This is a genomic window from Streptomyces sp. NPDC101181 (genome assembly GCF_044767975.1).
Classification (GTDB): Bacteria; Actinomycetota; Actinomycetes; order Streptomycetales; family Streptomycetaceae; genus Streptomyces.
In genome coordinates this window covers 55,956-112,433 of the sequence record NZ_JBIWOX010000015.1, presented here as the reverse complement: position 1 = coordinate 112,433, position 56,478 = coordinate 55,956, and the positions used below count along the sequence as shown (strand labels likewise).

Below are 56,478 nucleotides of genomic sequence, written 5' to 3'. Positions count from 1 at the left end.
GGGGCCTCGCGGAGTTTCGGGGTGGCGCTGAGCTCCGTCACCACTCCGGCGAAGGGCAGCCCCACCTTCGACCTGCCGTCCGGGGAGCTGGAGCTGGGCATCGGGATCCACGGGGAGCCGGGGCGTGAGCGGCGGCCGATGATGACGTCCGGGGAGATCGCGGACTACGCCGTCCACGCGGTGCTGGAGGACCTGCGCCCGGCCGGCCCCGTGCTGGTCCTGGTCAACGGTCTGGGCGCCACACCGCTGCTGGAGCTCTACGGGTTCAACGCCGAGGTCCAGCGGGTGCTGTCCGAGCGGGGCGTTCCGGTGGCTCGTACGCTCGTCGGGAACTATGTGACGTCCCTGGACATGGCAGGCTGCTCGGTGACGCTGTGCCAGGCGGACGAGGAGCTGCTGCGGCTGTGGGACGCGCCCGTGCGCACGGCCGCGCTCCGCTGGGGCTGCTGACCCGCACGCCAGGACCGGGCCGGACCGAGGAACAGGAGATCACGTGCTCGACGCCGACTTCTTCCGTCGCTGGATGGCCGCCGTCGCGGCCGTCGTGGAGCGGGAGGCGGACCGCCTCACCGAGCTGGACTCGGCGATCGGGGACGCCGACCACGGCAGCAACCTGCGGCGCGGCTTCGCGGCGGTGACCGCCGCGCTGGAGGCGGACTCCCCCGCCACCCCGGGCGCCGTGCTCTCGCTGGCCGGGCGGCAGCTCGTCTCGACGGTCGGCGGCGCTTCGGGCCCGCTGTACGGGACGCTGCTGCGCCGCACGGGCAAGGCCCTCGGGGAGGACGCCGAGGTGACGCCGGAGCGGTTCGCCCAGGCGTTCGCGGCCGGGGTCGCCGCGGTGGGGCAGCTGGGCGGGGCGCAGGCCGGGGACAAGACGATGCTCGACGCGCTGCTGCCCGCGGCCGAGGCGCTGGGCTCGTCGTTCGAGGGCGCCGCTGACGCGGCCCGCGCGGGCGCGGAGGCGACGGTTCCGTTGCGGGCGCGCAAGGGCCGGGCCAGCTATCTCGGTGAGCGCAGCATCGGCCATCAGGACCCGGGCGCGACGTCGGCGGCGCTGCTGGTCGAGGCCCTGGCGCGGACCGCGGCGGACGGGGGCGGCGCATGAGCGGCGGGCGGCAGGTGGGCATCGTCCTCGTCTCGCACAGCGGTCCGGTCGCGGAGTCGGTGGCGGAGCTGGCCCGGGGGCTCGCCGCGGGCGGGGTGACCGCGCCGGTCGCGGCGGCCGGCGGGCTCCCGAACGGCGGGCTCGGGACCAGCGCCGAGCTGATCGGGCGCGCGGCCGCCGGGGTGGACCGGGGCGCGGGCGTCGCGGTCCTCGTCGATCTGGGCAGCGCGGTCCTCACCGTGAAGGCGATGCTGGCCGAGGGCGACGAACTGCCTCCGGACTCCCGGCTGGTCGACGCGCCGTTCGTGGAGGGCGCGGTGGCGGCCGTGGTCACGGCGTCGGCGGGCGGCGACCTGGCGGCGGTGGAGGCGGCGGCCACGGAGGCGTACGGCTACCGCAAGACGTAGGTTTGGCGCTATGTCGACTCCCAGACGCTCCCGGCGCAGTGCGGGACTTCTGCTCTTCCGTGCGGCGGGCACCGGGCCCGGCGGCGCTCGGCCCGGCGCGGAGGACGTGGAGGTGCTGATCGGGCACATGGGCGGACCCCTGTGGGCGCGGCGGGAGGCGGCCGCCTGGTCGGTGCCCAAGGGCGAGTACGGCACCGAGGAGGAGCCGGAGGCCGCCGCCCGGCGCGAGTTCACGGAGGAGCTGGGGGTCCCGGTGCCGCCCGGCGACTGGACCGCCCTGGGCGAGGTCCGTCAGCGCGGCGGCAAGACGGTCACGGTGTGGGCGGTCCGGGCGGAGCTGGATGTGGCGTCGATCGTCCCGGGGACCTTCACGATGGAGTGGCCACGCGGCTCCGGCGTACAGCGCGAGTTCCCGGAGATGGACCGGTTCGCCTGGTGTACGCCGGAGCAGGCCGCCGAGCGGCTGATCACGGCCCAGCGGGTCTTCGTCGAGCGGTTGCTCGCGGCGGTGCGCGGGGCGGACGGGACCCCCGGGCGTCCCCCCTCCGGCACCTGAGGTACCGCAGGGGACGCCCCGAGGACAACGGGCCGCCGATCTACACCGCGAGCGCCCCCACGGGGCGGCCGTGCCGCAGCTCCAGCACGTCCCCGGCGAAGCGGGCCCGGAAGCCGCGGTCGTGCGAGACCACCACGACCGCCCCCGGGTACAGCTCCAGGGCCTGTTCCAGCTCCTCGACCAGGCTCAGCGCGATGTGGTTCGTCGGCTCGTCCAGCACCAGCAGGTCGGCCGGCCGGGTCACGAGGCGGGCCAGGGCCAGCCTGCGCTGCTGACCGATGGAGAGGGCGGCCACCGGCACGGCCAGGTCCTCCTCGCGGAACAGCCCGAGGGCCAGCAGTTCGTCGGCGTACTCGTCGGGGAGGCCGGGGCGGCCCGCCGCGTAGGCCGCGAGCAGGGTGCGCCGGGTCGGCCGCGCGGGCAGCTCCTGCGGGAGGTAGCCGACCCGGGCGTGGCGGTGGACCGTGCCCGCGTCGGGGACGAGGTCCCCGGCGAGGACACGCAGCAGCGTCGTCTTTCCCGCCCCGTTCTCCCCGGTGACCAGGAGACGCGCTCCGGGCCCGACCCGCAGGGACGGCAGGTGGAGGCGGTCGCCCACGGAGACGGCGTCCGCTTCGAGAAGCACCCGGGGCGCCGTGTCCCGGCCCCCGGCCGCCGCCGTTGTTCCGGTCACCACCGGGCGGCCGGTGAAGGCGAGGGGACGGGGCGGAGCCGGTACGGGGGTCCGGCGCAGGATCTCCAGCCGGGTCCGGGCGGCCCGGACCCGGCCGGACAGTTTCGCCTCGTGCGACCGGCGGTGCTTGCCGAAGCCCTGCCCCGGGTCCTTCCCGGTGGACGCGAGCCGTTGCCCGGCGGATTCGGCCAGCGCTTCGGCGTGGGCCAGGTCGTCCAGGTACTCCTGGTGTTCCTGGGCCCAGCGGCGGCGGGCGGCGGCCTTCGCGGCGCGGTAGCCCTCCCAGCCGTCGCCGTACCGCAGGACCGTGCGCAGATCGCGGTCGACCTCCAGGATCACCGAGGTGACCCGTTCCAGGAACGCCCGGTCGTGGGTGATCGTGACGACGGTGCCCCGGTGGGCCCGCAGATGGTCCTCCAGCCAGCCGACGGCCGGTGCGTCCAGGTGGTTGGTCGGCTCGTCGAGCAGCAGCAGTTCGGGGGCGGCGGCCAGGACGCAGGCCAGGGCCAGCCGGGACTGCTCGCCGCCGGACAGGGTGTCGAGGACCCGGTCGCGGGTGAGGTGGGCGAGGCCGAGACCGTGCAGGGCCGCTTCGGTACGGGCGTCCGCCCGGTAGCCGTCGCGGTCCTCGTAGGCGGTGAGGAGGTCTCCGTAGGCCGTGAGTTCCGCGTCGGTGGGCCCGGGGTCGCCGGGTGCGCGTTCGGAGAGGGCCTTCTCCGCCCGGCGGATGCGGTGTTCGAGGTCGCGGAGTCCGGCGAGGGCGGCGTCGACGGCGTCCTGCACGGTCCCGGCCGGGTCGAGGCCGAGAGTCTGGGCGAGGTGGCCGGTGCCGCCGGGGAAGCGGACGGTGAGTTCTCCGCTGTCCGGTTCCTCGGCCCCGGCCAGCAGCCTGAGCAGCGTCGATTTCCCGGAGCCGTTCTCGCCGATGACGGCGGCCTTCTCACCCGGCCGTACGGTGAGGGTCACCTGGTCGAGTACGGAGCGGTCCCCGTACGCCTTGGAGACGTCCTTGAGGGTCAGTTGGGCGCGGTCGCGCCGCTGGGGGTGCATGGGTGCCTTTTCCCTGAGTGACGGCCCGCGTCGGCGCGCACCGGGGCGCGGCGGGAGCGGGGCGTGGATGCCGGACGGCGGAGGGGACGGCGGGGCGCACGCGGCCCGTGTCACCCGTCTCGGGGCGTCGGTGAGGACGCGCGGAGGGGCGTGGAGCGCGGCGGCCGTCCGGGCCGGGAATTAGCGGAAGTAGTAGTACGAACCCATGAGGCCGAGTGTAACGGCGGCCCCCGCCTCGCACCGGGAATTCTCCGGCCGGTGCGAAGGGGCGACCGCGTGGGGCAGCCCGGGGGGGCGTCGGGGTCAGCCGCCCGGAAGGATGACGGCGCGGCCGTTGACCCGGCCCGCGTGGAGGCGTTCGTAGGCGGCCGGGGCCTCGTCGATGCCGTACGTCTCGACGTGGACGTCCACCGCTCCGGCGCGGGCCAGGTCGAGGACCTCGGCCAGTTCCTTGCGCGAACCCCAGTAGGGGGCGCTGACGTTGGTCCCGTACGGAAGGGCGCCGAAGCCGACCGGGAGCGCCCCGCCGCCGATGCCGACGATCGTGACGTCACCGTCCACACGTGCCACGGCTCCCGCGGTCCGTACCGTGGGCGGTGCTCCGACGAAGTCGAGGACGACGTGCGCGCCGCGTCCGGCGGTCAGCTCCCGCACCCGGGCGGCGGCGTTCTCGTCGGAGAGGACCGTCTCGTGGGCGCCGACCGTCCGGGCCAGGGCGAGCTTGTCCTCGGTGACGTCGAGGGCGATCACCCGGGCCGCGGTCATGGCCCGCAGGAGCTGGATGGCGACATGGCCGAGGCCGCCGGTGCCGATGACGACGGCGGTGGAGCCGGGCACCAGCTTCGACCGGGAGCGCGCGATGGCGTGGTACGGGGTGAGCCCGGCGTCGGTGAGCGGCACCGTCGTCACCGGGTCGAGGCCGTCGATCGGCACGAGGTGGCGGGGGTCGTCGACGACCATGTACTCGGCCATCGCGCCGGGCGCGCCGAGACCGGGCGGCAGGATGCCCAGCTCCCCGGCGCGCAGGCAGTAGTTCTCCCTGCCCTCCGCGCAGTTGACGCAGGTGCCGCAGCCCCAGGGACCGTAGACCGCGACGGGGTCCCCGGTCGAGAAGCCGTCGACGCCGTCGCCGAGGGCGGCGACCGTGCCGACGCCCTCGTGTCCCAGGGTGAGGGGCAGCGGGAAGCGGATCTGCTCGGCGGGCATGCTCATCACGGCGATGTCCGAATGGCAGACGCCGGCGGCGGTGACCTTCAGCAGGACCTGGCCGGGGCCCGGCTCGGGGTCGGGGACGGTGACCACCTCGGGGGCGGCGCCGACGGCACGGTACTGAACGGCTTTCATAACTCTTCCTTACTTCTTCCTCGTTCGCTTCGCCCCCTTGGGGTGTGTGGTCAGGGGGCGGAGTAGCCGCCGTCGACCAGGTGGTAGCTGCCGTGGATGAAGGAGGCCTTGTCGGAGAGCAGGAACGCGGTGAGCTCCGCCACCTCCTCGGCGGTGCCGAGGCGTCCGGCCGGGTGCAGGGAGATCAGGTGCGCGCGGGCCTGGGGGTCGGCGTTCTTCAGCAGCGGGGTGTCGATGAAGCCGGGGCCGACCGCGTTGATCCGGACGTTCTGCGCGGCGTATTCGAGGGCGGCGGTCTTGGTGAGACCGACGACGCCGTGCTTTGCCGCGACGTAGGCGGGCGAGCCCGCGAAGCCGTTGGTGCCGAGGATGGAGGACATGTTGACGATCGCGCCGCCGCCCGCGGCGACGATGGCGGGGATCTCGCACCGCATCGAGTAGAAGACGCCGCTGAGGTTGGTGGCGAGGACCCGGTCCCAGTCCTCGATCCCGTACGCCTCGGTGGGGTTGCCGGGCCCGGCGATACCGGCGTTGTTCACGGCCAGGTGCAGGGCGCCGAAGGTGTCGACGGCGAACCGCACGCCCGCCTCGACGGAGACCGGGTCGGTCACGTCCATCGCGACGGCGACGGCGCGGGCTCCGGCGCTCTCCAGCTCGGCGGCGGCCTCGCGCGCCTTGCCCTCGGCGTGGTCGGCGACGACGACCGTGGCGCCGCCGGCGGCGAGCCGACGTGAGAGGGCGAGGCCGATGCCCGAGGCGCCGCCCGTGACGAGGGCGGTACGGCCCGCGAACTCGGGAGCGGCGGACGTGGGGGCGGTGGACGTGGGGGCGGTGGACGTGGGGGCGGTGGTGCTCATGAAGCTGCCTCTTGTTCTGTCTGTTCTTCTCGTTCTGTGGTGCCCGGTGCGCCGACGCCTCGGCGGGCGCCGGGGGCCGGAAGGGGGGTACGGGCTCCGAGCAGATCGCCCGTCAGGGCGTCGAACGCCTCGGCGACCAGCTCGGGCAGGGCCTCGGGCCGCCCTCCGCGCACCCATGCGGCCTGTGCGGCGAGCAGGGCGCCCGCCCCGGCGGCGACGGTCACGGCCGGCCGGATGTCCTTTCGGGGATCGACCCCGAGCCGGGCCGCCACGATGGCGACGGAGTCCTCCTGGGCGTCCACCCGGATGTGGTGGAACGCGGCGTAGAGGGCCGGTTCCTCCTCGGCGACGACCAGCAGGTCGAAGATCCGGGGGCGGCGGTGCCAGGGCTCGGCGTCCGGGTCGGCGAGCCAGGCGAGCACGGCCCGCCGGTAGGCGAGGAGCGGGGGTTCGGAGGCGGGGCGGGCCCGCAGGGCCTCGTTGATCCGGTCGCCGTCGCCCCGCAGGGAGTCGAGGACGGCGGCCTCCTTGCTCGGGAAGTACCGGCTGAAGGTCCGGCGGTCGACGTCCGCGGCCTCCGCGATCTCCTCGACCGTGACCTTCCGCAGGCCCCGTGCGAGTACCAGCTCGAACGCGGCCTTCGCCAGGGTGTCGCGGGTGCGCCGGGCCTTGCGGGTGCGCCGCTCCGGTTGACCGCGTTCCGGGTCTTTCCGTTCCATGGCCATACATGCACCGTACACCTGAAAATGTCCCCGCGCGACATCAGTCCCGTGGGGACATGAGAGACGCATCCCCGAGGGCGGTCGCTCAGACAGCGGCGGGCCGGCGGGGCAGCCGGTCGTCGGCCGGGGCGCTCCGCAGGGCCAGCGCGGCGATGTCGTCGCGCCGGACGCCGTCGGAGAAGTCGCCGAGGTCGGCCTGGAGGGCGTCGAGCAGTTCCTGCGGTCCGTGTCCGGCCCAGCGCCCGACCCGTTCGTCCAGGGGGTAGAACGCCCCGGTGACGTCACGCGCCTCGGTCACGCCGTCGGTGACGACGAGGAGCGTCGCGTCCGGCGGGAGGCCGAACGACTCCGCGGCGCGGGTCTCCCGGCTGAGTCCGGCGAGGCCGAGCGGTACGGAGGTCCGCCGGAGCGTGACGGCCGCGGCGCGGCCGTCGTGCAGCAGCCGCGGCGGCAGGTGGCCGCAGTTCACGGCCTCCACCCGGCCGCTGCCGTCGAAGCCGAGCACCAGCGCGGTGACGAAGCGCTCGGCCTCGCCGGTCTGGGCGGAGAAGGCGTTGTGCCGGACGACGGCGGCCTCCAGGGCCTCCACCACTCCGGTCAGCGTGGGCTCGCGGATCGCCGCCTCGCGGAACGCGGCGATGGCGGCGAATCCGGCGCCGATGGCCGCGATCCCCTTGCCCTGCACGTCGCCGATGATCACCCGGGTCCCGTGGGGCGATTCGACGACCTCGTAGATGTCGCCGCCGACGAAGCGGTCCTCCTCGATGGGCTCGTAGAGCCCGTGCGCGAGGACGTGGCCGGTGACGACGGGCAGGGGCCGCAGGATCTGGCGTTGCAGGGCGACGGCGGCCGAGCGCAGCCGCGCCATCTCGGTGGCGTGCCGGATACGGGCCGCGCAGGCGGCGACCCCGAGGGCGCAGGCGAGCACGGCGAAGCCGATGCCGAAGACGAAGTCCCAGAACGTGCCGTCCGCGCCCGCCCGGAAACCGACGACGACGATGGTGATCCACACCGCCACCCAGATCGTCTGGCGGAGGGTGCAGTAGACGGAGGCCAGGGCCGGGACGACGACGAGCAGCGGCACGACGCGCAGGTCGTTGCCCGTCGTGGCGTCGAGGAACACCACCAGCGCGGTCAGCAGCGCCAGCCCGGCGAGCAGCGGCCCGTTCCCGATCCGGCCCGCGGACGCCGCGACGACGCCGGGATCGGAGTCGGCGGCGAGGCCGGAGCCGTCGGGGACCCGTTCCGCTCCCCTGCCGGGCGCGGTCGCGTCCGGGTTCCGTGCCATGCGCGGCTTCCTCATGGCCACGGCCTGTCCTCCCGCTGGTCTCGGCGCCGCCCGCGGTTCCGGCCGGTCCCTACCAGTTGACCGGGACCGGGACCTCGGCGCAGGAGGGCATAGGGCCCTCAGCGGGTGCCGAAAGTCCTGGACGGGGGTTTCCGGCCCGGCGCTTTCGGTCCGGGGCCTTCGGTGCGGTGCTTTCGCCACCCGCCGGGTCGGTACGGCGGCGGGCGGGCGGTGCCGGGTCAGGGGAGCGAGGGCCCGCGGGAGGTGTCCGCCGGTGCGGGCCTCGCCGGAGGGAGCGCGGAGAGGAACTGCGTACGGCGGCGGAGCCGGAAGCCGAGCGATTCATAGAGCCTGATCGCTCCGGTGTTGGACCCGGCCGCGTGCAGGAACGGGGTCTCGCCGCGCTCCCGGATTCCGTGCGCGACCGCCAGGACCAGACGGCTCGCCAGCCCCTGCCCCCGTACGGACTCGTCCGTGCAGACCCCGCTGATCTCGGTCCAGCCGGGCGGGTGCAGCCGCTCCCCCGCCATGGCCACCAGCGCCCCGTTCCGCCGGATGCCCAGGTAGGCGCCCATCTCGATGGTGCGCGGCAGGAACGGGCCGGGGCGGGTGCGGGCGACCAGGTCCAGCATCTCCGGCACGTCGGCCGGGCCCAGCCGGACCGCCTCCGGATCCGGTTCCGCGGCCACCGACGCGTCGACGAGCTGGACGCCCTCGGCGTGGAAGACGATCTCCCAGTCGGGCGGCGGCGGCTCCCGGAACGCGGTCAGGGTCACCGGGACGCCCGGCCCGGCGAGCGACGCGACGTCGTCCCAGTCCTGGGCGTCCGGAGCGTCGGGCAGCGCCAGCCACGGGCTGACGTCGACGGGATAGCGCAGGATCCGCCCGCGACGTTCGGCGAAGTGGGCGTGCGGCCCGGTGAGGGAGGAACGGGCCGGGTTGTCCAACGGGTGGGGGCGGGACGGGGCGGCCGGGTCCGCCGTCTCGGGGCGGGCCTGCTGGGGTGCCGTGGGGCTGCCGGGGTGCTGCACGGGGCCTGGTGCCTTTCCGGGTCGTCGGCGAGGGGCGAGGGCGGGGGCCGGTGCCGGTCCTCCGCCTCTGGGGAAAGCCCACGCCGACGTGGCCGTATTCCTCCCCCGCCGTCTGTTCACGAGGCCGCAATCAACACCGCCGCGGGAGGCCGCCACCCGCCGAGGACCCCCGGATCACGGTCAGGGTCCGTGCTCGACTCCGCGTCCGGAGCGGGGCCCCGGTCCACGTCCGGGCCGGGTATCGGCGCGAGCCGGGGTGCGGGCGCACGCCCGCGCCCGCGAGCGGCGAATTCGACTCATCCGTGGGCCAATACGCGCCGGTCCGGTCCCAACGCCCGCTCGCCTGTGGCACTCTTGTGGCGACCGCCCCACCGGGCTCCCCCGTACCGGTGGGGCGGTTCTGTGGGTCCGCAGGCCGGCCGGCCTGCGGAGGTGACGGCGCTTCAGCGCCGAATAACAGCTAGTTCTGGCCAACTCGCGCCAAGTGGCCAGATCAACTCGCTTCCGCACGTATGAGAGCCCTACCTCGGGGAAGGCGAGTAAATCTCATGGCCTACCAGCTGGGGAGCGTGACGGGATGACGGAGCACAGGGCGCAGATCGCCGGTGCGGAGCGGGCGGGCGCCACGGAGGAACTGCCGTGGATCGAGGACGCCGGGAAGGTCGCCCCGCTGGACGCGCGCCGTCTCTCGCGTCTCTTCTTCGACCGTCTCCAGGTGCTGGAGGAGGGAACGCACGAGTACCAGTACGCGCGCAACACCCTCATCGAGATGAACCTGTCGCTCGTCCGCTTCGCCGCCAACCGCTTCCGCAACCGGGGCAGCGGCGACATGGAGGACATCATCCAGGTCGGCACGATCGGGCTGATCAAGGCGATCGACCGGTTCGACCTCTCCCGCGAGGTTGAGTTCACCTCGTTCGCCGTGCCGTACATCGTCGGCGAGATCAAGCGGTTCTTCCGCGACACCAGCTGGTCCGTGCACGTGCCGCGGCGGCTCCAGGAGCTGCGGGTGGACCTGGCCAAGGCCAAGGAGTCCCTGGCCGCCGATCTCGACCGGGACCCCTCCGTGCCGGAGCTGGCACGGCATCTGGGTATCGAGGAGTCCGAGGTCACCGAGGGCATCGTCGCGTCCAACGGCTATACGGCGGGCTCCCTGGACATGCCGACCGACTCCACCGAGGGCGGGCCCCACCAGACGGCGGCGCGGACCTTCGCCGACATCCTCGGCGAGCCGGACCCCGCGATGGAGACCGTCGAGAACCTCCACGCGCTCGCGCCGCTCCTCCATGAACTCGACGAACGGGAACGCCGGATCATCGACATGCGCTTCGGCCAGGAGATGACCCAGGCGCAGATCGGTGTGGAGCTGGGCATATCGCAGATGCACGTCTCCCGGCTGCTGAGCCGGATGCTGGGCAAGCTGCGGAGCGGGATGCTCACCCAGGAGTAGGACGACGGGTCACGCGAAGGCGCTGGGGTCCGACCGGTACATCACCGGTCGGACCCCAGCGCCTTCGCCGTGTCCGCCACGACCCGCTCCGGGGCGCGGCACCACCCCGCTCACTCGTTCGGCCTAACTCCGTTCGCCGCCGCTCGGACCCGCCGGACCGGGCCCGGGGCCGCTCACCGGGCCTCCGGCGGGCCGTCCCGGGCATGCACCCGCCGCGACCGGGCGCGCGCGGGCGGTTGCAGCGTGAAGGGGGGTGGGGCCCGATGGAAGCCGGACGCGCCACCTCTGGTGGAGCCACCCACAGGGCGTGCCCGGGAGGAGGCATCGGTTATGGCAGCCGCTGACGGTTTCACGGATTCCGGCGAGCTCGACGGTCTGACCGTGTACGACAACGATGGCGAGAAGGTCGGCAGCGTGGGCCGGGTCTACGTCGACGACGAGACCGGCAAGCCCGACTGGGTCACGGTCAAGACCGGCCTGTTCGGCATGAAGGAGAGCTTCGTCCCGCTCGCCGGGGCCCGTCGCGTGGGCTCCGACCTGCACGTCGCCCATCCCAAGGAGAGCGTCAAGGACGCGCCCCGGGTGGACGCGGACGCCCACCTCTCCGTCGCCGAGGAGGAGGAGCTGTACCGGCACTACGGTCTGTCCCGCAAGTCCGGCAACCTCGGTGAGAACCGGCGGACCGGCACGGACACGCCGACCGCCGCCGGGACCGGGACGATGGGCGCGGCGGGTGCCGCGGGCATGACCGGCAGGACCGGGACGGCCCCCGGCGCGAAGGCGACCGGGAAGGGCACGACGGGAGCGGGCATGGCGGGAGCGGGCAGCGGTACCGGCAGGCACCGCGACGCGGACACCTCCGCCGGGGCACGCCCGCTGGCGGGCGCCGGCGCGGGCACGCACCGGGCAGCCGACATGGGCGGCAAGGACGTCAGCGGCACCGACGAGCTGATCCGCTCGGAGGAGGAGCTGCACGTCGGCACGGAGGAGTACGAGAGCGGCAGGGCGCGGCTGCACAAGTACGTGGTGACCGAGGAGGTCACCCGGACCGTGCCGGTGTCCCACGAAGAGGTGCGCGTGGTCCGGGAGCCGATGCAGCCCGGCGAGAAAACCACGGGCACCACGGACATCGGCGAGCAGGACGTCGAGGTCACCCTGCACGCGGAGCGCGCCACCGTGCGCAAGGAGGCCGTGCCGGTGGAGCGGGTCCGGCTGGAGACCAACCGGGTCACCGAGCAGAAGGAGGTCTCCGCCGAGGTCCGCAAGGAGAAGATCGACTACGCGGACGGCAAGGACATGGGCACCGGGAAGGACGCCGGCGGCGAGTTCGGCCAGGGCCGTCGCCGCTGACCCTCTCGCACCGGTAAGCGGCCTCCGGGCCGCTCCGATGTCCTCGGCCGCCGGGCGGGCTCGTACTTCCGAGCCCGCCCGGCGGGCTGTCCGGGGACGCTCCCGCCGCCGGTCAGCGGCGCGGCAGGAACCGTACCGAGGGGCGCCCGTCCGGTCCGTCCGGGGTGACGACGGCACGCACCCGGTAGACCTGCTCGATGAGTTCGGCGGTGAGCACGTCGTGCGGAGTGCCGCAGGCGACGACCCGGCCCGCCGTCATCACGGTGAGCCGGTCGCAGAACATCGCGGCGAGGTTGAGGTCGTGCAGGGCGATCACGCTGGTGACGGGGAGCGCCGCGACCAGGGCGAGCAGATCCAGCTGGTGCTGGATGTCGAGGTGGTTGGTCGGTTCGTCCAGGAGGAGTTCGCGGGGCTGCTGGGCCAGGGCGCGGGCGATCTGGACGCGCTGGCGTTCGCCGCCGGACAGGGTGTGCCAGGACTGTCCGGCCCGTTCGGCGAGGCCGGTGCGCCGCAGGGCGTCGGCGACGGCCTCCTCGTCGGTGCGGTCGGGGGCCGACCAGGCGCGCCGGTGCGGGATGCGGCCGAGGCGTACGACGTCCAGGACGCTGAGGTCGACCTGGGTGACGGCGTGCTGGTCGACGACGGCGATCCGGCGGGCGACGGTACGGCGGCCGAGGGCGGGCAGCGGGTCGCCGTCCAGGGTGACGACGCCGGTGGCCGGTGCGAGGAGGCCCGCGAGGATACGCAGCAGGGTGGACTTGCCGGAGCCGTTGGGGCCGAGGAGCCCGACGGTGGCCCCGGGCGGCGGGGCGATGTCCACCCCATCGAGGATGAGCCGCCCGCCCGCCTCCCGGCCGATCCGCTCGGCACGCAGTCCGGCGGAGGTCGCGGCGGGCGCGGCGGAGTGTGCCGGGGAGGTCTCCGGGTGCGTCATGTCGTTCTCCGGGTGCGGTGGAGGACGAGGACGAAGGCGGGCACCCCGATCAGGGCGGTGACCACGCCGACCGGCACTTCCTGCGGGTCCAGCACGGTCCGGGCGAGGGTGTCGACCCACACCAGGAACACGGCCCCGGCGAGCGCGGTGACCGGCAGGAGCCGCCGGTGGCCCGAGCCGCAGAGGGCGCGGGCGGCGTGCGGCAGGACCAGGCCGACGAAGCCGATGGCCCCGGCCGCGCTCACCAGGGCCGCGGTCAGCAGGGCGGTGACGCACAGCAGCACGATCCGGGTGCGCGCCACGTCGACGCCGAGCGCGGCGGCCGCGTCCTGGCCGAAGGCGAACGCGTCGAGCGTACGGGCGTGGGCCAGGCAGACCACCAGGCAGACGGCGAGGACGGCGGAGCAGAACGCGACCTCGCTCCAGCCGACCCCGCTGAGCGAGCCGAGCAGCCAGAACAGCACCCCGCGGGTCTGCTCGGCGTCGGCCGACGTCATCACCACGAACGAGGTGAGCGCGGAGAACAGCTGCATCGCGGCCACCCCGGAGAGGACGACCCGGTCGGTGGTGCCGCCCAGGGTGTGGCTGAGCAGCAGCACCAGGGCGAACGAGCAGACGGCCCCGGCGAACGCCCCGGCGGAGAGGGACACCGCTCCCCCGCCGACGCCCAGGACGACCACCAGGACCGCCCCGGTGGAGGCGCCGGAGGAGACGCCGAGGACGAAGGGGTCGGCCAGCGGGTTGCGCAGCAGGGACTGCATCACCGTGCCGCACACCGCGAGCCCCGCCCCGCACACGGCGGCGAGCAGGGTGCGGGGCATCCGCAGGTTCCAGATGATGCCGTCCCGGATCGGGCTCAGCTCCGAGGCGCCGAACCCGAGGTGCGCGGCGACGGCCGACCAGACGTCGGGCACGGAGATCCGGGCGGGCCCGATGGTCACGGCGAGGGCGACGGAGGCCGCCAGGACCGCCAGTCCGCCGCCCCACAGGAGTACGGCGAGCGCCCTGGCGCTGTGGGCGCGGCCGCCGCCCGGAGCGGCGAGGGGCGGTGCACCGGACCGCTCCCTGGCCGCGGGGGTGTCCGTGCTCACCCCGTGAGGCCGAAGTCGCGCAGGGCGGCGGCGACGCGTTCCAGGCCCTCGACCGTGCGGATGGAGGGGTTCATCGCCTGGCCGCTCAGCAGAACGTACCGGCGGTTCTTCACGGCGTCCATGGTCCTGGTGACGGGGTTGGACTCCAGGAACTCGATCTTCTTCTCGGCGCTCTCGGCGGTCTGTGCGGTGCGGGTCAGATCGCCGATGACCAGGACGTCGGGGTTGCGGTCGGCGATGGTCTCCCAGCTGATCTGGGGCCATTCGTCGTAGGTGTCGTCGAAGACGTTCTTCGCACCGAGTTCTTTGGTGATGACGCCGGGCGCACCACAACAACCCGCGATGTAGGGGGCCTTGGAGTCGGAGAACCAGTACAGGAGCGACGCGCCGGAGGCGTCGACGCCCTCGGCGGCCTTCGTGACGCGGGCCCGGAGCTTCTCCACCAGGGCGTCCCCGCGCGCGGGGACGCCGAACACCCGGGCCAGTTCGCGGACTTCGGTGTAGACGCTGTCCATGGTCAGCGGTGTGGTGCGGGTTCCGTCGCCGCTGCCGCCGTTGTCCTTGCCGACGCAGTCGGCGGGTGAGACGTAGGTGGGGACGCCGAGTTTCTCGAACTGCTCGCGGGGGGCGACGCCACCCTTGGCGAGGGTGGAGGTGAGGGAGGCGCTGAGGAAGTCGGGTTCCTTGTCGAGGACCTTCTCGGACGAGGGGCGGTTCTCGGAGATCCGCTCGACGCCCGCGTTGGCCTTCTCCAGGCCCTTCATCACGGGGTCGGTCCAGGTGGCGGAGCCCGCGAGCCGGTCGGCGAGGCCGAGGGAGAGCAGGATCTCGGTCGAGCCCTGGTCGACGGAGACGGCCCGGCGCGGCGGGGCCTTCACCGTGACGGTGTGGCCGCAGTTCTCCAGGGTGACCGGGTAGCCGTCGGCCGCGCCGCCCCCGGCCGCCGTGGAACCGCCGCCGCCGCAGGCCGTCAGCAGGAGGAGTCCCGCCGTGAGCAGGGCGGCGGTGCGTATCGGTACGGGGATGGCCGTGGACGTGGGCAGCACAGAAGGACCTCGTGTCTCTGGGCCCAGCCGCGGAGCCCGTCGTACGGTTCCCGTGCCCCGGCGCGGGTACGGGCGCCAGCAGGTCTTCGGACTCGGGTTCGTCCGGGCGGGACGCCTTCCCGGAGCAGATCACCGCTCCAGTGGCCGTGGCCCCGCCCGTCCCCCTCACCGCTGCGCGTCAGTTCCGGATTCGCACCGGATTCCCTGACCCCGTCGCCGGGGTTCGACTGGCCCCGGCAAGCTATCACGCGTCTTCACGCAGATCAGCGGCGGTTCGCCGGACCCGTGACCACGCCCCCGGGGGCCGGTGCGGCGCGGGATCGTCCCGCCGCACCGGCCCGCCGGCTTCCGTTCGCCGCCTCGGTGTTACGGAGCGGCTTCCAGCGCGATCACCGCGTTCTGGCCACCGAAGCCGAAGGAGTGGCTGACGGCGCGCCGCACGGGCGCCTCACGCGGCGTCTTGGTGACGCAGTCGATGTCGAAGCCGGGGGCCGGGGTGTCCAGGTTCGCGACCGGCGGGATCAGCCCGTGCTGGAGGGTGAGGATGGTCAGGCCGGTCTCGATGGCTCCGGCCGCCCCCATGCAGTGGCCCAGCACCCCCTTGGCGGCGGTGACCGGCGGGCGGTGCGGGTAGGCCCGCCCGATCAGGGCGGCTTCGGTGGCGTCGCCCTGGGGGGTCGATGTCCCGTGCGCGTTGACGTGGTCGACGTCCTCGGCGCGCCAGTCCGCGTCACGCAGCGCGGCGTCGACGGCCGCCCGTGCGACGTCCCCGGAGGGGTGCGGGCTGGTGGGGTGATGGGCGTCGGTGGTCTCTCCGACGCCCGTGATCAGCGCCCGGGGTACCGCGCCCCGGGCGCGCGCCTCCTGGGCCCGTTCCAGGACCATGACGGCGGCGCCCTCCCCCATGACGAGCCCGGCCCGGTCGGCGGCGAAGGGGCGGCACAGGCGGGCGGGGTCGCCGTCCCGCGCGGCCGCGGCGCCGGAGCGGGCGAGGCCCGTCATGGCGACCGGGAACACGATCGACTCGGTGGCCCCGGCGATCGCGATGTCGCACCGGCCGAGGGTCAGCAGGTCCCGGGCGACCGACAGCGCGGTCACCCCGGACGAACAGGCCGTGCACGGCGCCAGGCTGGGCCCGGTGGCCTTCATCCGGATGGCGATCTCGGCCGCGGGCATGTTGGGGATGGTCAGCAGGATGCCCGAGGGGGAGGTGGCCTCGGGTCCGCGCCGCTCCAGGGCGACGGCCTGTTCGGTGAGTCCGGCGGAGCCGCCGCTGCTGGTGCCGACGACCACGGCGACCCGGGCGCCGTCCCACTGCGCCGGGTCGAGTCCGGCGTCCGCGACCGCCTCCCGGGCGGCGAGGACGGCGAACTTGACGTACCGGCCCATCCGGAACGCCGTACGGCCGCCGACCGCGCCGTCCAGGTCGATGCCGGAGACCGTGCAGGCGAAGTCGACCGCGCAGCCGTCGAGTTCGGGCACGGTGCGGGCGGGCGAGCGTCCGGCCAGGACACCGTCCCAGGTGGTGGCGGTGGTGGTGCCGACCGGGGTGATCATGCCCAGGCCGGTCACGGCGATGGCGGGTCGCTTCATCGGGTGGTGCTCACCGGCACCGCGCCCTCGGCCGCCGCGCCGCCCGCGGCCGCGTCGAGGAACGCGGAGATGTCGGCCAGCGTGGCGTCCTTGTACAGCTTCTCGGAGTCCGCGTCGACTCCCAGGGTCTCCTTGATGATGACCGCGAACTCGGCGACCGCCAGGGAGTCCATCTCCAGGCTGTCCATGGTGGATTCGGGCAGGATCTCGGCCGCGGGCACCTTGAAGGTCTCGGTCAGCACCTCGGCGATCTTCGGGTGGATGGTCTGCACGGTGGTTCCTCTTCCTCTGGCTGTCATCGGCGTCTTGGGGACGGCGGGCCGACGTCACGGACCCACCGCCGATTTAACTGGAGGATGGGATTCCGGTTACGTCTTCGGGCGAACCGATTCGTCTGCGCTCACCTGCGGCTTCTCGAACCACCGGGAGAGCACGGAGGCCGTTCCCCAGTACGCGAACAGGACTCCGCGAGCGCCGAGCGCCGCCACCTTCCGGCGCAGCGGCCGCCTCCGGCTGCCGCAGACGGGCCGCCGGAACTCCCCGGCGCGCCCGGTGAGCCCGCTCCTGCGGCCCCGGTGCCAGCCGCCCCCGGGGTCGTCGTAGGCGGCCGCGTAACCGGGTCCGGCGATCGGCCAGTCCGACATCAGCCGCTCCGGCAGCGCGAAGGACTCCACCAGGGCGGGAGTGTGCCGGGCCACCGCCGCCACCGCGTCCTCCACCGCGTCGGGCAGGAAGGTGACCTGATCGGCGGTCAGCCGTCCGGTGGCGAGCAGGTCGCCGCTGTTGCGCTCGATCCACCGCAGCGCGAACAGCCGCCGGAGTTCGGCGAGTCGCTCGCGCGCGGGGCCCTGCGGCAGGGACGCCACGGCCTGGGCGAACGCCACGCCCGCCTGTCGGCAGCCGTATGCCTCGACCCCGCGCAGGGCGGCCGGGGAGGCGGCGTTCCAGCGGCCGAGCGGGTCACCGGGCGGGGCATCGCCCATCCGCTTCCGGGCGCGGGCGAACCAGCGGTCCTCGACGGCCGCGAGCAGCCGGTCCAGGAAGGCGGGGTCGTCGAGGTCGCCGGGCTCCTCGTCGGGCGTCGCTTCCCGGGCGGTGGCGCTGAAGAGCATCTCGGCGGCGGCCTTGGCGTGTACGGCGAGGTTGTCGCCCTCGGCGGTGATGGCTCCCTCGATGCCGGTGAACAACTCGGTCATCCCGTTGTTCTCCAGCAGCCCCTGCGCCCCGCACCGCTCCCGGCACTCGACGATGACCTCACGCGCCCGCCAGGTGATCCACCCCTTGGCGACGGCCACCAGCCGCTCCGCCTCGTCCCGGTCGGCCTCCGGGGCCGACTCCCAGCGCTCCAGCGCCCGGCGGTGCAGCAGGCTCATCGCGAAGACGGTCGCCATCGCGTCGGCGAGCGGCCCGTGGTGGGTGCGGTGGGCGTAGACGGGGACGCGCTGGGAGGCACGCGGTCCGGAGATCGTGCGGTGGCCGGCGTAGCGGACGGCGATGGCCAGGGTGACCCGGGCGGAGCCGACCGCGCAGGCGCTCATGGAGAGCTTGCCGGGGGTGACCCGGCCGATGGAGGCGAGGAACCGCCTTCTGCGGTTGGCCTGTTCGCTGGTGAAGCGGCCGTCCTCGCCGATCCTCCCCTGTGCTCCGGCGAGCAGCGCCTCGCGCGGGAGGACGTACCGGTCGAAGGAGGTCAGACAGTGGTCCACCGGCGAGCCCATCCGGGCGGGCAGCCGCCGCACCCGTACGCCGGGCAGCGGGCGGACCTCGTCGGTGAGGGGGGTGAGGAAGAGGAAGACTCCGTGGTCGGCGCCGTCGACGAGCAGCCGGGCGGCCACCACACCGGACTTGGGGCCGCCCGCGGGGCTGGTGTTGGGCATGAATTTCTGCGCCCCGGCGTGCGGGGTGTCCAGGACGAAGCAGTCCCGCTCCCGGTCCCAGGTCGCGGTCGTCTCGACGGCCGCCGCGTCGTTGCCGTGCGCCACCTCCGTACAGAGGAAGGTCCCCACGCGGCGCAGCGTGAGGAAGTCCGACAGGTCGCGCAGGGTGGCGGTGTCGTGGTCGAGGAGGCTGCCGAGGAAGAGGTTGTAGTGGATGCCGGCGACGGTGGTCAGCGCCGGGTCGACCGGGCCGAGCCATTCGTGCAGGGCGGCCAGCGCCCGGGGGTCCGCCGCCAGCCTCGCGCCGTTGTCCAGCGCGTTGTTGAGGATGCGCAGGCGGTGGTAGGCGAGCGCGAGGCGTTCGTCGGGGGTGCCGCCGCCGGGGCGGCGAAACGGTTCTGTTGTGAGCAGTCGTCGCCAGAACCCGTGTTCCTGGCGGAAGTTCGGGCCGAAGAGCACACCGGTGAGCTGGTCGTTCATGGACGGCGGGGCCGCGTCGTTCGTGGTTACGGTCACGATATGAGAACGATCAAGGAACGGCGAGGACACCCCTCGCCGTCCCAAACAGCCATACGGATCAAGCGCGTTGGAAGGCCAGCGCGACGTTGTGGCCGCCGAAGCCGAAGGAGTGGCTCACCGCCCTGCGGACGGGGTGGGGGCGGGCCTCCTTCCGTACGCAGTCGAGCGGGAACGCTTCGGGGAGCGCGTCCAGGTTGGCGATGGGCGGGATGACGGAACGTTCCAGCGTGAGGACCGTCGCCACCGCCTCGATGGCGCCCGCCGCCGCCAGGGTGTGCCCGACGACGCCCTTGGGCGCGGTCACCGGCGGGCGGTGCGGGAAGAGCCGGGAGATGAGGGTGGTCTCCATGGCGTCGTTGAGCGGGGTGGAGGTCCCGTGGGCGTTGACGTGGTCGACCTCCTCGGGTGCCCAGCCCGCCTGGTCCAGAGCGGCCTCGACGGCCCGCTGGGCTCCCTGCCCGTCGGGGGCCGGGGCGGTGGGGTGGTGGGCGTCCGTGCTGGATCCGGCCCCGGTGAGCAGGGCGCGCGGGCGGCCGCCGCGGGCGCGGGCCGTCTCCGCCCGTTCCAGGACGAGCATGGCCGCGCCCTCTCCGATGACGAAGCCGTCCCGGTCGGCGGCGAACGGCCGGGAGGCGGCGGCCGGGTCTCCGGCGCGGGTGGACAGCGCGCCCATCCGGGCGAAGGCGGTGACCACCAGCGGGGTCAGCACCGATTCGGCGCCGCCCGCCACCACCACGTCGCAGCTGCCGCCGAGCAGCAGGTCACGGGCGACCGCGACAGCCGTGGCCCCGGAGGCGCAGGCGGTGGCGGGGGCGAGACTGGGGCCGCCCGCCTTGAGCGCGATGGCGACCTCGCCCGCCGCCGCGTTGGGGATCATCATCGGCACGAGCAGCGGGGAGACCGCGTCGGGGCCCGAGGCGGTCAGCTTCGCGGCGTTGTCCACCAGCACCGAGACTCCGCCGACGCCGACGCCGAGGACCACCCCGACCCGGGTGCCGTCCCACACCGCGGGGTCGAGTCCGGCGTCGGCGACGGCCTGCCGGGCGGCCACCAGCGCCAGCTTCACGAACCGGGCCATCCGCCACACGGACCGGCCGCCCACCGCCGCGTCCAGGTCGACGCCGTCGACCGGACAGGCGAAGTCGACCGGCAGCCCGGCCAGTTCCTCGCACCGCCGGGCGGCGGACCGCCCGGCGCACAGCCCCTGCCAGAAGCTGTGCTCGTCCGCCCCCGCGGGTGTCACCAGACCGACCCCCGTCACCGCGATCGCGGTGCCGGCTCCGGCCCTGGTGCCCTGATCAGCGGGCTGAGACATGCTGTGTTCCTTCCGTCGTGTCCGTGGAGTTCGTGTCTGTGCGGTTCATGTCCGTGGAGTTCGTGGCCGTGGAGTTCGTGGCCGTGCGGTTCGTGTTCGGGGTCCCCGGCCACCGCAGGGCCGCCGACCCCCAGGTCAGTCCGCCCCCGAACGCGGTGAGCAGCACCCGGTCGCCGCCCCGGAGCACCCCCCGGCCCGCCGCGTCCGCCAGGGCGAGGGGGATGGAGGCGGCGCCGGTGTTGCCGACCCGCTCCACCTGGGTGACACAGCGCTGTGGCGCGATGCCGACCCGGTCCGCGACCGCGCTCAGGATGCGGGCGTTGGCCTGGTGGGGCACGAAGCGGTCGACGTCGCCCGGGTCCCACCCGATCCGGTCCAGCAGAGCCCGGCAGGAGCCGGTCATCCGCTCCACCGCGTGCTGGTAGACGGTGCTGCCCCGCATCCGGAAGTACGCGTCGCGCGGTTCCGGCGGTCTACCCCCGGCCCGCGCGCGGGACCCGCCGCCGGGGACGGTGATCAGGTCGTAGCCGGTGCCGTCGCTGCCCAGGTCGAAGGCGAGCAGTTCGCCCGGGTCGCCGACCCGTCCGGCGGCCACCAGCGCCGCGCCCGCCCCGTCGCCGAAGACGACTCCCGCCGAGCGGTCGTCCGGGTCGAGCCAGGTCGAGTAGACGTCGGCGCCGACCAGCAGGACCCGCTCGAAGAGGCCGGAGGCGACGAGCCCGTGGCTGACGGCCAGTCCGTAGACGAAGCCGCTGCACACGGCGGCGATGTCCAGGGCGGGCAGGGTCCCGAGCCCGAGCCGGGCGGCGAGGGCGGGGGCGGTGCCGGGGCAGGGGTGGTCGGGGGTGGCGGTGGCGAGGAGCACCGCGTCGACCGCACCGGTTGCCGGGGCGTCGGCCAGCAGCCGGGAGGCGGCCTCGTAGGCGAGGTCGCCGGTGGCGACGTCGGGTCCGGCGCGGTGTCTGCTGCCGATGCCGGTGCGGCGGCGGACCCAGGCGTCGTCCACACCCCAGTCGGCCGGGAGCCGGTCGTTGCCCACCGGCTCCCCCGGCACCCAGCCCGCCACGCTCTCCAGGACCGCCGTGCGCGCCCCGGCCGCCGGGACGGCGCACCGCTCCCCCGGCCGCGCACCGCCGTCGGCCGTCCGTCCTCCCGCCGCCCGCTGCCCCGTGTCCACCCGCTGCCCCGCTCCCGTTGTCGTACCGCATCCGGTTGACGAACGGTGGAACGTCTCACGAGGGTGCGTTCGACTGAGCCGAACGGGTGCTGATGCAGGGTCAGTTACGGCCGAGCGCCGCCCGGAGCCCGGCGGCGTCGGGCGGCTTCGCCCCGCTCGGGACACGGCCCGGTGGCCGGGGACCGGTGCGGCGATGGGCCGGGAAGAGGCGGCTCAGGACCCCTCTCCCGCCTCCTGCCGGGCCCGGAGCACCGCCGCCACCTCACGGCACCAGTCGCGGTTGGCCCGTTCGAAGTCCAGGCCCCGGCGGCAGGTGAGGTAGGGACCCACGCGCGCGCCGCGCAGCAGGAACTCCGCCTCGTCCAGGTCGCCCCGCATGACGCGCAGCAGCTCCTCGAACGAGGCGGCCTTCTCGTCGGCGAAGGCGGCCCGCTCCAGGAGCCGCCGGATCAGGACCCCGGGGTCGAGGTGGTCGGCCGCCTGCACCTTGACCAGCAGGTCGTCCCGGAGGAAGGAGGGCTTGGCGGCGTCGGCCGCGAACCGCTCCAGCTCGGCCAGCCCCTGGTCGGTCACCCGGAACAGGCGCTTGTTGGGCCGCGCCTCCTGGACGACCTCGCGCCCGGCCACCAGGCTCTCCTTCTCCAGCTTGGCCAGCTCCGCGTAGACCTGCTGCGGCCGTGCGTGCCAGAAGTTCGCGACGCCCACGGCGAAGGCCTTGGTCACCTGATAGCCGCTCAGTTCCTCGTCGAGCAGCGCCGCCAGCACCGCGTGGCGCAACGCCATCGAGCCGTCCCCCTCCCGCGTCCCCGAACCCTCGTCCGGACACCCCTGTCCAGAACACCGGCCTCATGATAGTCATGAAACTGACTAGTCACTTATCTGACGGTGCGGCGCGCCTCGGCACGGCGGCGCGCCCCACGAGGACGCACCTCACCCAGGGAGGGCACATGACCACCGCGGACCGCTTCCGAGCCGCCGTCGAGAACAACGACCTCGGCGCGCTGGACGACCTGTTCACCGAGGACGTCCGGTTCTACAGCCCGGTGAAGTTCACGCCGTTCGAGGGCAGGCCGATGGTGCTGGGCCTCTTCGGCGTCCTGCTGCGCACCTTCGAGGACTTCCGCTACATCGGTGACTTCACCGGCTCCTCGCAGACCAGCGCCGACGGGGCCGAGGCCCCGTCGGCGGTGCTGCTCTTCCGGGCGACCGTGGACGGCCGGGAGATCCACGGCATCGACCTGCTGCACCTGGACGAGGACGGGCGGATCAAAGAGTTCACCGTGATGGTGCGACCGCTGTCCGCCGTCCGGACGCTGAGCGAGGCCGTGCTCGCCGGTCTGGTCGCCGACGGACTCGTCCCCGCCCCGTAGGCACCCGCCGCCGGAGAGGCACCCGCCGCGCGCGGTCGCGGTGGGTCACCGTCCCCGAGCCGCCTCCAGGGCGTCCGCGACCAGGCCCAGGAAGCGGGCGTGGTCGCGGGGGCCGTAGAGCGGCTCCGGGTTCCAGGGGACGACGGGGGCGGAGGCGGCGTCGCCGCCCCGCAGTTCGTCGAGCGATCCGGCGTGGGCCCGGATGTCGGTCAGGACCACCTCGGGGCGCAGCGCGAAGGTGTCCGACCGGTCGAGGGTGGACCAGTTCGCTCCGGGGCCTTCGGCCGGTTCGACGAGCCGGACGCCCAGCTCGGTCAGGACCCGCAGCTCCGGCCACATCCGGGGGCGGGCGACGTGCGCCTGGTCGGGCCCGGCCGGGGACAGGGCGAGCACCCGGGGCGCGTCCCCGGAGGTGGCGGCGACGACCGCGCGCAGCCGCTCCCGGGCGGCGTCCAGGTCGCGGTCGGCGTCCGCGCGGCCCGGCGCGCCGAGCGAGCGCGCCAGTTCGGCGAACCGGTCGCCGATCTCGGCGAACGTACGGGCCTGGCTGACGTCGATGACGACGACCGGGACCCGCTCCTCCAGCGGCTTGGCGGTCTCCGGGGCGAGCCCGTAGACGTGGCCGCCGCCGTAGCTGACGGCCACCACGAGGTCCGGCCGAAGGGCCAGCAGTTCCTCCACCCCGAGGCCGCTGCCCGCTCCGGCGTACGCGACCGCGTCGAGCGGGAGCGTCCCGGTCTTGGCCCGGTCGGGCTCCGGTCCGTCGTGGTCGGAGCCGAAGATTCCGGCGGGCCGGACGCCAAGGTCCCACAGGGTGGCCCCGGCCTGGACATAGGCGAGCACCCGCCGCGGCGGCCGGGGTGCCGCCGACTGCTGACCCCGGTCGTCGGAGAACCGCCATTCGCTCTGTTCCGTCACGTCACACACGCCCCTCTGCCGGCCGACTGCCGTCCTGCTCGTCCGAGTTCGTACACGTGTACCTGCCCATCTCGTCACCGCCACACCCCTCTGGCCAGGGAACGGGCGGCGGCCGCCCGGCATCGGGCACGACGGGCGCCCGCGGTCACACAGTGTTAGAAAGAGGACACCTTCGGTCAGTCGGGCGGTGCCCCGGTCCGACCCCTCGCGGACGGAGTCGACTCTTCCCATGCGCCCGATCCTCCTCAAGGCGGCCCTGACCGCCGTCATCGGCACGGCGCTCTGCGCGGCCGCCGCGTGCGCCCCCGCCCCGGCGCCGCCCCGCCCGGCGGCGGGAGCGGCCGGGGCGGCCGCGTCGGCGCGCTGTCCCGTGGTCGACGTGCTGGCGGTCTACACCCCCGAGGCGGCGCGGCGGGTCGGTGGCGCGCACCGGGTGCCCGCCTCCGCCCAGCGGATCGCGACGCGGATGAACCGCTCCCTGGCGGCGGGCGGGCTCTGCGGCGTCATCCGGATCGTCCACCCCTACACGGCCTCCGACTACCGGGGTTCGCAGGAGTTCCGGGCCGCGTACGCGGTCCTCAAGGACCATGGGACGGCGGGGCTCGGGCGGGACGTGCACGAGCGGCGGGCACGGTACGGCGCGGACCTGGTCACGCTCGTCGTGGACCGGCCGGAGCGGGGCGGCGGGACGGCGGACTACGCGCCCGCGCTCGACTCCACCACGGACGAGTACGCCTACGCGGTCGTCGACGTCGACGGCATCGAGCTGGACTCGGCCAGCCACGAGATCGGCCACAACCTGGGCCTCGCCCACGACCGTACGACGCTGGCGGGCGACGCGGGCGGATCGATGGACGTGAGCCGGACCCGTCCGTACAACACCGGCTGGATCACCGCGGACGGGAACCACTACACGATCATGGCCTACCGGGCGGCGTGCGGTGACCACTGCCGGCGGATCAGCCGGTTCTCCAGCGCGACGGGCACCTGGAACGGGCACCGGCTGGGGGACGCGTCGAACGACGGCGTCCGGGTGCTGGGCGAGACCATGCCGATCGTCGCCGGATACCGCGACCGGCCCTGACGGGCCGCCCCGCACCTCGGCGGACGCCCGTCGGAGCCGGGGGTTCTCACTCGTCGGCGGTGACCCGCTCCGGCGCCGTCCGCCCCTCACCCGGGCTCCCGGCCCCGGCTGCACCTTCGTCCCGCTCCTCGTCCGTGCCCCGGCCTTCGTCGGCCGCGCCTCGGACCGTGTCCGGCTGCCTGCCCCGGGCCCGGTCCAGTTCGACGTTGAACTGGGCGCCGGACAGCAAGGCGAGGTTGGCGAACCAGACCCAGATCAGGAAGACGACGAGCCCGGCGAGCGAGCCGTAGAGCCTGCTGTAGCTGCCGATCTGGGTCGCGTAGAGCGCGAAACCGCCTGAGGCGACGAGCCACAGGAAGGCGGCCAGCACCCCACCGGGCAGGCCGCGGCGGAATCCGCGGGCCGGGCGCGGTCCGGTACGGAAGAGGACCATGATCAGGCAGGCCACGAGGCAAAGCAGGAGCGGCCATTTGAGAGCCGCCCAGAGCGTCGCCCCCTCGTGCGGCAGCCCGACCCGGCGGCCGAGCCAGCGGGCCAGCGGCCCGGTCATGACCAGGGCGAACGCGCTGGTCATCAGAAGTACGAGCAGCCCGATCGCGGAGGCGACGATGATGTGCGCCTTGCGGAGCGCCGGGCGGGTGTCCTGTACGCCGTGCATGGCGTGCATCGCCCGCCGGAACACCGCGAGATAGCTGCACGCCGACCAGACGGCGCTGACGCTGCCGGTCGCGACGAGCAGCCAGACGGCGGCGCGCTCCTGGGTGGCCGCCTCCAGGGGGCGGCGCAGCGCCTCGCCGGACTCGGCGGGGGCGAAGGCCGTGATGTCGGTGATCAGGGCCTGGGTGGCGTCGGGGTTGGCCAGTCCGATCACCGAGACAGTGACCAGGAGCGCGGGGAGCAGCGCGAGGATGGCGTAGTACGTCAGGGCGGCGGCCCAGTCGGAGACGTCGTCGTTCCACAGCGAGACCGGAGTGCGGCGCAAGGCTGTGAGCCAGCGGCGCGGTCGGGCGGTGCGACCGGCGGCGGGGGTGATGCTGTCCGCGGCTGCGGCGGTCTGGGTGGTCACGCTGGTTACTCCGGGGACGGGGACGGAAGCGGGGGGTGCGGCGGGTCCCTTCCCTGTCCTGGACGCGCCGAACACTCTCGATCCTCTCCTGCCACGCCCACGCCGGAGGCACACCCCCCGGATCACGGCGGGCGGCTCAGCGAGGCGCCTTCGCGGTGGACCCCCGCACCACCAGCTCCGGCTCGAACAGCAGCTCGTCCGGGGCGACCGATCCCCCCTGGATGCCCGCGCAGAGCAGTTCGACGGCGGCCCGGCCCATCGCCTCGATGGGCTGGCGGATGGTGGTGAGCGGGGGTTCGGTGCAGTTCATGAACGCCGAGTCGTCGTAGCCGACGACGGAGATGTCCGACGGCACCCCCAGTCCACGTCTGCGGGCGGCCCGGACCGCGCCGAGCGCCAGGGGGTCGCTGGCGCAGATGACGCCGGTGACTCCCCGTTCCAGCAGCCGGGCGGCGGCCGCCTGGCCGCCCTCCAGCGAGAACATCGCCCGTTCGATGTGCGCGTCGGGCAGCGTGGTGCCGGTGGTGGCGGCGACGGAGCGGGCCGCGGCGAGCTTGCGGCGGGAGGGCACGTGGTCGGCGGGGCCCATCACCAGGCCGATGCGCTCGTGTCCGAGGGAGGCCAGGTGGCGCCAGGCGCGCTCGATGGCGACGGCGTCGTCGCAGGAGACGCAGGGGAAGTCCAGGCCTTCGATGGGGGCGTTGACCAGCACGACCGGGATGCGGCGTTCGGCGAGCCGGTGGTAGTGCTCGTGGGCCTCGTCGGCCTGGGCGAACAGGCCGCCCGCGAAGACCACTCCGGAGACCTGCTGCTGGAGCAGGAGGTCCACGTAGTCCGCCTCGGAGACACCGCCCTTGGTCTGGGTGCACAGGACCGGGGTGAGGCCCTGCTGGGCGAGGGCTCCGCCGATGACCTCGGCGAAGGCGGGGAAGATCGGGTTCTGCAACTCGGGCAGGACGAGGCCGACGAGCCGGGCACGCTCGCCGCGCAGCTGGGTGGGCCGCTCGTAGCCGAGCACGTCCAGGGCCGTCAGCACGGACTGCCGGGTGGTGCGGGACACCCCTGGTTTGCCGTTGAGCACCCGGCTCACCGTGGCCTCGCTGACCCCGACCTTCTTGGCAACCTGGGCGAGTCGTCGCGTCATGCCGCAAGGCTAACGCAAAGACCGCAAGCAATTGACGCAGGGATGCAAGGAGTTCACACAGTGGGGGCACTTCCCGGACTTCGGGAAGTGCCCCCACGCGTCTTTCCGTCGGCCCGCTCCCTACGGGTTGACGTTGATCTTGAAGGTGGAGGTGGTGTTCCGGATGTCCACGGCGTTGCCGCTGAGCCTCAGACCGTTGAAGGTGACCTCACCGACCGGGGGCCCCTGGCCCGCCTCCGGCATCTCGTTGGCCCAGAGGCCGAAGCCGGACTTGGCGTCGAAGGCGTCGCCGCTCTTGCGCGCACCCGAGACGGAGATGTCGGTGAGCACGGTGTCCTTGATCGGGAACTGGGGCTGTCCGCCGACGTAGTTGGTCTGGAACATGATGCCGCTGTACGTCGGATCGACGATGTCCACATCGGAGATCCGGATGCCCTGGAACACCTTGGACGCCGAGAACAGCCAGATCCCGGGGAAGGTCTGCGCTCCCCAGAAGTGACCGCCCGCGCGCACGATCGAGACGTTCTCGATCCTCGTCGGCGCGGTCCCGAAGCCGTTCATCGGGTAGCCGAAGTCCAGGGAACTGACCGTGATCCCGGAGTAGACCAGGGTGTCGGCGATGTGGATGTTGCGGAAGGTGTTGTCGTACCCGCCGTAGACGGCGACGCCCGCCGCGCGCCAGGTGAGGATCGAGGTCAGGTTCTCGTAGACGTTGTTCTTCATGTCCGCTCCCCCGGCGTCGATCGCCGAGAAGAGCGCGAAGCTGTCGTCCCCGGTGGCCCGCGCCTCGACGTTGGTGACGAGGTTGTCGGTGGAGCCGTTGGTCATGTTGACGCCGTCGGCGAACATGTTGCGGATACGGGAGTTCTTGATGGTGACGCGGTCGGTGTTGGCGCCCCAGTAGAGGCACACCATGTGCTCGTTCCAGATGTTGTCGATGACGATGTCCGACACGTTGGAGAAGTCGAAGACCTTGCCGGGCCCGTCGATCCGGGACGTGTAGTTGCCGAAGTAGGCGAAGTTCGCGAACGAGGACCCCTTGGCACTGGCGTCGGCCCGGAAGCCGACGTCGGTGTTGTCCTGCGTGGACGGGGCGTTGAACCGGGTGTACCAGGGCCCCGCGCCCGCTACCTTGACGGCCTTGCCGTAGACCTGGAACTTGCTCGCCGTGCTGTACTCCCCCGCCGGCAGGTAGACGCCCACCAGCGCGCCGGTGGTGTCCATGCGCACCTTGTCCAGGGCGTTCTGGACGTCCTGGTGGGTGAATCCGGCCGGGACCGCGTAGCGGGCGGGGTCCGGGTTGGCGAGCGGCGCGACCTGCTCCAGGCTGATGAAGTCGATCGCGTACGTGGTGGTGTTGGCCGCGTCCTTCTGGAGCCGGATCTTCGACCCCGCCGGGACGGTCTTCCCCAGCATGACGTTCGCCTCGTCGTAGATGTGCCGGGGCGCTCCGGAGCCCGGGGAGTTGCCGGGCGCGGCCTCGTTCCCGTACAGCCAGGCGTACCGGGAGGTGAGGTCGACCGCCTTGAGGAAGGCGCCGTCCACATAGACGTTCAGCGTGGAGTCGATGCCTCCGCCGCCCGGGGCGTCGGGGATGGAGAAGCGGGTCACCAGGGTGTTGGTGGCGGCCCGGGTGGTGAACTCCACCGAGTCGCCCGTGTTGTCGAGGGTCACGGCCCTGCGCCCGGATGCCTCACCCGCGATGTCCCCGACGGTGCGGTTGGGGCCCACCGTCCGGGCGCCGCCGCCGGTGGTGCCGTCCTCCGCCTCGTACATGTCGTACGGCATGTTGGCGCCGCGGCCGACGAAGAGCGCCTGCGTGGAGGTGTTGTTCTCCCGCTTGACCGGGAGTTCGTTGGCGTCGGCCGCGATCACGGTCCGCAGGGTGTAGGAGCCGTTGGCCGCGGTCCAGTTGCCCAGGGAGACGGGTGCGGTGGTGGCGCCCGCGGCGATGACCCCGTTGTGGGCGCCGGTGAGGGTCTTCACCGTGGCGCCCTTGCTGTCGACGAGCGCCAGCGTGATGCCGTGGGCGCCGCCGGCCGACGCCGCCGTGCCCTGGTTCCTGAGGGCCACCCGGAAGGTGACGGTGTCGCCCGCGGCCGGGGCGGAGGGCGAGGTGGTGACCGCGGCGGCCACCAGGTCGGAGCTGGAGACCGGCTTGACGACGAGCGGGGAGGGGCTGGTGTAGGTGTTGTTGGTCTCGTTCTGCTCGATGATCTCGTTCGCCGGGTCGATGACCGCGCTCAGCTCGTAACTGCCCGCTTCGCGGGTGCCGATGGACGCGCTGACCTGGGTGGAGGCGCCCGACGCGAGAGCGCCGACCGCGACGGTGGCGACCTTGGTGGACCCCAGCCGCAGTTCGGCCCTGCCTGCGGGTGCGGCCAGCGCCCCGGTGTTGCGGACGGTCGCGGTCAGGGTCACCGCGTCCGTCTCGACCGGGGCGGCGGGCGCGGCGGTGAGGGCGGTGACCTGGAGGTCGGGGTTGGCCGCCGGTGCGCCGAGTACCTGGAACTCCGCGACCTGACCGGCCCCGGAGCCGCTGTTGGCGGTGAACTTCAGCTGGACGTCGGCGACGCGCGCGGTGACCGGGATGGTGACCGTGTTGCCGGTCGCGGGGCTGAACGCGTAATCCTTCGGGGCGGCCAGGGAGGTGAAGGAGGACGCGCTCTGCTCGCGGCCGAGGACCTCGATCCGCTGGGTGCGCGGCCCCCAGGCCGGGTCGGGGCTGAGCTTGAGGACGACGCTCGTGGTGTCGGCGTTGGAGCCCAGCTTCACGGTGAGCGTGTTCGGATAACTGCCTCCCGCCCCTTCCCAGTAGGTGGCGGTGCTGTTGTCGTTGGCGTTCTCCGCGGCGTAGGTGTGGACGACGGAGGAGGCGGTGATCGGCTTGTCCACGGCGAGGTTGGACGCGGAGCCGCTCTGTCCGTTGCGGGTGACGGTGTTGCTGTCGCCGGAGACGTTGCCCGCCGCGTCCTTGGCCCGTACGACGTAGCTGACGGTCGTGGCGGCGGGCTGGGTGTCGGTGTACGTCAGGACGTCGCCCGCGACGCTGCCGCGCAGCACGTTGTTGGCGTAGATGTCGTAGCCGGTGACGCCCTTGTCGTCGGCCGAGGCCCGCCAGGTGAGCTTCACCGAGCCGCCGGAGGGCTCGGTGTACGCCAGCGCGGAGGGGGCTGTGGGGGCCTGGGTGTCGCCGGTGGAACCGGAGCGGGTGACGGTGTCGCTGTCGGGCGAGACGTTGCCCGCGGCGTCCTTGGCCCGCACGAAGTAGCTGACGCGCTGCCCGGCCGGGCGGGTGTCGGTGTACGTGGTGACATCACCCGCGACGCTGGTCAGCAGCGAGTTGTTCGCGTAGATGTCGTACCCGGTGACGCCCTTGTCGTCGGTGGACGCCTTCCAGGTCAGCCGGATCTGGCCGGTGGCGGGCTCGGTGAACGCCAGTGCGGTCGGCGCGGTGGGGGCCCGGGTGTCGCCGGCGGTGGGTCCGTAGACCTCCAGTTCGGCCAGCTGGGCCGCCGGGGCCGCGGTGTTGGCGGTGAACAGGACGCGGACGTGGCGCACGGTCGTGGCGTCGAAGGTGATCGTCGCGGACTGTCCGCCCGCCGCGTCGAAGCGGTGGGCCCTGGCGGCGGTGAGGTCGGTGAAGTCGCTTCCGTTGACGCTGCCCTGGAGCTTCAGCGTCTGGCTGCGCGCGGCCCAGCCGTCGGGGAGCCGCAGCACCACCCGGTCCACGCCGAGCGAGGCGCCGAGGTCGGCCTGGATCCACTGCGGGAACTGGTCCTCCCGGCTCGCCCAGTAGCTGTCCCGGTTTCCGTCGTTGGCCTGGGCCGGGGTCCGGGCGGCGCCGCTGCTGCTCGCGGTGAGGGTCTTGCCCGCCGCGAGGTCGGTGGAGGACTGCCCGGCCGAGCGGACCTCCAGTTCGGAGAGCTGGGCGGCGGACCATCCGCTGTTGGCGGTGATGTGGACGCGGACGAAGCGGGTCAGAGTGGCCGGGAAGGCGAGAGTGACCTCGTTCGCCGCCCCCGGGGCGAAGGTGTAGGTGGCGGAGTTCTTCAGGGTCGCGAAGCTGGTGCCGTCGGCGCTGCCCTGGAGGGACAGGGTCTGGGTGCGGGTCTCCCAGCCCGCCGGGAGCGTCAGCTTCACCTCGTCGACGCGGGCTCCGGTGCCCAGATCCGCCTGGACCCACTGGGGCAGCCCGCCGGGCGCGCTCTCCCAGTAGGTCGAGCGGTTGCCGTCGGTGATGTTGGCGGCGGGGTACTCGGCGTGGGCGCTGCTCGCGGCCGCGGCCCGGCCCGCGGCGAGGTTGGGGCCGTCGGCCGCCGCGGCGGTGAGCGACGGCCATCCGATCAGCAGAAGACTGGTTGCGACGAGGGCGGATATCGCCTGCCGTCGCCAACGTAGGGCTCTCATTGGTTCCCCGATCTTCGGCCTCGGCGCGGGACGCACCGAGGGCGCGGCTCAGTCACCGCAGCCAGGGAACATGCATTTGTGCACTCACTGCGGCGTGTTTTGCGTTGTGCCGTCAGAGAGTTGCAGAGAAATGAGAGACCGTCCACAGTTCCGGCAACGTCGCCGGGCCGTGCGGCAGCCCGCGGGGCCGGGGAGCGAGGGAGTGCCAGGCGGTCCGCCGCTCACCGGCCCCGGCGGCGCGCGGTCAGAGACCGCCGGTGTACAGCAGCCGGTCCGGCGAGCCCTGGCCGAGTCCGGAGAGCACGTCCGGGGTGGCCGTGCCGGTCAGCCAGCGCGCCACGGCGGCGGGCGAGGCGGACGGGTTCTCCTGCTTGTAGAGGGCGGCGACCCCGGCGATGTGCGGGCTGGCCATGGAGGTGCCGTTCAGCGACTCGGTGCCGCCGCCGAGACGGGCGGAGACGATGTCGGCGCCGGGGGCGTACAGCGCGAGGCAGGAGCCCCAGTTGCTGAACGCGGTCTCCCGGTCCTGCCGGTCGCTCGCCCCCACCGTGACCACGCCGTCGGCGGCGGCCGGGGAGACGTCGCAGGCGTCGCGGTCGTCGTTGCCCGCGGCCACGACGGGCAGAACGCCCGCGTCGGCGACCGCCTCGACGGCCGCGTCGACCGCTCGGGAACGGGCCCCGCCGAGCGAGGCGTTGAGCACGGCGGGGGTGTCGCCGCTCGCGGCGTCCTCGGCGGCCCAGTCGAACCCGGCGAGGATGCCCGCCCAGGTGCCCCGGCCCCGGCAGTCCAGGACCCGGACGTTGACCAGCGAGGCGTCCTCGGCCACCCCGGAGACGGCGCCGCCCGCGGTGCCCGCGACATGGGTGCCGTGCCCGTTGCAGTCCATGCCGTCGCGGCCGTCCCCCACGGAGTCGTAGCCGTTCACCACCCGGCCGCCGAACTCGCTGTGCGCGGCGTCGATCCCGGTGTCGACGACGTACACCTTGACGCCCCGGCCGGTGGCCGTCGTGGTGAAGGTGTCGTCCAGCGGCAGGGTGCGCTGGTCGATGCGGTCGGTGCCCCAGCCGGCCGCGGGCGCCCTCAGGAGGCTTCCCGCCCGGGGCGCCTCCACGGCCACTTCGGCGTTCTCCTCGACGGCGAGCACGCCGGGGACGGTGCGCACCGCTTCGAGTTCGGTGGCGGTGAGTGTGGCGGCGAAGCCGTGCAGGGCGTTCCCGTACGTGAACATCGGGCTGAGCCCGAACTCCTTGAGGACGGTGTCCGGCGAGAGTTCGGGCTTCAGGGTGACGATGTACTGCCCGGGCACGGCCCGGGTTGACTTCTCCACCGGGACCCCTCGCGGCCCGGTGTCGGCGCTGGCCGACGCGGGGGCGGCCAGCAGCGGGGCGATCAGGAGCAGGGTGGCCGTGGCCCATCGGACGGGCAGGCGCATACGTTCTCCTCGGGTAGCGTGATCCGCTCATGGATCGGGTGCGTTCGCGAAGTGCGAACACCCGTTCCTTCGTCCCCGTGCGCCGCGCGCCTTAGCGGTTTCAGCCGGACAGCGCAACGCCCGGCGTCAGCTCCAGCCGCTCCAGATCGCGCTCCACGTCCGCCCGGGGGTCGTTCAGCGCCCAGCTGCCGACGGCCACCTCGGCGGTGATGCCGGGCCCGAATCCGGCGATCATGCCCTGCGCCGACTCGGCCGCCCCGCCGTCGTCGAAGAGCCGGGCGAGTGCGTCGAAGACGACGGAGCTGGCGATGTTGCCGCGTTCGGTGAGGGTGGCCCGGCTGTAGCGGAACATCTCCATCGGCAGGTCGAGGTAGCGGCAGAGGTCGTCCAGGATGCGCGGACCGCCCGCGTGGATGATGAAGAAGTCCATGGCCGGGACGGTCCAGCCGTGCAGGTCGACCAGGTTCTGGAGCACCGGGGCCAGCATCTCCATGGTGCCGGGGACCCGCTTGTCGAGCAGGAAGTGGAACCCGGTGTCACGGACCGCGTAGGAGATCCAGTCCTCGGTGCCGGGCACCAGGTGCGAGCCGTTGCGCTCCAGGCGCATACCGGTGCCGCCCTCGCCCCGGACGACGGCGGCCGAGATGGCGTCCCCGAACAGCCCGTTGGAGAGGAGGGAACCGACGCCGATGTCGGTCGGCTGGTAGCAGAGCGAGCAGAACTCGCAGGAGACGATGAGGACGTTGGACCCGGGGTAGGCACGGCAGAAGTCGTGGGCCCGGTTGATCGCCGCACCGCCCGCCGCGCAGCCGAGCTGCGCGATGGGCAGCTGTCTGGTCTCGGGGCGGAAGCCCATGGTGTTGATGAGCCAGGCGGTCAGCGAGGGCATCATGAAGCCCGTGCAGGAGACGTAGACGATCAGGTCGATGTCGGACGCCTCGGTCGCGGCGTTGGCCAGCGCCCGCCGGACGACGTCGGGGACCCGGCGCTTGGCCTCGGTCTCGTACACCTGGTTGCGGGCCTCGAAGCCGGGGTGCTTCAGGGTCTCCTCGATGGGCCGTACCAGGTGCCGGGTCTGGACCCCGGTGTTCTGGATGAGCCGCAGCACGAGGTCGCGCTGAGGGTGCCCGTGGTGGGTCTCCCGCGCCAGCTCCAGGGTCTGCTGCATCGTGATGACGTTCTCGGGCACAGCGATGGCCGGTCGGCACAGGGTCGCCATGGGTTCTCCTCGTCTCGGGAAGCGGGGGCTCTGGTCGCCGGAGGCCCCGGTCACCAGGCGACGGGCAGGGCGAGCGGGTAGCGCCAGATGGACGTCGTGTTCCACTCGACGTCCTCGGGCGGCGCGTCCAGCCGCAGGCCGGGGAAGCGGGTCAGCAAGGTGGCGAAGGCCACCTCCAGCTCCATGACGGCGAGCGGCGCGCCCAGGCAGTGGTGGGCTCCCCAGCCGAACGTCATGTGCGGGATGGAGGGCCGGCCGGGGTCCAGCTCGTCGGGGCGGTCGAACTTGGCGGCGTCCCGGTTGGCCGTCAGGTAGGACACGTGCACCACGTCCCCGGCGCGGATCAGGACCCCGCCGAGCTCGACGTCCTCGGTGGCGACGCGCGGGATGCCGACGCCCTTGCGGAAGGGGATGTACCGCAGCAGCTCGTCCAGGGTGCGGGGCAGCCGCTCGGGGTGCGACCGCAGGCCATCCAGCAGGGCGGGTCGGGTCAGCAGGGTGTAGGCGATGTTGCCGAGCTGGTAGGTGGTGGTGTCCTGACCGGTGATGAGCAGGACCATGGCCATGACGGTCAGCTCGTCGTCGTCGAGGAGTTCGGCGCCGTCCCGGGCGGTGGCCAGGGTGCTGATGAGGTCCTCGCCCGGCGAGCGGCGCCGGTCGGCGGTCAGTTCCTTGAAGTAGCCGCGCAGTTCGCCCTTGGCGCGGACCGCGTCCTCCTTGCCCGCGGCCCCCACGGTCATCATCGTCATGGCGTGGGCGCGGAGCCAGGGCCGGTCGGCCTCGGGGATGCCGAGCGCCTCGCAGATGGTGATCAGCGGCAGCGGCGCGGCGACGCGGGCCACGAAGTCGGCCGGGGACCCGGCGTCCGCCATCTCGTCGAGCAGGCGGTCCACGACCCGCTGGGTGCCGGGAAGCATCTGCTCGACGCGGCGCGGGGTGAAGCTCTTGGCGACCAGGCTGCGCAGGCGGCTGCTGGCGGGCGGGTCCATCAGGTTGATGGACTCGGCCTGGACGATCGGCTCGGGGGTCATCCGGGGGAAGTCCCGTCCGAGGACGGCGCTGCGGCTGAAGCGCCGGTCCGTGGTGACCGTGCGGACGTCCTCGTACCGGGTGACCAGCCAGGCCTCGCCCTCGCCGTACGCCATCCGGATACGGGAGACCGGCTCCTCGGTGAGCAGCTGCCTGAGCTGGGGGTCGAACTCCAGTTGCCGGGCGTAGTCGAACGGGCAGGTCCGTACGGACTCGTCGTCCGGGGCCGGGGTGTCCTTGAGCGAGGTGTTCTCCATCGGAGTTCTCCCAACGACCGCTTCGAGAAGGAGGGGTGCCGGTCCGGGACCGGGGCCGGACCCTGCCTGTGTCCCCCCTCGGCTCACGAAACATGTCAGTCACCCTCCGCAGTCAACCCGATCAGCGGGGGCGCACGATCCGGCGCTCGTACGCGGAGCAGGGCCGCTCGGCCCAAGAAGGCGGCCCCGCAAGGAGGAAGCCGTACTGAGGGACGGGCGCGCACGGTAGGGGTGAGGTGACGGAGCAGAGCGCACCCGATCCCCGGAAAGAGACGATGATGACGCAACGTGACACACACCGGGACGCGGGTCCCGGCCGACGCGCCTTCGTCCGCGGGGCGGCGGGTGTGGTGGGGGCCGCGGGTCTCGTCGGCGCCGGGCCCGCGGCCGCGGCGCCCCGGACCGCGCCGCGTGAGGAGGGGGTGCCGTTCCACGGCGCCCACCAGGCGGGCATCCTCACCCGGCAGCAGCCGTTCGGCGGCTTCGTCGCCTTCGACGTGCTCGCACGCGACCGGGCCGAGCTGGTGGCGCTCCTGCGGACCCTGACCGCGCGGTCCCGCACCCTGACCGCGGGGGTCGTCCCCAAGGACCCGGACGTGGCGGCGGTGCGGGGCCCGCAGGACCGGCTGACGATCACCGTCGGGGTGGGCGCGTCCCTGTTCGACGGGCGGTTCGGGCTGGCGGCCGCGCGCCCCTCCGGGCTGACCCGGATGCCGGAGTTCCCCGGGGACCGGCTCGAAGCGGACAGCTGCCACGGCGACCTGTCGGTGCAGGTCTGCGCGGAGCACCCGGACGCCGTCCTGCACGTCGTACGGGATCTGGCCCGGGAGACCTCGGGGCTGCTGCGGGCGCGGTGGCGGGCGGACGGTTTCGTCAACCCGCCGCGCCCCGAGGGGTCCCCGCGGTCGTTCACCGGCTTCAAGGACGGTTCCGCGCACCCGGACACCACGTCGGCGCGGGAGATGGACCGGCTGGTCTGGGTCGGGCGGGAGGGGCCCGGCTGGGCCCGCGGCGGCAGCTATCAGGTGCTGCGCGCCATCCGGTTGCGGGCCGAGGCGTGGGACCGGGTCCCCCTGGGCGAGCAGGAGAAGATCTTCGGGCGGCGCAAGTCGACGGGGGCGCCGCTCGACGGACGGGCCGAGAGCGAGCTGCCCGACTACGGCCGGGACCCGCACGGGCGGGTGACGCCGCTGGACTCGCACATCCGCCGGGCCAACCCGCGCACGCCCGGGAGCGAGGACTCGGTGCTGCTGCGCCGTGGCTACAACGTGGACCGGGGCCTCGCTCCGGACGGGAGCCTCGATGTGGGGCTGATGTTCTGCTGCTACCAGCGTGACATCGCCCGGCAGTTCGCCACCGTGCAGCGGCGGCTGGAGGGCGAACGGTTCGCGGACTTCACCACCACGACCGGCGGCGGCTACTTCCTGGCGCTGCCGGGGGTGACCGGCGCCGCCGACTGGTACGGCTCCGCGCTGTTGGCCTGAGCGGCCGGGACCGGGTCCCCGCCCGTCCCCTCCAGCACGTGGTGGCGGCCGATCGGGAGCATCAGGGGACGGCCGGACACGGGGTCGACGATGATGCGGCTCTCCAGGTCGAACACCGCCCGGACGGTCTGCTCCGTGAGCACCTCGGCGGGGGTGCCGGAGGCGTGCAGGCGGCCGTCGGCCAGCGCGATGAGGTGGTCGGCGTACCGGGCGGCGAGGTTGAGGTCGTGCAGGACCATCACGATGGTGGTGCCGCGCGCGCGGTTGAGGTCGGTGAGGAGGTCGAGGACCTCCACCTGGTGACTGGCGTCGAGGAAGGTGGTGGGCTCGTCGAGCAGCAGCAGGTCGGTCTGCTGGGCCAGGGCCATGGCGATCCAGACGCGCTGGCGCTGCCCGCCGGAGAGTTCGTCCACGGCGCGTTCGGCGAGCGCCTCGGTGTCGGTGGCCTCCAGGGCGGCGGCGACGGCGGCGTCGTCCTTCTCGTTCCAGCGGGAGAAGATCCCCTGGTGGGGGTGGCGGCCGCGGCCGACGAGGTCGGAGACGGTGATGCCTTCGGGGGCCAGGGGTGACTGCGGGAGCAGACCGAGGGTGCGGGCGAGTTCCTTGGCGGGGAGGCGGTGCACCTCCTTGCCGTCGAGGACGACGCGGCCCGCCCTCGGCGCGAGCAGCCGGGACATGGAGCGCAGCAGGGTGGACTTGCCGCAGGCGTTGGCACCGACGATGACGGTGATCCGGCCGGGCGGTACGTCGAGGTCGAGGCCGTCGACGACGGTGCGGTCCCCGTAGCCGAGGGTCAGTCGTTCGGCGGTGAGCCGGTGGTGCGTGGTCATAGCGAGCCTCCCGCCCGGTTGGTGCGGATGATCAGGTAGACGAGGTAGGGGGCGCCGAGGACGCCGGTGACGACGCCGACCGGGTAGCGCTCGCCGAAGGCGAACTGTCCGGTGAAGTCGGCGACGAGGACGAGCAGCGACCCGACGAGCCCGGCGGGCACCAGCAGGGAGCCGCCCGCCCCGACGAGGCGGGCGGCGATGGGTCCGGAGAGGAACGCCACGAACGCGATGGGTCCGGCGGCTGCCGTGGCGAAGGCGATCAGCCCGACGGCGGCGACGATCACGGTGACCCGGGTGCGTTCCACCCGTACGCCGAGGGCGGAGGCGGTGTCGTCGCCGAGCCGCATCGCGGAGAGATCACGGGCCTTGCCCAGGAGCAGCGGGGTGAGGACGGCCGCCGCGACGAGGGCGGGGACCACCTCCTCCCAGGTCGCCCCGTTGAGGCTGCCGGTGAGCCAGCGCATCGCCTCCTGGAGGTCCCATTCGGCGGCCTGGGACAGCACGTAGGAGGTGACGCTGTCGAGCATCGCGGAGATCCCGATGCCGATGAGGATGAGCCGGGTGCCGACGACGCCGCCCCGGAAGGCGAGCGAGTAGACGAGCAGGGCCACGCCGAGTCCGGCGGCGATGGCGATGACGGAAACCTGCACCTCGCCGAGGGAGAGGGTGACGATGGCGATGGCCGCCGCGGCGCTCGCCCCGGAGCTGATGCCGATGATGTCGGGACTGGCCAGCGGGTTGCGGAGCATCGTCTGGAAGGTGACGCCGGCCAGCCCGAAGCTGAATCCGGCCACCACCGCGAGGACGGCGCGCGGTAGCCGCAGCCGCCCGACGGTGAAGGACGCGCCCGGCACCTGTTCCCCGAGGATCACCCGCAGGACGTCGCCGGGCGGGTAGTAGGTGCGGCCCGCCATCAGGGTCACGGCGAACGCGGCGAGGACGAGGACGGCCAGCACCAGGACGACCCGGCGGCGGCGAGCGGAGCCGCGGATCCGGCGGCGGGTGGCGGCCGCCACGGAGCCGGGCGCGGGCTCGCGCGGGCCCGGCCGGGTGAGGACAGGGGCGCTCACAGGGCACGTACCTTCTGTCGGCGGACGATGTAGATGAAGAAGGGGGCCCCGATCAGGGCGGTCACGATGCCGACGTCGATCTCGGCGGGGCGTGCCACGACGCGGCCGACGACGTCGGCGGCGGTGAGCAGGATCGCGCCCAGCACCGCCGACAGCGGCAGCAGCCAGCGGTGATCGACGCCCACGAGGAGCCGGCAGGTGTGCGGGACGACGAGGCCGACGAAGGCGATGGGCCCGGCGACGGCGGTGGCGGCCCCGCACAGCAGGACGGCCCCGAGAGCGGCCACGGCCCGTGCCAGGGCGACGCGTTCACCGAGCCCGGCGGCTAGTTCGTCGCCGAGCGCCAGGGAGTTGAGAGCGCGGGCGGAGAGCAGGCAGATGAGGAAGCCGGCCGCGAGGAACGGCAGCACCTGCCCGATGCGCTCGAAGGACGCGCCGCCGACACCGCCGATCTGCCAGAGCTTGAAGCTGCCCGCGATGTCGTTGCGCGGCAGGATGATCGCGCTGACCAGCGAGGCGAACGCGGCCGATGTGGCCGCCCCGGCGAGGGCCAGTTTCAGCGGGGTGGCCCCTCCCCTGCCGAGGGTGCCGACGGTGTAGACGAACAGGGCGGACAGCGCCGCGCCCGCGATGGCGGTCCAGATGTAGCCGGTGGGCGAGGTGAGGCCGAAGAACGCGACGGCGGTGACGACGGCGAGCGAGGCGCCCATGTTGACGCCGAGGATGCCGGGGTCGGCCAGCGGGTTGCGGGTCACGCCCTGCATGACGCCGCCCGCGAGGCCGAGGGCGGCGCCGATGACGACGGCGAGGACGGTACGGGGGACGCGCTTGGTCGCCGCCGCCTGCCCCAGGGTCTCGTCGGCGCCGCCGAGCGCCGCGGTGACGTCGGACCAGGGGATGTCGCGGGAGCCGAACGCGACGGAGGCGAGCATGACCGCGGCGAGGGCGAGCAGCGCGAGCAGGAGCCAGAGCAGGCGCACGCCCGCCGGACGCTTCGGGGCGGCGTCCGGCGGGGTGCGGGTGTCGAGTGCGGTCACTTGACCTTGTCCGCGGCCTTGGCGAGGGCGGCGGCGTAGTCGTCCAGCACATAGCTGATCGACAGCGGCGTCGGGTTGGCGGCGGTGGCCAGCGGGCTGCTGCCGGGCAGGAGGTAGGTGGAGCCGCGCTCCACGGCGGGGATCTTGGAGAGCAGCGGGTCCTTGCTGATCGTCTTGAGCAGCACGCCGGTGTCATCGCCGTAGCCGGTGATGATGTCGACGTCGTCGAAGGCGTCGATCTGCTCGGCGCTCTTGGTCAGGGCGAACTTGTCGGTGCCCTCGGACGCCTTCGCGATGGACCCGGGGATCTTCATCCCGAGGTCCTGGAAGAACTGGGTACGGGTGTCGTGCGTGGTGTAGAAGCCGACCTCGCTGACGTCGTTGGGGTCGACGTGCGTCATGAACATCGCCGACTTGCCCTTGAGCTGCGGGTACTTGGCAGCGGTCTTGGCGATGTCGCCGTCGAGCTTCTTGATCAGCTTCTCGCCCTCGTCGGCCAGCCCGAGCGCCTCGCTGTTGGTGCGGATGATCTCGCGCCAGGGGGTGGCCCAGGCCGCGTCCGGGTAGGCGACCACGGGGGCGATCTCGCTGAGGGTGTCGTAGTCCTTCTTGGTCAGCCCGGAGTAGGCGGCCAGGATGACGTCGGGCTTGGTGTCCGCGACGGCCTCGAAGTCGATGCCGTCGGTCTCGTCGAAGAGCACCGGCGTCTTGGCCTTCAGCTCGTCGAGCTTCTCGTCGACCCAGGGCAGCACGCCGTCGTCGTTGTCGTCGCCGAAGTTGGCGGCGGCCATGCCGACCGGGACGACGCCGAGCGCGAGGGGCACCTCGTGGTTGGCCCAGTTGACCGTCGCGACGCGCTTCGGCTTGGCCGGGATGGTGGTCTTGCCGAGGGCGTGCTCGACGGTCAGGGGGAATCCGCCGGAGCGGTTCTCCTCGCTCTGGCCGCCGCTGTCGGTGTCGTTGCCACAGGCGGAGAGGGCGACCAGGGCGGCGGCCGCGGCGAGCAGGCGGAGACGGGGCGAAGGCATGGGTGGGTACCCGGCTTTCCGGAGGTTCGGGGTGCCACTTCCCGCACGTCCGGGGCGAGGGTGCCAGGTGGAGGGGTGTGCGGTGCGTGCACAAGCCCGCTTAGGTAAGGCTTGCCTTGCAAGATTATGAGAAGCGAACGCTTGTCGCAATCAAGTGTTCAGGACAGCACCTGTAGCGATCCGGACATCGGGCCGCGTGGCAGCGCCTGGGGCGATGCGGATGCCCGGCGGTGTTGTGACAGCGCCCGGGGCGGTCCGGGTGCCCGCCCGGGGCGGGGCGCCCCGCCCTCCGGGCGGCCCGACGGGGCCGTGCCGCGCGGTCAGCCCGACCGGAACGTCCCCGGGGTCAGCCCGGTGGTCCGCCGGAACGCGACGCCGAAGGCGCTCGCCGAGCGGTAGCCGACCTGTTCGGCCACGCTCTCCACGTCCCACCCCCGGGTCAGCAGGCCGATCGCGTGCTGGGCGCGGACCGAGGCCACCCAGCGGGCGAAGCTCGTGCCGGTCTCCGCGGTGAAGGCGCGGGTGACGGTACGGATGCTCACCCCGAGCCCGGCCGCCCAGTCGGCCAGGGTCCGCTGGTCGGCCGGGTCCTCCCGCACCGCGTCCGCGATCGGGCGCAGCAGTTCGGAGGTGGGCACCAGCACGAGCAGCTCGCGGGGCGAGGGTTCGAGGACGTCGAGCACCAGCGCCTCGGTCGCGGCACGCGAGGAGGCCGCGAGAGCGGGCTCCCTGAGCCGTTCCAGCAGCAGGCGCAGCAACGGGGTGATCTCGACGGCGACCGGGGTGTCGGAGATCGACGCGGTGGTGCGGAACCCGAAGAAGCCGGCCCGGAACCAGGTCCCGGCCGCCGCCGCCCCGGAGTGCAGGGTGCCCGCGGGCATCCACAGGCCCACGGCGGGGGTGATCGTCCAGATCCGTTCGCCGACCACCGCCGTGGAGGCGCCCCGCTCGTTCCACAGCAGCTCGTGGAAGGGGTGGGAGTGGGCGTCCCAGCGTGTGTCGTGGGAGACGACCTCGTCGTAGCCCTGGATGACGAAGGGGGTGTCCACGGCGCCGGGCGCGAGGGCGGGCAGCGAACGGGTCTCCCTGGTCATGCGCACACCCTAGGAGATTCCCCCGAAGGGGTTCCCTCCACCCCGGCGCACGCCCGGGGCACACCCCTGTGCTCCGCCCCCGTCCCTGCCTCGCCCGGAGGTTTGCGCGGTGGCCCTTCCGTCGTTCAGGTGAAGTGGCCCGCGCTCTCTCGTGCCCGGCCCCCGCCGGGGCCGACAGTGGGCGGGCGGACCGGGCGTCCCGCCCGGACCGCGGCGCTCTGTCAGCGCGTTCGCCCGGAGAAAGGTGTCGATCCATGACCACAGAGGCCAACCAGCGGGTAGCGCTCGTCTTCTCCCTGCTCGACGCCAACGCCAACGGCGTCCTGGAGGAGGACGACTTCGAGCTCATGGCCGAACGCGTCGTACGCGTGGCGCGCGGTTCGGACCAGGCGGCCAAGGACGCGATGCGCGCGGCGTTCCGGCGGTACTGGACGACCCTGCGCACGCAGCTCGACTCCAATGGCGACGGGGAGATCAGCTTCGAGGAGTACACCGCCTGCGTGCTGTCGCCGGAGCGCTTCGACGCGACGGTCGGTGTGTTCGCCGAGGCGCTCGCCGCGCTCGGGGACCCGGACGGCGACGGCCTGATCGAGCGGCCGCTGTTCGTGGACCTGATGACGGCCATCGGCTTCGACCCCGCCAATGTCGACGCGCTCTTCGACGCCTTCGGCCCCTCGGACGGCGACCGCGTCCGGGTGGAGACCTGGGTCGAGGGGATCAAGGACTACTACGCCCCCGACAAGGCGGGCATCCCCGGCGACGAGCTGACCGTGGGCGCCCCCGGCTGACCCCTCCCTGTCCCCCCGCACGTCGGCGGCGAGGTCCGCGACGACTCCAACGGCGACGAACGAAGGAGCAGGATTGAAACCGGTCATCGGGCTCGCGGTAGGCCGCGGCACGGGTGCGGAGGTGGCAGCCGTCTTCGAACGGGTGCTGGGCGGGCTGGCCCGGCTCCACGGCACGGAGATCGGGGTGCTCCGCTCCCCGCGCACCTACCACTCGTACGTCTCGCTCCGGGCGGAGGCCGCGGCGGAGGCGGTCCGCCGGCTCACGGAGGAGGACGCCGACCACTACGAGCACTTCTGCCGCACGCAGGCGGCCCTCGGCACCCGGGCCGTCTTCCGTACGGCGATCAACGCCCAGTCCCTCTACCTCGTAAGGCAACGGCTCCAGGCCGTGAAGGTGGACGCCCTGCCCGTCGGGGACGGATCGACGCTCCTGCTGGTCCGCGATCAGGCGCAGGGCTTCTACACCGGTGAGAACCACCACGGGGACGGCGTGATCCGCCGCACCATGGAGTTCAGCCGCGACCTCACCGAGAAGGTGCTCGACTACGCGGTGGAACGGGCCCGGCACCAGTGGCCGGGGCAGGGACCGGCACGGATCGTCATGGCGTACAAGTTCCATCTGCTGGACGGTGCGCTGGACGCGTGGGTCACCGACATCGCCGCCCGGTACGACATACCGGTGGGGCTCTACCAGCCGGACACGGTCAACCGGAATCTGATCACCCATGGTTTCCCGGACCGTACGGTCGTCGTCGCGGGCAACGAGTGGGCCGACATCATGCACGTCGTCCTGCTGGACCGGTTCGGCGCGGACCGGCAGGAGAACCGCTGCACGGAGAACGTCCATCTGCACCCCGCTGTGCTCGGGCTCACCGAGTACCAGACGGTGCACGGCTCCGCCGACGACCTGGAGGGGCTGGACCGGGTCAACCCGGTGGCGACGATCCGGGCGGCCGCGGCGATCGCGCAGCGGTACGGGGGCTGCGCGGGCGCGGTGGGCCAGGTCGAGCGGGCGCTGGCCCAGCTCACCGACCGGGGCGTCGGCACGCCGGACACCGGCGGAGGGCACTCCACGAGCGGGGTGGTGGACGCCCTGCTGGAGGCGCTGGGCAGCGGGGAAGCCGCAGAGACGGCCCCACCCGCCGCCGGAGGGGCGAACGCGCCCGCCGTCGCCGTACGGGCCGACGCCTCATGAGCGCGCCGGGCGGGACCGCACTGGTCGTCGTCGATCTCCAGAACGACTTCTGCGCGGGCCCGCTCGCCGCGTCCCGCTACCCGGGCGACCCGGCCCGGCTGGAGCGGGTCGCGGCCCGTACCGCCCAGGTGCTCGCGGTGGCGCGAGCGGCGGGCACGGAGGTCGTCCATGTCCGCTTCCTCGGGGACACCCGCTTCCAGGGTCCGGCCTGGCGGCGGCGGGACGCGACGCTGGGGAAGCGGCCGAAGTGCCTGGAGGGCTCCTGGGGCGCGGAGTTCGCCGCCGGGGCCGAACCGGGGCCCGGGGAGGCGGTGTTCACCAAACGGGCCTGCTTCGACGCGTTCCTCAGCGACGGTTTCGAGCGGCACCTTCGCGGCGTCGGCGCCCACCACCTGGTGTTCGCGGGGCTGTTCGCCGACGTCTGCGTGGACTCGACGGCCCGCACCGCGTTCCAGAAGGGCTTCGAGGTGACCGTCCTGCGGGACTGCACCACCGCGCTGCACCTGCCTGACGAACAGATCCTGCACTTCATGGCCCGGCTGTACGGGGCCCGTGTCACGAGCGCCGACCGGGCCGAGGTGTGGTCGCGCCGTCCCGGAGAGGAGGAGCCGTGTCCGACACCGTCCCGACCCGGCAGGGCAGCGGCGTCACCGGGGGCGTCGGGCTGACCGCCCTGATGGTGGCCGCGGCCCGCGCCCTGGAGACCCACCGCCCCGACGCCCTGGCCCGGGACGTCCACGCCGAGCACTTCGTCCGCGCGTCCCCCGCGTCGGCGCACTGGCCGGTACGGCCGGAGCAGGTGTCCCGGGGGGAGGCCGACCCGCTGTGGGGGCGGCTGGGCCGCTACTTCGGGCTGCGGACCCGGGTGCTCGACGACTTCCTGCTGCGCGAGGCGTACGGGGGTGCCCGGCAGGTCGTGCTGCTCGGGGCCGGTCTGGACACCCGGGCGCTGCGGCTGGACTGGCCGCCCGGCCGAACGGTCTACGAGATCGACCAGGAGGAGGTTCTCGCGTTCAAGGCGGCGGTCCTGGACGGGTTGCCGCCGGAGCGGCGCGCGCCACGGTCCCCCGGGACCACCCGGGTCACCATCGCCGTCGACCTGCGCCTCGACTGGGGCGGGGCGCTCACCGGCGCGGGGTTCGACCCGGCCGCGCCCACCGCCTGGCTCGCCGAGGGGCTGCTGCTCTATCTGCCCGCCGCCGCCGAACGCCGGCTCGTCGCGACGGTGGACGCGCTGGGCGCGGCGGGCAGCGCCCTCGCCTACGAGGTCAAGCACGGCGTCGAGGCGGCCGCGGTGCGCGACAGCTCGGTCTACCGGGAGGCGAGGGAGCGGATCGGCGTCGATCTGCTCGCCCTGTTCGACGGGGAGCCGCGCCCGGACACCGCGGCGGACCTGGCCGGCCGCGGCTGGACGACGACGGTCCGCACCCCGTTCCACTTCACCCGCCACCACGGCCGCGGCCCCCGACCGGAGCCACGGGACGCCCTGGCGGCCAACCGGTGGGTCTTCGCGCACAAGCCCCGGGGCTGAGGCGGCGGCCCGCCCCGCCTCCGGGGTGTCCCGCTACACCGCCCGCAGGTGCGGGAAGCGCCATTCGGTGCGGCTGCGCAGGGTGTCCCCGGGGCGCAGGACGGTGGTGGGGTGGGCGGGGCGGTTGGGTGAGTCGGGCAGGTGCTGGGTCTCCAGGCAGAGCGATCCGTGACGTTCGTGGCGGCGGCCCGCGCCGTCGGTGAACGCGCCGTCGAGCTGGTTGCCGGTGTAGACCTGGAGACCCGGTTCGGTGGTCCAGAGTTCCAGGGTCCGCCGGTCGTCGGGGGCGGTGAGCCGGGCGGCCCGGTGCAGCGTCCCGGGGTCTCCGTCGCGCAGGACCCAGCAGTGGTCGAAGCCTCCGGACAGGGCGAGTTGGGGGTGGTGTCCGGCCAGGCGTTCGCCGAGCGGGTGTGGGGCGGTGAGGTCGAAGGGGGTGCCGGCCACCGGGGTGATCGGGCCCTCGGGGATGGAGTCCGGGTCGACGGGGAGGTAGTGGTCCGCGTCGACCTGGAGGGTGTGGCCGAGGATGTCGTCGGCGCCGAGGTTGAGGTAGGCGTGGCTGGTGAGGGTGACGACGGTGGGCCGGTCGGTGACGGCGGTGTAGTCGACGGCGAGGGTCCCGGCGGCGTCCAGGGTGTAGGTCGCGGTGACGTCGAGCGCTCCGGGGAAGCCCATGTCGCCGTGCGGGCTGTGCAGGGCGAGCCGGAGGGCGGCAACGGAGTCCCCGCTCTCGCCCGTCGCCTCCCAGATCCGGTTGTGGAAGCCCTCGGGGCCACCGTGCAGGGCGTGGCCCCGGTCGTTGACGGGGATGTGGTGCGTGGTCCCGTCGAGGGTGAAGCGGCCGTGTGCGATGCGGTTGGCGTACCGGCCGACGGTCGCGCCGAAGTAGGGGTTCTTGTCGGTGTAGTCGTCCAGGGCGGGCAGCGAGCGGACGACCGGGCCGGGTACGCCGTCGGTGTCCGGCACGGTCAGGCTGTGCAGGACACCGCCCCAGGTGAGGATCTCGGCCCGGACCCCGGTGCCGGAGTCCAGGGTCCAGAGGTCGACCTCGCTCCGCCCGTGGGCGCGGCCGAAGGGTTTGCGGTGCACGGTGGGCATGGGGGTCCTTGGGGGATGGGCCTCAGGGGCGGCCGGAGGCCTCACGGGGCGTGGTGGATTCGCGGACGACGAGGCGGTAGCCGGGGCGGGGCCGCCGGGGTTCGGCGACCGGGGTGCCCGCGAGGCGTTCGACGAGGCTGTCGACGGCGAGGCGGGCGATGGCTGCCTTGTCCGGGGCGATGGTGGTGAGCGAGGTGGTGCCGTAGCGGCTCTCCTCGATGTCGTCGAAGCCGACGACGGCGATGTCGCCGGGGATGGCGAGGCCGCGTGCGGTGATGGTGCGCATCGCGCCGATGGCGATCATGTCGTTGTAGGCGAACACGGCGTCGGGCCGCTCGCCGCGGTCGAGGAGGGCGGCCATGCCGACCGCCCCGTCCTCGCGGGCGTAGCCGTCGGTGACGACGACCAGGGACTCGTCCGGTTCGATGCCGGAGGCGGTCAGCTCCTCCCGCCAGCCGCGCAGCCGGAGGTGGGCGGGCTGGCGTTCCTGCCCGGTGCGCGAGCCGAGGAAGGCGATACGGCGGTGGCCGAGGGCCACGAGGTGGGCGACGGCCTCACGGGCGGCGGCCACGTTGTCGATGGCGATGTGGTCGTAGGGGGCTTCGTACTCGCGCTCCCCGAGCAGCACCAGCGGGGCCGTCTCGGAGCGGGCCATCAGGTCCTCGGTCTCCAGGTGGATGGGGCTGAGGATGAGCCCGTCGATGACATGGGACCGGAAGCCCTGGCAGACCAGCAGTTCCTTCTCGCGCAGGCCCGCGGTGTGGTCGACCAGGACGGTGTAGTCGTGCCGGGCGGCCGCGTCGACGACCTCACCGGCCAGCTCCGCGAAGTACGGGTTGCCGAACTCGGGGACGGCCAGCGCGATGATGCCGGTGCGGCCCTTGCGCAGGTGACGGGCGGTGAGGTTCGGCCGGTAGCCCAGCTCGTCGATGGCCTGCTGCACCCGGGCCCGCATCTTGGGGGTGACGTGCTGGTAGTTGTTGACCACGTTCGACACGGTCTTGATGGACACGCCCGCCCGTTGAGCCACGTCCTTGAGGCTGACGCCCACGGCACTCCTCGTACTCGGTTCGGCTGTTCTTGCGTCCGGTCCGTCCGGTTCAGGTGGTTCTTCGGCTGCGCGCGAGGTAACGCTGCGCCACCACGACAACGATAAGGAAGCCGCCGCTGACCACCGACTGGTACGAGGAGTTGAGCGAGCCGATCTGGTTGATGAGGTTCTGGATCACGGCCAGCAGCAGGACGCCCCAGAGGGTGCCGCTGACCGAGCCCGCGCCGCCGATGAGGAGGGTGCCGCCGATGACGACCGCCGAGATCGCGTCCAGCTCCATGCCGACGCCGATGATGGTGACGCCGGAGGAGAGCCGGGCGGCGTTCAGCGCCCCGGCGAGTCCGGCGAGCAGCCCGCTGAGGGTGTAGACGAGGATCTTCGTACGGGCGACGGGCAGCCCCATGAGGGTGGCGGCGTCGCTGCTGCCGCCGACGGCGAACAGGGTCTGCCCGAACGAGGTGCGCTGAAGGAGCAGTCCGCCCGCTCCGAACAGGACGAGCGCGATGAGGATCGGATGGCCGAACCCCCAGACGCTGCCCTGGCCCAGCTCGGCGAAGGCGGAGTCCTTCGGCACCAGGTAGGTGGTGGCGCCCTCGTCGGTGAAGGCGAGGAGCATCCCGCGCGCCGCGAGGAGGGTGGCGAGGGTGACGATGAAGGGGGCCATGTTGGCGCGGGCGATGAGCAGCCCGTTCAGCAGCCCGATCGCACCGCAGACCACCAGGGGGACGAGCAGGGCGGCCAGGAAGCCCCACTGGGAGGCCCAGGCGGCGAGCACACCGCCGAGGGCGAAGACGGAGCCGACGGAGAGGTCGATGCCGCCGGTGATGATGACCAGGGTCATACCGAGGGCGACGATCGCGAGGAACGAGGCCTGGACGGTGACGCCCCGGGCGTTGTCGAGGCTGGCGAAGGTCGGGTAGACGAACGAGGCGATGAGGATCACGGTCAGCAGGACCGCGAGGACGCCCTGGCGCTGGAGCAGCTCGCCGATCCGCGATCCGGTGGAGCGCTCGGGGCGGGGTTCGGTGCGCGAGGGGGCGTTCTTGAGCGGCGCCGGCACCTGGGGGGCCGGGGCGGCGGGGGTGAGGTTCTTCATCGGGACCGACGCTCCCGGGCGATGTAGACGGCGGCGATGATGATGGCCGCCTGGGCGATCTGTGCGGTGGAGTCGGGCAGGTCGTGCTTGACGAGGGTGGCGCGCAGCAGCTGCATCAGCAGGGCGCCCGCGACGGTGCCGAGCACCCGGATGGAGCCGCCGTTCAGCGGGGTGCCGCCGACGACGACCGCGGTGATGGCGGAGAGTTCCATGAGGGTGCCGAGCGAGGACGGGTCGCTGGCGGTGAGCCGCGCGGTGGCGAGGATTCCGGCGAGCGCGGCCATGGTGCCGCAGAGGATGTAGACGCCGGTCAGGACCCGCCTGACGGGGAGTCCGGAGAGCCCGGCTGCGGCCCGGTTGCCGCCGATGGCGACGATCTGGCGGCCGAAGGTGGTGCGCTGTACCAGGAAGGCGACGGCCAGCGCGAGGACGCCCGCGATGAGCACGACCAGCGGGATGCCGAGGAAGGAGCCGGTGCCGAGCGCGAGGATGTCCGGGTTGACGATCTGCTTCAACTGGCCGTCGGCCATCACCAGGGCGAGTCCCCGGCCGCCGACGAACAGGGCCAGGGTCGCCACGATGGGTTGCAGCCCGACGAGGGAGACGAGCGTCCCGTTGATCGCGCCGACCACCGCCCCGGCGAGCAGGGCGATGAGGAGCGCGGGGATCAGTCCGTAGCCGAGGTAGAGCGGCAGCAGGGCGGCGGCGAGGGCCATGGTGGAGCCCACGGAGAGGTCGATGCCCTCGGTGCCGATGACCAGGGCCATGCCGAGCGCGACGATGACGATCGGGGCGACCTGGACGAGCTGGGTGCGCAGGTTGTCGGCCGTCATGAAGTGCTCGGTGAACAGCGCGTTGAACAGCAGCAGGGCGGCGACGGCCGCGTACACCCCGTACGTCTGGTACCAGGCGGGGTCGCGGAGCCGGGCGAGCGGCTTCGCGGGGCGGGGCAGGGTGGCCTGCGTGGTCATCGGGGGTCCTCCTGGCCGGCCGGGGTCTTCCCGCCGGGGACGGGCCTGTCGTCGGCGGGCGCGAAGCCGTGGGCCCGGCCGGCGTCCTCGGCCCCCGGAGCGGGCGCGGGCATGGAAGCGGACTCCGGAGCGGGGGCGGGCGCGGAAGCGGACTCCGGAGCGGGGGCGGGCGCGGGCGCCGCAGCGGGCGTGTGGTCGGCAAGCACTTCGAGGAGGCGGCTCTCCGCCACCTCGTCACCGGCGAGTTCACCGGCGACGGCCCCGCCGCGCAGCACGACGACGCGGTCCGCGCCCTCGATCAGCTCCTCGATGTCGGAGGAGATCAGCAGTACGGCCAGGCCCTCGCGGGCGAGGTCGTCGATGAGGCTCTGCACCTCGGCCTTGGCGCCGACGTCGATACCCCGGGTGGGCTCGTCGAGCAGCAGCACCTTGGGTTCCAGGCAGAGCCAGCGGGCGAGCAGCACCTTCTGCTGGTTGCCGCCGGAGAGTTCGCCGACCTTCTGTTCGGGGCTGGAGGCCTTGATCCGCAGCCGTTCCATGAAGACGCGGACGATCCGGTCCTGCTTCTCGCGGGAGACGATCCCGGCCCGGGAGAGCCGGGGCATCGCGGCGAGCACGATGTTCTCGCGGACGGAGAGCTGGGGGATGATCCCCTCGGCCTTGCGGTCCTCGGGGAGCATGCTGATGCCGGCGCGGATGGCGGCGGCCGGGGTGGGGCGGCCGAGCCGTTCGCCGTCGACGGTGATCTCGCCGCCGTCCAGGGGCAGTGCGCCGGTGAGCGCCTTGGCGGTCTCGCTGCGCCCGGAGCCCAGCAGCCCGCCGAGTCCCAGCACCTCACCCGCGTACAACTCGACGGATATGTCGTGCAGTTGGTGGCGGCGGTCGAGGCCGGTGGCGGTCAGGACGGGGGTACGGGCGACCGCGTGCCCGTCGTTGCCGAAGTGGGTGAGGCCCTCGCGGCGCACCTCGGCGAGGTCGCGGCCGAGCATCATCGACACGAGCCGCATCCGGTCCAGGTCCGCCAGGTCGCCGGTGTGGATGTGGCGGCCGTCGCGCAGGACGGTGACCCGGTCGCAGACGCGGTAGAGCTCGTCCATGCGGTGGCTGACGTAGAGGACGGCGATGCCCTGGCCGCGCAGGTTCTCGATGACCCGGAAGAGGGTCTCGACCTCGCGGGGCTCCAGGGAGGAGGTCGGTTCGTCCATGATGACGACCTGGGCCCGTACGGAGACGGCGCGGGCGAGCGCGACCATCTGCTGGGTGCCGATGCCCAGCGTGTGCAGGGGGCGCCCCGGGTCGACGCGGACGCCGAAACCGTCGAGGAGTTCGGCGGTCTCGCGGTTCATCCGGCCGAAGTCGATGAGACCGAAACGGTTCTTCGGCTCGCGTCCCAGGAAGATGTTGCGCGCCACGCTCATCAGCGGGACGAGGTTGACCTCCTGGTAGATGGTGGAGATCCCGGCCTGCTGCGCCTCGAAGGGGCGGGCGAAGCGGACGGGTGCGTCCGCGACCCGGATCTCGCCCTCGTCGCACTGGTAGACGCCGGTCAGCACCTTGATGAGGGTGGACTTCCCGGCCCCGTTCTCACCGACGAGCGCGTGGGTCTCCCCGGGGCGCAGGGAGAAGGAGACGTCGTCCAGGGCGACGACGCCGGGGAACCGCTTGCTGACCGAGCGGGCTTCGAGCACGGGGGCCTCGACGGCTCTCTCCGCGTGCCGGGGTGTCGCTTCGGTGGGTGCCATGAATCGTGGCCTTCCGGTGTTACGGGAGGGGGGCCGAGCCGCCGGACGCCCCGGGTGGGTTCGGGGCGTCGGCGGCCGGGCGTCCGGTGGGGTCAGTACGCGCCGCCGAGCGAGTCCTTCGCGTTGGCCTCGTCGTACTCCCGGTCGGTGATGATCACGTTCTCCGGGATCTCCTCACCGGCGTAGAACTTCTGCGCGGTGGCGAAGGCGAGGGGGCCGAAGCGGGGGTTGGACTCGATGACCGCGTTGTACTCGCCGTCGGCCACGGCCTGCACCGCGTTGCGGGTGCCGTCGACCGAGACGATCTTGACGTCCTTGCCGGGCTTCTTGCCCGCGGCCTTGATCGCGGTGAGGGCGCCGAGGCCCATCTCGTCGTTCTCCGCGTAGACGGCGGTGATGTCGGGCTTGGACTGGATGAGCTGCTCCATCACCTGCTGGCCCTTGTCGCGGGCGAACTCGCCGGTCTGCTGGGCGACGATCTCCAGGCCGGGGGCCTCGGCCTTGACCTGGTCGACGAAGCCCTTGGTCCGGTCGGTGGTGACGTTGTTGCCGGAGGCGCCGAGCAGGATGGCGACCTTGCCCTTACCGCCGGTGACCTTGATCATCGCGTCGGCGGCGCGCTTGCCCTGCTCGACGAAGTCGGAGCCGAGGAAGGCGACGTAGTCCTTGCAGGCGGTGGAGTTGACCTTGCGGTCGATGGTGAGGACGGGGACCTTCTTGGCGGCCGCCGCCTTCAACGCGGGCTCCAGACCGTCGGAGTTGAGCGGCGCGACGATGAGGAACTGGGCCCCCTGGGAGAGCATGTCCTGGATGTCGCTGATCTGCTTGGACAGCTGCGACTGGGCGTTGGTGGTGAGCAGCTTCTTGACGCCCACCTTCTTCGCCTCGTCCTTGATGGACTGGGTCTCGGCGATCCGGAAGGGGTTGGCCTCCTTCTCCGACTGGGAGAAGCCGACGACCGCGTCCTTGAGGTCCAGCTCGGGCGCTCCGTAGGTCTCCAGCGAGCAGCCCGAACCGGACGAGGATTCGGGGGACTTGGCCTCCTGGGCCGCCTGACTGCTGTCGCCGCCCGCGCTGTTGGAGGTCTCCGACTTGGCGCAGCCGGCGGCGGCCAGCGTGGCGGTGGCGGTGAGGAGGCAGGCCACGGCGAGGGTACGGGATCGACGCTGGATCATCATGCGCGGGACGCTCCTTGGCGGGTTGACGGCACGCCGGTCGACGGGCGGTCGGACATGCGGGACGAGACATCGGCAGCTCGATTTACAACGTTATATAGGCGGCGCGGCGCGGGCGGCAAGAGCGATGCCGATGCGTTTCCAAAATGTGTCGGCCCCCGGGAGCGAGGGCCGCGCGAACGCCGGCCGGTGTGTCGGCACAGCCTCTGCGCGAGGGCTGGACACCCGCCCGGCGCCGTGCTGTCATACCGCCGGACGCCTGATTTTCAACGTTGCAGAACGGGTGCCGTACGCCCGGCCGACCGCGCGACGGCGGCCTTCGCCCTGCGCCCCACCGCCCGACCGGCCGCCCCGCCGCACCCCCGCCGGACGGCCCGAGCACCACGCCCTGCACCAGGCCCGCGCACCGCGCCGCGCGGCCACCACCCCCACCGGGTCCGGCCGCAGTTCAGGCGGCGGGCTCAGAGCAGGAGCCACCGATGCCCCTGAACCGCAGGCAGCTCATCACCACCGCCGTGGCCACCGCCGTCGCCATGGGCGCGACCGGCCGCTGGGCGGCCGCCGTGACGCCGGACCGGCACCGGGCGGCCCCCGCGCCGGGCGGCCACTACTCCCCCAACGCCGCCCCGCTGCACCCGGTCGCGCTGCTGCGGCTGCCCCCGGGCGCGGTGCGGGCCCGGGGCTGGCTGGCCGGACAGCTCCAGCTCCAACTGGAGGGTCTGTGCGGCCGGTTCGAGGAGTTCTCTCACTTCCTGGACTTCGCGGCGACGGGCTGGGTCCGCCCGGAGAAGGGCGGCTGGGAGGAGGTCCCGTACTGGCTGCGCGGGTACGCCGACCTCGCGATCGTCACCGGGGACGCCGACGCCCTGGCGGCCACCCGCCGCTGGATGGACGCGATCCTCGCCACCGGGCAGAGCGACGGCTTCTTCGGCCCGACGGCCCTGCGCACCTCTCTGAACAACGGCCCGGACTTCTGGCCGTTCCTGCCGCTGATCCAGGCGCTGCGCTCCTGGCAGGAGTACAGCGGCGACACCCGGATCATCCCCTTCCTCAGCCGCTTCTTCCGCTACATGAACGCCCAGGGTCCGGGCGCCTTCGACAGCAGCTGGATCGCGCTGCGCTGGGGCGACGGCCTGGACAGCGTCATGTGGCTCTACAACCGCACCGGCGACGCGTTCCTCCTGGACCTCGTCGACAAGATCCACCGGTACGGGGCCGACTGGGGCGACAACCTGGTCAACCCGCACAACGTCAACATCGCCCAGGGCTTCAGGGAGCCCGCCCAGTTCGCCCTGCGCAGCGGCTCGGCCGCCGACACCCGGGACACCTACGGCACGTACGCCAAGGCCATGGACGCCTACGGCCAGTTCCCCGGCGGCGGGTTCGCCGGGGACGAGAACGCCCGGCCGGGCCACGGCGACCCGCGCCAGGGCTTCGAGACCTGCGGGATCGTCGAGTTCATGGCGAGCCACCAGCTGCTCACCCGGATCACCGGGGACCCGGTGTGGGCGGACCGCTGCGAGGAGCTGGCGTTCAACATGCTCCCCGCCTCCCTGGACCCGTCGGGCAAGGCGGTGCACTACATCACCTGTGCCAACAGCGTGGACCTGGACGACGAGCCCAAGCGGGAGAGGCAGTTCCAGAACCCCTTCGCGATGCTGGCCTTCCTGCCGGGCGTCGACCAGTACCGCTGCTGCCCGCACAACTACGGGATGGGCTGGCCCTACTTCACCGAGGAGCTGTGGGCGGCCACCCCGGACGGCGGGCTCGCCGCGGCGATGTACGCGCCGAGCGAGGTGACGGCGAAGGTCGCGGACGGCACGGAGGTGACGGTCACGGAGGAGACCGGCTACCCCTTCACGGACACGGTCGAGCTGACCCTGACCTCCCCGAAACCGCTGCGCTTCCCGCTGGTCCTGCGCGTCCCCGCCTGGTGCGCGGCTCCGGAGATCGAGGTCGACGGAGAGCGGGTGGACGCCCCCGCCGGGCCGGCCTTCACCCGGATCGAGCGGACCTGGTCCAGCGGCGACAAGGTGACCCTGCGGCTGCCGCAGCGCACCACCGTACGCACCTGGGCGCGGAACCACGGTTCCGTGAGCGTGGACCGCGGACCGCTGACGTACTCGCTGCGGATCGGTGAGGAGTACGAGCGCATCGGCGGCAGCGACGCCTTCCCGGAGTACGCGGTCCACGCCACCACCCCCTGGAACTACGGCCTCGTCCTGGACCCCGCCCGCCCGGCCGCGTCCCTGCGCCACCGGTCCACGGGCCGGGCCCCCGGCGACCACCCGTTCACGCTGGAGGGCACCCCGCTCACCCTCACCGCACGCGCCCGGCGTCTCCCGGAGTGGACGGCGGACGACGAGCACGTGGTCGCACCGCTCCAGCCGAGCCCGGCGCGCTCCACGGAACCGGTCGAGGAGGTCACGCTCGTCCCCATGGGCGCGGCTCGGCTGCGGATCACGTCCTTCCCGGTCGTCGCCCCGGACGCCGAGCCGTGGCGCGCGGACCGCTGGTACCGGATCGCGAACCGGCACTCCGGCAAGGTGCTCGCCGTGGACGGCATGTCGACGGCGAACAGCGCACACGTGGTCCAGTTCGGCGACACGGGCACCGCGGACCACCTGTGGCGGCTGGTGGCCAACGGGGACGGCTGGTACCGGATCCGCAACCAGCACTCCGGCAAGGTGCTGGGCGTCGACCTGATGTCCACCGCGAACAGCGCGCACGTCGTGCAGTTCGACGACAACGGCACCGACGACCACCTGTGGCAGCTCGTTCCCGACGCGGACGGCTGGTACCGGCTGCGCAACCGGAACTCGGACAAGGTGCTCGGCGTGGACGGGATGTCCACCGCCGACAGCGCCCATGTCGTGCAGTACGACGACAACGGCACGGACGACCACCTGTGGCGGCTGCTCTGAGCGCCCCTCCCCCCTACCGCTCCTGCGCGCTTCCCCGTCCCGTACGACCGTAGAAAGGGATGTTCCAGCCATGCGACCAGCACCCGCACCCCGCCGCCGCACCTGGTGGCGGAGATGGACGGCCACCACCGGCCTGCTCGCCCTGGTGGCCACCGCCCTCGTCGGGACCGGGACGGCCCCGGCCGCCGCCGCGCCCGCCGCCTGGGAACCGAAGCCCGCCCCCATGACGACGCCGTGGACCAACCAGGTCCCGGTGGACAAGCCGCTGCCGGAGTACCCGCGCCCGCAGCTCACCCGCCCGGACTGGACGAACCTCAACGGCATCTGGGACTTCGCGGTCACCGGCCGGGACGCCGGGCAGCCCGCGGCCTTCCCGGAGCAGATCCGCGTCCCGTTCGTCGCCGAGTCGGCGCTCTCCGGCATCCAGCGCCGGATCACCGAGAACGACAAGCTCTGGTACAAGCGGACCTTCACCGTCCCCGCGAACTGGAACAACCGCCGGGTCAAGCTGAACTTCGGGGCGTCCGACTGGCAGACCACGGTCTGGGTCAACGGGACCGAGGCCGGCACGCACAAGGGCGGATTCGACGCCTTCTCCTTCGACATCACCCCGCGGCTGAACGGCGGGACGAACACCGTCGTGGTCTCCGTGTACGACCCGAGCCAGACCGGCGGCCAGGCGGTCGGCAAGCAGCGCATCAACGACGTCAAGCCGCGTCCGGGCGGCGGGATCTTCTACACTGCGGCCTCCGGCATCTGGCAGACCGTCTGGCTGGAACCGGTGGCCTCCGCGCACATCACCCGCCTCGACATGACGCCGAACCTGGGCGACAGCACCCTGCGGGTGAAGGTCCAGTCGGCGGGCGCGGCGGGGCGCAGCGCCCGGATCACCGTCTCCAGCGGCGGCCGCGTGGTGGGCACGGCGACCGGCCCGGTGGGCGGTGAGATCACCGTGCCCGTGCCGAACCCGCGGCTGTGGAGCCCCGACGACCCGTTCCTGTACGACGTGAAGGCGGATCTTCTCGACGGTTCGGCCGTCACCGACAG

48 protein-coding genes and 1 riboswitch (2 of these 49 running past the window's edge) are annotated in these 56,478 nt (G+C 73.2%); of the genes, 15 read left to right on the top strand and 33 right to left on the bottom strand.

The features are described 5' to 3' along the window. The 4 genes in view from dhaK to ACIRRU_RS21955 are tightly spaced (at most 43 nt apart) and all read left to right on the top strand, a layout consistent with a single transcriptional unit that may run on beyond the window. Positions 1–450, top strand: the final stretch of a protein-coding gene (gene dhaK / locus ACIRRU_RS21970) for a dihydroxyacetone kinase subunit DhaK (RefSeq protein ID WP_403683086.1). The gene continues 543 nt to the left of window position 1, outside the view; only the last 450 of its 993 coding nucleotides appear in the window; the start codon falls outside the window, past its left edge; the stop codon is at positions 448–450. A gap of 43 nt (positions 451–493) precedes the next feature. After that, complete coding sequence (dhaL, locus tag ACIRRU_RS21965; RefSeq protein WP_403683085.1) at positions 494–1,105, top strand: dihydroxyacetone kinase subunit DhaL; 612 nt, start codon at positions 494–496, stop codon at positions 1,103–1,105. Then, positions 1,102–1,512 (top strand): PTS-dependent dihydroxyacetone kinase phosphotransferase subunit DhaM, encoded by a 411-nt coding sequence (locus ACIRRU_RS21960; RefSeq protein ID WP_403683083.1) that lies wholly within the window; start codon positions 1,102–1,104, stop codon positions 1,510–1,512. Before dhaL ends, ACIRRU_RS21960 begins: the two co-directional genes overlap by 4 nt. A 10-nt stretch (positions 1,513–1,522) precedes the next feature. Then, positions 1,523–2,068: an NUDIX domain-containing protein gene (locus ACIRRU_RS21955; RefSeq protein ID WP_403683081.1), complete on the top strand. Its 546-nt coding sequence runs from the start codon at positions 1,523–1,525 to the stop codon at positions 2,066–2,068. A gap of 40 nt (positions 2,069–2,108) precedes the next feature. On the opposite strand, the gene abc-f is transcribed toward ACIRRU_RS21955, so the two are convergent. The 6 genes from abc-f to ACIRRU_RS21925 form a co-directional block, all read right to left on the bottom strand. Then, a complete protein-coding gene (gene abc-f, locus ACIRRU_RS21950) occupies positions 2,109–3,791 on the bottom strand; it encodes a ribosomal protection-like ABC-F family protein (protein WP_403683078.1) in 1,683 nt (560 codons plus the stop codon). A 303-nt stretch (positions 3,792–4,094) separates the two neighbouring features. Continuing rightward, on the bottom strand, positions 4,095–5,135 hold the full coding sequence (locus ACIRRU_RS21945; RefSeq protein ID WP_403683076.1) for an NAD(P)-dependent alcohol dehydrogenase: 1,041 nt from the start codon (positions 5,133–5,135) through the stop codon (positions 4,095–4,097). A gap of 50 nt (positions 5,136–5,185) precedes the next feature. Continuing rightward, positions 5,186–5,992, bottom strand: coding sequence for an SDR family NAD(P)-dependent oxidoreductase (locus ACIRRU_RS21940; protein WP_403683075.1), 807 nt, complete (start codon positions 5,990–5,992; stop codon positions 5,186–5,188). After that, positions 5,989–6,717, bottom strand: coding sequence for a TetR family transcriptional regulator (locus tag ACIRRU_RS21935; protein WP_403683073.1), 729 nt, complete (start codon positions 6,715–6,717; stop codon positions 5,989–5,991). The genes ACIRRU_RS21940 and ACIRRU_RS21935 overlap by 4 nt, the downstream gene beginning before the upstream one ends. Positions 6,718–6,799: 82 nt before the next feature. Further along, the gene (locus tag ACIRRU_RS21930) at positions 6,800–8,002 is read right to left on the bottom strand and encodes a PP2C family protein-serine/threonine phosphatase (protein ID WP_403683071.1); all 1,203 of its coding nucleotides are present in this window, start codon (positions 8,000–8,002) and stop codon (positions 6,800–6,802) included. A 239-nt stretch (positions 8,003–8,241) separates the two neighbouring features. Continuing rightward, a complete protein-coding gene (locus tag ACIRRU_RS21925) occupies positions 8,242–8,949 on the bottom strand; it encodes a GNAT family N-acetyltransferase (protein ID WP_403683220.1) in 708 nt (235 codons plus the stop codon). A 661-nt stretch (positions 8,950–9,610) separates the two neighbouring features. On the opposite strand from ACIRRU_RS21925, the gene ACIRRU_RS21920 reads away from it, so the two are divergent. Further along, the gene (locus tag ACIRRU_RS21920) at positions 9,611–10,483 is read left to right on the top strand and encodes an RNA polymerase sigma factor SigF (RefSeq protein ID WP_403683069.1); all 873 of its coding nucleotides are present in this window, start codon (positions 9,611–9,613) and stop codon (positions 10,481–10,483) included. Positions 10,484–10,813: 330 nt separating this feature from the next. Continuing rightward, positions 10,814–11,833: a PRC and DUF2382 domain-containing protein gene (locus ACIRRU_RS21915; RefSeq protein ID WP_403683066.1), complete on the top strand. Its 1,020-nt coding sequence runs from the start codon at positions 10,814–10,816 to the stop codon at positions 11,831–11,833. A 112-nt stretch (positions 11,834–11,945) separates the two neighbouring features. Here the strand turns inward: ACIRRU_RS21915 and ACIRRU_RS21910 are convergent, their stop codons facing one another. The 9 genes from ACIRRU_RS21910 to ACIRRU_RS21870 form a co-directional block, all read right to left on the bottom strand. Continuing rightward, the gene (locus ACIRRU_RS21910; RefSeq protein WP_403683063.1) at positions 11,946–12,767 is read right to left on the bottom strand and encodes an ABC transporter ATP-binding protein; all 822 of its coding nucleotides are present in this window, start codon (positions 12,765–12,767) and stop codon (positions 11,946–11,948) included. After that, positions 12,764–13,858, bottom strand: a complete 1,095-nt coding sequence (locus ACIRRU_RS21905) for a FecCD family ABC transporter permease (protein WP_403683060.1) — start codon at positions 13,856–13,858, stop codon at positions 12,764–12,766. The genes ACIRRU_RS21910 and ACIRRU_RS21905 overlap by 4 nt, the downstream gene beginning before the upstream one ends. Further along, a complete protein-coding gene (locus tag ACIRRU_RS21900; protein ID WP_403683057.1) occupies positions 13,855–14,904 on the bottom strand; it encodes an ABC transporter substrate-binding protein in 1,050 nt (349 codons plus the stop codon). Before ACIRRU_RS21900 ends, ACIRRU_RS21905 begins: the two co-directional genes overlap by 4 nt. 59 nt (positions 14,905–14,963) lie before the next feature. Next, a riboswitch (cobalamin riboswitch) is annotated at positions 14,964–15,151 on the bottom strand. Positions 15,152–15,270: 119 nt separating this feature from the next. After that, positions 15,271–16,497 (bottom strand): beta-ketoacyl-[acyl-carrier-protein] synthase family protein, encoded by a 1,227-nt coding sequence (locus ACIRRU_RS21895; RefSeq protein WP_403683055.1) that lies wholly within the window; start codon positions 16,495–16,497, stop codon positions 15,271–15,273. Then, positions 16,494–16,769: an acyl carrier protein gene (locus tag ACIRRU_RS21890; RefSeq protein WP_363203691.1), complete on the bottom strand. Its 276-nt coding sequence runs from the start codon at positions 16,767–16,769 to the stop codon at positions 16,494–16,496. The genes ACIRRU_RS21895 and ACIRRU_RS21890 overlap by 4 nt, the downstream gene beginning before the upstream one ends. 96 nt (positions 16,770–16,865) lie before the next feature. Continuing rightward, positions 16,866–18,890: an acyl-CoA dehydrogenase gene (locus tag ACIRRU_RS21885; RefSeq protein WP_403683052.1), complete on the bottom strand. Its 2,025-nt coding sequence runs from the start codon at positions 18,888–18,890 to the stop codon at positions 16,866–16,868. 61 nt (positions 18,891–18,951) lie between these two features. Further along, positions 18,952–20,208, bottom strand: coding sequence for a beta-ketoacyl-[acyl-carrier-protein] synthase family protein (locus tag ACIRRU_RS21880; protein WP_403683050.1), 1,257 nt, complete (start codon positions 20,206–20,208; stop codon positions 18,952–18,954). Next, complete coding sequence (locus ACIRRU_RS21875) at positions 20,192–21,385, bottom strand: beta-ketoacyl-ACP synthase 3 (RefSeq protein WP_403683048.1); 1,194 nt, start codon at positions 21,383–21,385, stop codon at positions 20,192–20,194. The genes ACIRRU_RS21880 and ACIRRU_RS21875 overlap by 17 nt, the downstream gene beginning before the upstream one ends. 213 nt (positions 21,386–21,598) lie before the next feature. Beyond that, positions 21,599–22,168, bottom strand: a complete 570-nt coding sequence (locus ACIRRU_RS21870) for a PadR family transcriptional regulator (protein ID WP_403683047.1) — start codon at positions 22,166–22,168, stop codon at positions 21,599–21,601. 164 nt (positions 22,169–22,332) lie between these two features. On the opposite strand from ACIRRU_RS21870, the gene ACIRRU_RS21865 reads away from it, so the two are divergent. Further along, on the top strand, positions 22,333–22,755 hold the full coding sequence (locus tag ACIRRU_RS21865; RefSeq protein ID WP_403683045.1) for a nuclear transport factor 2 family protein: 423 nt from the start codon (positions 22,333–22,335) through the stop codon (positions 22,753–22,755). A gap of 45 nt (positions 22,756–22,800) precedes the next feature. Here the strand turns inward: ACIRRU_RS21865 and ACIRRU_RS21860 are convergent, their stop codons facing one another. Further along, positions 22,801–23,673, bottom strand: coding sequence for an ABC transporter substrate-binding protein (locus ACIRRU_RS21860; RefSeq protein WP_403683042.1), 873 nt, complete (start codon positions 23,671–23,673; stop codon positions 22,801–22,803). A gap of 229 nt (positions 23,674–23,902) precedes the next feature. Between ACIRRU_RS21860 and ACIRRU_RS21855 the strand changes: the two genes are divergently transcribed. Next, a complete protein-coding gene (locus ACIRRU_RS21855) occupies positions 23,903–24,757 on the top strand; it encodes a M12 family metallo-peptidase (protein ID WP_403683039.1) in 855 nt (284 codons plus the stop codon). Positions 24,758–24,803: 46 nt separating this feature from the next. Here the strand turns inward: ACIRRU_RS21855 and ACIRRU_RS21850 are convergent, their stop codons facing one another. The 6 genes from ACIRRU_RS21850 to ACIRRU_RS21825 form a co-directional block, all read right to left on the bottom strand. Next, positions 24,804–25,823 (bottom strand): YihY/virulence factor BrkB family protein, encoded by a 1,020-nt coding sequence (locus ACIRRU_RS21850; protein WP_403683037.1) that lies wholly within the window; start codon positions 25,821–25,823, stop codon positions 24,804–24,806. Positions 25,824–25,959: 136 nt separating this feature from the next. After that, positions 25,960–26,967 carry a LacI family DNA-binding transcriptional regulator gene (locus tag ACIRRU_RS21845; RefSeq protein ID WP_403683034.1) on the bottom strand — a complete coding sequence of 336 codons (1,008 nt, stop codon included), beginning with the start codon at positions 26,965–26,967 and terminating at the stop codon, positions 25,960–25,962. Positions 26,968–27,087: 120 nt separating this feature from the next. Continuing rightward, on the bottom strand, positions 27,088–31,377 hold the full coding sequence (locus ACIRRU_RS21840) for a discoidin domain-containing protein (RefSeq protein ID WP_403683031.1): 4,290 nt from the start codon (positions 31,375–31,377) through the stop codon (positions 27,088–27,090). A 244-nt stretch (positions 31,378–31,621) separates the two neighbouring features. Beyond that, positions 31,622–32,812, bottom strand: a complete 1,191-nt coding sequence (locus ACIRRU_RS21835; RefSeq protein WP_403683028.1) for a S8 family peptidase — start codon at positions 32,810–32,812, stop codon at positions 31,622–31,624. 100 nt (positions 32,813–32,912) lie between these two features. Then, positions 32,913–34,031, bottom strand: a complete 1,119-nt coding sequence (locus tag ACIRRU_RS21830; protein WP_363203702.1) for a type III polyketide synthase — start codon at positions 34,029–34,031, stop codon at positions 32,913–32,915. Between the two features lie 50 nt (positions 34,032–34,081). Then, on the bottom strand, positions 34,082–35,317 hold the full coding sequence (locus tag ACIRRU_RS21825; protein ID WP_403683023.1) for a cytochrome P450: 1,236 nt from the start codon (positions 35,315–35,317) through the stop codon (positions 34,082–34,084). Positions 35,318–35,595: 278 nt separating this feature from the next. Here ACIRRU_RS21825 and ACIRRU_RS21820 point away from each other — a divergent pair, with 278 nt between their 5' ends. Continuing rightward, on the top strand, positions 35,596–36,801 hold the full coding sequence (locus tag ACIRRU_RS21820) for a Dyp-type peroxidase (protein WP_403683020.1): 1,206 nt from the start codon (positions 35,596–35,598) through the stop codon (positions 36,799–36,801). Here ACIRRU_RS21820 and ACIRRU_RS21815 read toward each other — a convergent pair. The 5 genes from ACIRRU_RS21815 to ACIRRU_RS21795 form a co-directional block, all read right to left on the bottom strand. Further along, positions 36,735–37,631, bottom strand: coding sequence for an ABC transporter ATP-binding protein (locus ACIRRU_RS21815; RefSeq protein ID WP_363203705.1), 897 nt, complete (start codon positions 37,629–37,631; stop codon positions 36,735–36,737). The two genes, ACIRRU_RS21820 and ACIRRU_RS21815, sit on opposite strands and share 67 nt — an antisense overlap. Next, entirely contained in the window at positions 37,628–38,701 is a 1,074-nt protein-coding gene (locus ACIRRU_RS21810; protein ID WP_363203706.1) for an iron chelate uptake ABC transporter family permease subunit, read from the bottom strand. The genes ACIRRU_RS21815 and ACIRRU_RS21810 overlap by 4 nt, the downstream gene beginning before the upstream one ends. Then, positions 38,698–39,738: a FecCD family ABC transporter permease gene (locus tag ACIRRU_RS21805; protein WP_403683016.1), complete on the bottom strand. Its 1,041-nt coding sequence runs from the start codon at positions 39,736–39,738 to the stop codon at positions 38,698–38,700. Before ACIRRU_RS21805 ends, ACIRRU_RS21810 begins: the two co-directional genes overlap by 4 nt. Beyond that, positions 39,735–40,766: an iron-siderophore ABC transporter substrate-binding protein gene (locus ACIRRU_RS21800; RefSeq protein ID WP_403683013.1), complete on the bottom strand. Its 1,032-nt coding sequence runs from the start codon at positions 40,764–40,766 to the stop codon at positions 39,735–39,737. Before ACIRRU_RS21800 ends, ACIRRU_RS21805 begins: the two co-directional genes overlap by 4 nt. 320 nt (positions 40,767–41,086) lie before the next feature. Continuing rightward, on the bottom strand, positions 41,087–41,860 hold the full coding sequence (locus tag ACIRRU_RS21795) for a helix-turn-helix domain-containing protein (protein WP_403683010.1): 774 nt from the start codon (positions 41,858–41,860) through the stop codon (positions 41,087–41,089). 254 nt (positions 41,861–42,114) lie between these two features. Between ACIRRU_RS21795 and ACIRRU_RS21790 the strand changes: the two genes are divergently transcribed. From ACIRRU_RS21790 to ACIRRU_RS21775, 4 genes are all read left to right on the top strand, one after another. Continuing rightward, positions 42,115–42,648, top strand: a complete 534-nt coding sequence (locus tag ACIRRU_RS21790) for an EF-hand domain-containing protein (RefSeq protein WP_403683007.1) — start codon at positions 42,115–42,117, stop codon at positions 42,646–42,648. 73 nt (positions 42,649–42,721) lie between these two features. Continuing rightward, positions 42,722–43,843: an isocitrate/isopropylmalate family dehydrogenase gene (locus tag ACIRRU_RS21785; RefSeq protein WP_403683004.1), complete on the top strand. Its 1,122-nt coding sequence runs from the start codon at positions 42,722–42,724 to the stop codon at positions 43,841–43,843. Next, positions 43,840–44,511 (top strand): cysteine hydrolase family protein, encoded by a 672-nt coding sequence (locus ACIRRU_RS21780; protein ID WP_403683001.1) that lies wholly within the window; start codon positions 43,840–43,842, stop codon positions 44,509–44,511. The genes ACIRRU_RS21785 and ACIRRU_RS21780 overlap by 4 nt, the downstream gene beginning before the upstream one ends. A gap of 8 nt (positions 44,512–44,519) precedes the next feature. Beyond that, the gene (locus ACIRRU_RS21775; protein ID WP_403683218.1) at positions 44,520–45,374 is read left to right on the top strand and encodes an SAM-dependent methyltransferase; all 855 of its coding nucleotides are present in this window, start codon (positions 44,520–44,522) and stop codon (positions 45,372–45,374) included. A 33-nt stretch (positions 45,375–45,407) separates the two neighbouring features. Here ACIRRU_RS21775 and ACIRRU_RS21770 read toward each other — a convergent pair whose 3' ends face one another. The 6 genes from ACIRRU_RS21770 to ACIRRU_RS21745 form a co-directional block, all read right to left on the bottom strand. Further along, entirely contained in the window at positions 45,408–46,472 is a 1,065-nt protein-coding gene (locus ACIRRU_RS21770) for an aldose epimerase family protein (protein WP_403682998.1), read from the bottom strand. Positions 46,473–46,494: 22 nt separating this feature from the next. Continuing rightward, positions 46,495–47,523, bottom strand: a complete 1,029-nt coding sequence (locus tag ACIRRU_RS21765) for a LacI family DNA-binding transcriptional regulator (protein WP_363203714.1) — start codon at positions 47,521–47,523, stop codon at positions 46,495–46,497. A gap of 49 nt (positions 47,524–47,572) precedes the next feature. Next, complete coding sequence (locus ACIRRU_RS21760; protein WP_403682993.1) at positions 47,573–48,619, bottom strand: ABC transporter permease; 1,047 nt, start codon at positions 48,617–48,619, stop codon at positions 47,573–47,575. Then, positions 48,616–49,590 (bottom strand): ABC transporter permease, encoded by a 975-nt coding sequence (locus ACIRRU_RS21755; RefSeq protein ID WP_403682989.1) that lies wholly within the window; start codon positions 49,588–49,590, stop codon positions 48,616–48,618. The genes ACIRRU_RS21760 and ACIRRU_RS21755 overlap by 4 nt, the downstream gene beginning before the upstream one ends. Next, on the bottom strand, positions 49,587–51,332 hold the full coding sequence (locus ACIRRU_RS21750; protein WP_403682986.1) for a sugar ABC transporter ATP-binding protein: 1,746 nt from the start codon (positions 51,330–51,332) through the stop codon (positions 49,587–49,589). Before ACIRRU_RS21750 ends, ACIRRU_RS21755 begins: the two co-directional genes overlap by 4 nt. Before the next feature lie 92 nt (positions 51,333–51,424). Then, complete coding sequence (locus ACIRRU_RS21745) at positions 51,425–52,510, bottom strand: ABC transporter substrate-binding protein (protein ID WP_403682983.1); 1,086 nt, start codon at positions 52,508–52,510, stop codon at positions 51,425–51,427. Between the two features lie 476 nt (positions 52,511–52,986). Here ACIRRU_RS21745 and ACIRRU_RS21740 point away from each other — a divergent pair, with 476 nt between their 5' ends. Together ACIRRU_RS21740 and ACIRRU_RS21735 are read left to right on the top strand one after the other, a co-directional pair. Beyond that, positions 52,987–55,431 carry an RICIN domain-containing protein gene (locus tag ACIRRU_RS21740; RefSeq protein ID WP_403682980.1) on the top strand — a complete coding sequence of 815 codons (2,445 nt, stop codon included), beginning with the start codon at positions 52,987–52,989 and terminating at the stop codon, positions 55,429–55,431. 70 nt (positions 55,432–55,501) lie between these two features. Beyond that, positions 55,502–56,478, top strand: partial view of an AbfB domain-containing protein gene (locus ACIRRU_RS21735; RefSeq protein WP_403682977.1) — the beginning only. Its footprint extends 1,375 nt past the window's final position; 977 of the gene's 2,352 nt are visible here — the first part of the coding sequence; the start codon lies at positions 55,502–55,504; the stop codon falls past the right edge of the window.

Bases quoted from the DNA above. Each gene is read 5' to 3' on its own strand.
- ACIRRU_RS21960 (WP_403683083.1), top strand. From the start codon at position 1,102: ATGAGCGGCGGGCGGCAGGTGGGCATCGTCCTCGTCTCGCACAGCGGT.
- ACIRRU_RS21955 (WP_403683081.1), top strand. From the start codon at position 1,523: ATGTCGACTCCCAGACGCTCCCGGCGCAGTGCGGGACTTCTGCTCTTC.
- abc-f (WP_403683078.1), bottom strand. From the start codon at position 3,791: ATGCACCCCCAGCGGCGCGACCGCGCCCAACTGACCCTCAAGGACGTC.
- ACIRRU_RS21945 (WP_403683076.1), bottom strand. From the start codon at position 5,135: ATGAAAGCCGTTCAGTACCGTGCCGTCGGCGCCGCCCCCGAGGTGGTC.
- ACIRRU_RS21940 (WP_403683075.1), bottom strand. From the start codon at position 5,992: ATGAGCACCACCGCCCCCACGTCCACCGCCCCCACGTCCACCGCCCCC.
- ACIRRU_RS21935 (WP_403683073.1), bottom strand. From the start codon at position 6,717: ATGGCCATGGAACGGAAAGACCCGGAACGCGGTCAACCGGAGCGGCGC.
- ACIRRU_RS21930 (WP_403683071.1), bottom strand. From the start codon at position 8,002: ATGGCACGGAACCCGGACGCGACCGCGCCCGGCAGGGGAGCGGAACGG.
- ACIRRU_RS21920 (WP_403683069.1), top strand. From the start codon at position 9,611: ATGACGGAGCACAGGGCGCAGATCGCCGGTGCGGAGCGGGCGGGCGCC.
- ACIRRU_RS21915 (WP_403683066.1), top strand. From the start codon at position 10,814: ATGGCAGCCGCTGACGGTTTCACGGATTCCGGCGAGCTCGACGGTCTG.
- ACIRRU_RS21910 (WP_403683063.1), bottom strand. From the start codon at position 12,767: ATGACGCACCCGGAGACCTCCCCGGCACACTCCGCCGCGCCCGCCGCG.
- ACIRRU_RS21895 (WP_403683055.1), bottom strand. From the start codon at position 16,497: ATGAAGCGACCCGCCATCGCCGTGACCGGCCTGGGCATGATCACCCCG.
- ACIRRU_RS21880 (WP_403683050.1), bottom strand. From the start codon at position 20,208: ATGTCTCAGCCCGCTGATCAGGGCACCAGGGCCGGAGCCGGCACCGCG.
- ACIRRU_RS21870 (WP_403683047.1), bottom strand. From the start codon at position 22,168: ATGGCGTTGCGCCACGCGGTGCTGGCGGCGCTGCTCGACGAGGAACTG.
- ACIRRU_RS21865 (WP_403683045.1), top strand. From the start codon at position 22,333: ATGACCACCGCGGACCGCTTCCGAGCCGCCGTCGAGAACAACGACCTC.
- ACIRRU_RS21855 (WP_403683039.1), top strand. From the start codon at position 23,903: ATGCGCCCGATCCTCCTCAAGGCGGCCCTGACCGCCGTCATCGGCACG.
- ACIRRU_RS21845 (WP_403683034.1), bottom strand. From the start codon at position 26,967: ATGACGCGACGACTCGCCCAGGTTGCCAAGAAGGTCGGGGTCAGCGAG.
- ACIRRU_RS21840 (WP_403683031.1), bottom strand. From the start codon at position 31,377: ATGAGAGCCCTACGTTGGCGACGGCAGGCGATATCCGCCCTCGTCGCA.
- ACIRRU_RS21835 (WP_403683028.1), bottom strand. From the start codon at position 32,812: ATGCGCCTGCCCGTCCGATGGGCCACGGCCACCCTGCTCCTGATCGCC.
- ACIRRU_RS21830 (WP_363203702.1), bottom strand. From the start codon at position 34,031: ATGGCGACCCTGTGCCGACCGGCCATCGCTGTGCCCGAGAACGTCATC.
- ACIRRU_RS21825 (WP_403683023.1), bottom strand. From the start codon at position 35,317: ATGGAGAACACCTCGCTCAAGGACACCCCGGCCCCGGACGACGAGTCC.
- ACIRRU_RS21820 (WP_403683020.1), top strand. From the start codon at position 35,596: ATGACGCAACGTGACACACACCGGGACGCGGGTCCCGGCCGACGCGCC.
- ACIRRU_RS21815 (WP_363203705.1), bottom strand. From the start codon at position 37,631: ATGACCACGCACCACCGGCTCACCGCCGAACGACTGACCCTCGGCTAC.
- ACIRRU_RS21800 (WP_403683013.1), bottom strand. From the start codon at position 40,766: ATGCCTTCGCCCCGTCTCCGCCTGCTCGCCGCGGCCGCCGCCCTGGTC.
- ACIRRU_RS21795 (WP_403683010.1), bottom strand. From the start codon at position 41,860: ATGACCAGGGAGACCCGTTCGCTGCCCGCCCTCGCGCCCGGCGCCGTG.
- ACIRRU_RS21790 (WP_403683007.1), top strand. From the start codon at position 42,115: ATGACCACAGAGGCCAACCAGCGGGTAGCGCTCGTCTTCTCCCTGCTC.
- ACIRRU_RS21780 (WP_403683001.1), top strand. From the start codon at position 43,840: ATGAGCGCGCCGGGCGGGACCGCACTGGTCGTCGTCGATCTCCAGAAC.
- ACIRRU_RS21775 (WP_403683218.1), top strand. From the start codon at position 44,520: ATGGTGGCCGCGGCCCGCGCCCTGGAGACCCACCGCCCCGACGCCCTG.
- ACIRRU_RS21770 (WP_403682998.1), bottom strand. From the start codon at position 46,472: ATGCCCACCGTGCACCGCAAACCCTTCGGCCGCGCCCACGGGCGGAGC.
- ACIRRU_RS21760 (WP_403682993.1), bottom strand. From the start codon at position 48,619: ATGAAGAACCTCACCCCCGCCGCCCCGGCCCCCCAGGTGCCGGCGCCG.
- ACIRRU_RS21755 (WP_403682989.1), bottom strand. From the start codon at position 49,590: ATGACCACGCAGGCCACCCTGCCCCGCCCCGCGAAGCCGCTCGCCCGG.
- ACIRRU_RS21750 (WP_403682986.1), bottom strand. From the start codon at position 51,332: ATGGCACCCACCGAAGCGACACCCCGGCACGCGGAGAGAGCCGTCGAG.
- ACIRRU_RS21745 (WP_403682983.1), bottom strand. From the start codon at position 52,510: ATGATGATCCAGCGTCGATCCCGTACCCTCGCCGTGGCCTGCCTCCTC.
- ACIRRU_RS21740 (WP_403682980.1), top strand. From the start codon at position 52,987: ATGCCCCTGAACCGCAGGCAGCTCATCACCACCGCCGTGGCCACCGCC.